Source organism: Legionella feeleii (assembly GCF_001467625.1).
GTDB lineage: Bacteria > Pseudomonadota > Gammaproteobacteria > Legionellales > Legionellaceae > Tatlockia > Tatlockia feeleii.
Genome location: NZ_LNYB01000080.1, coordinates 57,672 through 115,342, shown reverse-complemented (window position 1 = coordinate 115,342; position 57,671 = coordinate 57,672). Strand labels below are relative to the sequence as shown.

Sequence of the window (57,671 nt, the reverse complement as noted above, 5' to 3'; positions counted from 1 at the left end):
GCCCTTTTCCAGAGACATTTCTTATCAGCGTATACCCTGTCACAGATGCTTCTTCCATCATAGAGGTGATAAGGTGTTCATGTTCTCCGGCAACAATAATCTCAATTTTTTTCATTGGATGTAAATTAATCCCGATGTTTTTTCTTTCTTGAACCTTAATGACTGTCATTTTTTTCTCCTGCTAATTTATTTAACAAAAACCCACTGACCGGATTGATTCAATTGATAAGGCGATTGATCAATTGGATCTATCACTACCAGGTGAACCCATTGGTTAAAGAATAAAGTCTTTAAGATAGAGTGCTTTTCAATCACTTCGGAAACGAGCTCTCTGGGTGCGTAAACAACCGTCAATAAGCGCTGTGGTTCATGATAAGCCAGCTCATCAGAACGCATGACCGATTGCAGGGGAAGACCATGCATGAGATCGCTCCCATTTCCCTGCATCACCCCAATGGTCCCAACCACGTTGTGGGTTATCTTGCTGCCACTTCCAAAAGCAACATTATCGAGAGTAGAAAACAAATATTGGGTATTTATCCATTCAGCAACCACCATGGGTGCGGTCAAAATCGTCTCAAGCAAGGCGCCATCTTTGTCTTGTTCAAAGCGATAAGAATGTAAGAAACACCGGCCATCAAGAGAGATATTCTTTGTAAGATGACGAGGGGCGACAATGAAGGCAGCATTGCGTGCCAATCCCCATTCAGGTCGCGTTTCAGACCAGTCCAGGCTTCTTCTTGCAAGGTCTTTATCAGGATTACTACTAAGCAATTTAACCCCTCGCTCCTGATTCGTTAGACGCCGTGCTTCTTTTAAATCCTCTTGAAGTTTGCTGACGAGATCAGGATAAATGGGTTTAGGCCCCTCTTCAGTGTATAGCTCCACTGAGTCTGTGGTCGTATTATGAAGTGCGCCATAAAATACCGTATCAAGGGGGATATGCATTCCACGGTCTTCCAGGCCGCGTCGAACGTCCGCTTTATTCAGGATTGAAGCCAATAATCGGGCATTAATGCCGCCATGATTTCCCCCACAGGCACCACAGTCTAACGCAGAGGCATAGGGATTATTTTCTGTGGTACTGCCATGCCCACAAAGAATAATGAGTTTGGCAAAACCGGAAGTGAGTCCCATGAGGCGCAATACCGTTTCTGCATAATTAATCTGCTCTTGTAAAGACAAACCAAGTTCTCGATCGGTTTCACATAACTCATAAGTCACTTTAGTCGGGATAGCAGGTTTGAACCAGTTCCTGATGGCAGACACTGAATGTTTACTGAGTGTTGGTGATAACGATTTTAAAGTCATGTTCACACCACACCAAAGCCCTAACGATTCAACCAATGCAAAGGGTGTTGAAAAATTATGCTTCAATTGCCTATAGAGGGTTGTAAAACTGTTAATAAGTGCTTTGCCTCGCTGATAGCGCTCAAAATCGTCTTTGTTCGCAGCAACGGGTACCTCTTTAATACCATACTTTGGTTTTAATAAGACGGGACAACACTCTTTCGTTTTATCGATATCAAACTCATTGACTCGAACAGGTAGACCAAAAAATCCGGCAAAACCTAAGGTCTCATAATGCCCTAAGGACTCGATTGCGCGGCGGAAAGGTTCAGAACGGACATCGATGCAAAAGACGAACTGGGCGCTTCGTCGTGAAACATGGATCTCGCCCCTTTTGACCTCTGGCAAAAGCTGGCTCAATAACTTGTGCCGATAGGAATCTTCCCTGCTTTTTAATTGTGCCATCATTTTTTTAACCAAAGAGCCATCTTCGACGCTTTTTTTTTCTTTGACGGCATCAGGCCAGAGCACACAAGTCAGTACCAGACGCACTGCGATGAAATCGGTGAGGGTCACTGGCTTTTCTTCCGGGTGCTTTGAGTTCTGCCAATCAGTCTTCCATTTCACAAAACCTGCCCATCCGGGTAAATAACCAAGTGTCTTGGCAAGAAATGCTTCTTCCTGTCCCTGAGGAACATTCAGTCTTGAAAGGCACAGTTTAATTGCTTCTTCGGCTGACTCAGGCAATTGCCGCAAAAATTCTTTGGACTCTTTTTTATTTTGGTGCAATTGCTTATCAAAAGAAGCGAGTTTTACGAACCCAAAATAAAAACCCTTATCACGATGCGGCATTTCAATACTTCCCTGCCCGGCATCAAAAAAACCACCACACCATTTAATCATTTGCAGATTAACCTCTTCCAATGGAAGATTACGCTCTGCCCTTTGACGTCTAAAACCCCCTTTAGCCAGTGCCTCTTCAAAAGACTGTGCTTCAAATCCTTGCAAAGGATTACAAGCGATAAACGTTTCAAGCGGCCAAACAGGGGCGATGCATTTTGCGGCATTGTGCACCAGGGCTTGTATTTGAAGGTCTTCCTTTTTGGTGTGATGAAAGGCTGCTTCATCTTTTTTAGTAAGAGTACTTGTCATCTCTTTTTCAGATAAAATTTTTGCAGTAGCCATAAAAACTCCTTAACAAATTAGTAGTTATAATCGTTTCGTAAAGCAGTCACTGTTTTTCTTGAGGGCTGGCCAGCATTAAACAAATTGATATAAAGCCAGCATCCAAATTTTGATTCCGCCATGGTTTGATGCACCCCAAGATTAAATATCGCCCACAGGGAACCGAATAGAATCATTACGAACCAGTTGAGCAGTGATAATTGCGGAGCCTGTAGGGTTAATAGGCTCGGTATCAAGAACTCAACAAGGTGAATGCTCCCGCCATACAGGAGGCCAGAGAACGAAGTAAGCACGAGCCCTGATATCAGGCTAAAAGGTGTCTGGTGGCTACGAACCCATGTAAGCATGAGTTGCGCTCCAGCGATGAACGCAAAAAACAAGACAAAAGCACTTGCCTCAAACAAGGAAAGAGGCTTATTCGTGGCAAAGGCAAAAGCAGTCATCGCAACCACCCCACCGGCAAGAGAAGCTACCAGTAGCCCTGGAGATACTTTCGAAGCGTTAAGCTCTGATTTTTTCTGTTTAACCGCAGAGCCTGAACTTAAAAACAGGTAGGCTTTGAATAAACCATGCCAGCAAAGATGTGCTATCGCTGCGGCAAATAACCCTACGCCACATTGCATCATCATAAAACCCATCTGAGCCATCGTGGAGCAGGCAAGCATGCGTTTAATGTCAGTTTGCATTAATTTCCAAATCGTACCCAATAAGGCGGATACGGCACCCAGGATAAATAAAACCGCGAGTGGTTCTTTGTTAATGGCAAACAATGGGGCGAATTTAACAATCAGAATGCCGCCGCCATTAACGAGTCCCGCATGCATAAGTGCAGATACTGGCGTTGGTGAGTTCAAGGAGCTTAGGAGCCAGCGGTGAAATGGCCACAATGCCGATTGGGTCACTGCCGTACACATTATCAGCCCCATGGCAAGAGAGAGAGCGGGTGTAAAAGTTACAGTTGATTGACCGATCAATTGCTGCATAGACAAGGTGTGAGTAGTTACAGCCATCAAAATGAACGCGGCCAATAAGCTTAAACTGCCTGGAAGTAGCGTGTTGAGAGCCAACCAGCCTGAATTTTTAGCAGCAGACCATTGGCTTTTATGCACCATAAGCAGTATTAGAAAGACATTGCTCAGCGACCAGGAGAACCAAAACAAGGCGAGGTTGTCAGCAAGAACCATTAATGTTGCACTGAGGGTAATGCTGGCAAGGGTAAAAAAGTAACGGGAATAAAGCCTGTCGCCATCCATGTATCTTATGGAAAAGCGGTGCACAACAAAGCTCACAAACAAGATTAAGGTGCACAGCAATAAACCCAGGGTATTGAGGCCGAATAACCAATAAACAGAAGGCGCTGTTGATGAGGGAGTGCTGATCAACAGTATCAAGCTTGTTAAAGAGCCAATACCAATCAATAAACTGGCGATATGTGCTGTTACCATGGGTTGCTTTCTTCCTGCAAGGCAGTTCACTACCAGCGCGAAGAAGGGGCAGGCGAGAAGTGCAACAAATAAAGTCGTTTGAATGTTCACATTATTCCTCATTAGAAATGTTTCTGGTACGATTGGAATATATTAGATAAAATGATATAAGTTAAATTAAAAATAATTATGTTAACTATTAGGAATTCTAATGAGTATTGATACAATTACACTCCAATGCTTCCTCTCGGTGGCGGAATCAAGAAGTTTTACCAAAGCAGCTGAACGAGTTGGGCGCACCCAATCTGCAATCAGCCAGCAAATTGCTAAATTGGAATCCCTTGTAGAAAAACCGCTGATTAACAGAGGCAAAGAGTTGTCATTAACCACGGATGGAGAAATTTTTTTAGGTTATGCAAAGCGTATCTATGAACTACACCGTGAATTGCTTGATCGATTCAAAGAGCCGGAACTTGAGGGTGAAATCCGGTTCGGGTTACCTGAAGATTTTGCCACGATGATATTATCCGATGTACTCGTTGAGTTCGCACGATTGCACCCAAGAGTTATCCTCAATGTGGAATGTGATCTTACGCTTAATTTGATCGAGAAATTCAATCAGGGAAAATTTGATCTAATCCTGATAAAAACGACGCAACAAGATGTATTTGATGACGGGCTCAATGTCTGGAGTGAACCTGTTGAGTGGATTGGGAAGAAAGAACTGCTCCCTTCCCTGGATAAAGGTACCGGGATACCTCTCGTATTATCACCGAAGCCTTGTGTCTATCGTGGTAACGTGATTAATGCACTGGCCAAGGCCAATCTTAATTGGCAACTGGTCTATAGCAGCCCAAGTTATGCCAGTAAGATGGCGGCTGTACGGGCAGGATTGGGTATCACTGCTATTCAACGCACAATGATTCCGCCTTACCTCGAGCGGCTTGACTATGATTTTTTACCTGCATTGGACGACATCCATATTTCCCTGTTAAAAAAGAAGGACAATAACAAGGCAGTGGAGTCACTGGAGTTTTTTATATTAAAAAAAATGAAGTATTAATACTTATAATCACAAAGTTCCTATAAAGTGGATTTAACGATGCAAGGAAGTGGCCTGAAATGAATAAAAATCCAGCATTTTCAATTATGGATGTGTTAGACCGCTCGACAATGCTTTCAATTATTATTATCAGTTTCATGATTAGTATTTTGTCATTGGTGGTTCCCATTGCAGCACAAATACTGGTTAATTTAATTGCATTCGGCAAATTATTACAGCCGGTGATTACCTTAAGTTTGACTGTTCTTATTCTGATGATAGGTCTGGGTGCACTCAGCGTGTGGCAAATTGTCATTATTGAAATTATTCAACAAAAATTAATGGTCAAAATTAGCCTGAATCTTGCCAAGCGCTTCACTAACCTTTCGCTTGAAATTTTTTCAACCCACCATGGACCCGAATTAGTTAATCGTTTTTTTGAAATCACCAGCATCAAAAAGTCCTTAGCAAGCTTATTGTTATATGGGATTAACCTGGGTTTACAAATGTTCTTTGGGTTAATTTTGCTTCTTTTTTACCATCCGCTTTTTCTTGCCTTTGATTGCTTTATCCTGCTGGGAGTCTCGCTAATTATATTTATTCCTTACAAAAAAGGGTTGGAAAGTGCTAAAGACGAATGTACAGAAAAGCATGCGATTGGCGCATGGCTGGAGGAAATTCTTATTAATCGGTATTTATTTAAATTCAATGCCTATCAAAATTATGTGGTCAAGCAAATCGATAAAAAGCTCGTCAGCTTTTTGAAAGCCAGAAATAGTCATTTCAAACAATTAGTAAAACATCAGGTTGGATTCTATACGTTGTCTGCGCTGGCTGGCAGCCTGCTACTTGGATTAGGTGGTTATTTGGTTATTAACAATCAGCTGAGTCTCGGTCAATTAGTCGCGTCAGAAATTGTCCTGGGTGCTTTAATTTATGCATTTAAACGATTTGGGGCCCTGTTAGAAAATTTTTACGATCTTAGGGCTTCTGCAGAGAAACTTGAAAAGGTTTTTGCCTTGCCTTTAGAACATACCGCCCCGGAATTTGATGCTCGCTTGCTATACCCGCTCCAGCTGATTGAGTTCCAAATGCCTTCTGTTGAGAAGGCAACTTTATCCTATGGTAACCCCTTGCTGGTTTTTTCTGAAAAAACAGAACAGCTTCAGAAATTTATTGAGGAACTTTTAGGATTAAGAGACTCCCTCGATGTTTCAATTGCTATTAATAACATTCCATACAACCGTAAAAACCTTATCGCACTGAGGGAGCATACTTCCCTTATTGGTGAGCCGCAGTGGTTTGCAGGGAGTATTTACGACAATCTCGTACTCAATCACCGGAACGTGGATAGTCATGCTATTTTTGAACAGCTAAAACAGTTTAATCTCATCGATAAAATTGTAGGTTTGCCGGATGGACTACAGACTAAAATCTATGAGTGGCAAACTGTCTTTACCCCATTGGAACTGACCAAACTAATGATAGTACGGGCTATTATTACTAAATCCCAGCTTATTGTCCTCGATCGCGTGCTGGATCCATTTAATGGGCATGAACTGGACAGTATATTGTCTTTAATACTCTCCCTGAAAGAAACGCTTCTACTGATTATGACCCAACGACCTCATTTCAATGAGCTATCGAATTACCTGGTGCTGCCATCATGAAATTGTATGCCTATTCGATGATTGCTAAATTACCAAAACCACAAAAAATATTGAGGATAATAGTAGGTATTTTCATTATTTGCGTAATCATTTTACTCATGACACCTTGGCAGCAATTTGCTTTAGGGAGTGGAAAAGTTATTGCTTTTTCCCCAACTGAACGACTTCACACGGTCAATTCACCCATTACAGGCCGGATAAAAAAATGGTACGTTGACGAAGGGATGGTGGTAAAACCCGGTGATCCGATTGTCGACATAACTGATAATGATCCTGAGCTTTTATCTCGTCTGATAATGGAAAAAGAGGCAATCCTCTTACGTATCAAAGCAGCTGAGCAAGCTATTATTGCAGGCAAAGCCAATTTAGAAAGACAAAAGAAATTATATGATTCGGGTATTAACTCAAAACGCCAATACGAATTAGCTCAAATTGAATATGCCAAATACCAGAATGATTTAGCGCAAGCTAACATTGACAAGGTGAATATCGATGTTCGTATTGCTCGCCAGCAAACCCAGCTTATCAAAGCCCATACAAGCGGCATTATTTTCAAGCGTCTGACAGGCCAGGAAAGTGTAGTCGTCAATTCGGGCGATGTGTTGGCGCAAATTATTCCAGACACGAAATCCCGCGCCGTTGAGTTATGGATTAGTGGCAATGATATCCCCTTTGTACGCTTAAAACAGAAAGCCCGCCTGCAGTTTGAGGGGTGGCCTGCCATACAATTTCGTGGCTGGCCTGAAATTGCAGTAGGAACCTTCGGTGGTATCGTTTCATTTATTGACCCTACCGATAATGGACAAGGATTATTTCGCGCCGTCATTATTCCTGATGAGCCTTGGCCAAATAACCGATATCTAAGGCAAGGTGTACGTGTTCACGGATGGGTCCAGTTAGGTAAAGTCCCTTTATGGTATGAGCTTTGGCGTCAATATAATGGTTTTCCGCCAGAAAGCGATGATGAGCAATCGACACCATGACCAGGTCTAGACTTGAAAAATATCGTGTGGGCATACAAGTTATAAACTTGTTTCTCGTTTTAATTTCACCCGCCTGTTTTTCCCAAACAGGCAAGGATGCTCTGGCACTGTCTACCGTTTTAAAACGGGTGAATGACTGTTATCCACAAATTCTTATTGCCCGCCTGGAAGTTACTAAAGCGCAAGGCGATTATTTAAGTGCTTTGGGTAAATTTGATCCTAACCTGAATATGAAAACCCGCTCTCAGCCTGCCGGGGGTTATATAAACAATTATACAGACAATCAAATCAATATACCCACTCTTGCAAATGGCCTTAAATTCTTTGGTGGATATCGTATCGGCAGGGGTGATTGGCCGGTTTACTACCAAAACTATCTAACCAATTCAGGTGGGGAATACAGGGCAGGCTTAACATTACCACTATTAAAGGATCGATTAATTGACAAGGAGCGTGCAAAGCTATTAACGCAAGCAGAAAAAATTGAAATGAACAATCAGGAGGTTGGTGCAACAAAAATTAAAATCTATCAAGAGGCCATTAGAGCTTATTGGCAGTGGGTTCAGGCGGGTAAACAACTCACCATTTTCAAACAACTTTTAAATCTGGCACAAGAACGACAAAAAGCGATTATTAAACAGGCAAGCGAGGGTGATCTGGCCCGATTGGCTATTGCAGAAAACAGGCAGTTTATCATTCAGCGTCAACAACTTGTTAATCAAGGCCAAATGATCTTTGAGCAAGCAGCTGTTAATCTTTCAATTTATTACAGGGATGAAAATAATCAACCCAAATACCCTATGGAACGACAATTGCCAGCTGACCTGACGTCTGGATCTCGGAGTCGCCAGGAATATACGACCCTTGAGGACCAAATACGCAAACACCCTATTTTTTGTAAACTCGAAAAGTATTATCGAATAATTAAGCTAAAACAGAATCTGGCAAAAAATGATTTATTACCTAATTTGGAAGCCACGGCTTATACCTTCAAGCAAAATGGCAGTGGCGGCGATCCATTACTAATTCCACAAGCAGCCATGGTTGGTTTAAGATTTACATTTCCGCTGCTTCAGCGCGAAGCCAAGGGCAAGCTAATTACCGCTACCACCGAACTGCAACAAATCGCTACAGAGAAAAAATTTATCTTCGACAAATTGAAAAATGAGTTAACCAACCTGCTCATTTCTAAAAAAATGTATCAAAAGCAAGTGAACTTGCTTACCGAGGAGTTAGCGCTGGCGAAGCAGGTTCAAGCCGGCGAAACCGAAAAATTCTATCAGGGGGACAGTACGTTATTTTTAGTTAATCAACGGGAGCAAGCCTCAACCCAGGTTCAACTCAATTTGATTAATTCACAAGTCAATTTACAACAGACACGTGATTTAATTCGTTTCTTTTCCTCTACCAATTTATAATCACACACTCTTATAGCCTCCCTGCTATTTAAGATCCTGGATTTACCCCTTGAAATTTATTCCATAGCCCTTATTTAATGATTACGCTAAATAACATGGGGGATTTTTATGAATATTATTAAACGTGATTATTTTCCTGTTTATAAGGAGCTCGGATCGCTGATAGAGAACATGCTCGGCAGACAACTCGAGGATGCTTCTTTTGTTGATACGTCCACTTGGGCTCCCGCTGTGGATATTAAAGAAGAAAAAGATCGATTTCTTGTTCTGGCGGATATTCCAGGGGTAAGCAAGGAGAACATCAACATCTCTCTCGAAAACAACGTGTTAACCCTTCGCGGCGAGCGGTATTTTGAAAATACTGAACAAAATAAGGATTACACTCGAAAAGAACGAGTTCAAGGACAGTTTTATCGTCGTTTTAGTTTACCTAAAATTGCTGATGATGCCAAAATCAGTGCCAAATATAAGCATGGTGTCCTTGAGATATCTATTCCTAAAAAGGAACAATCTGTTGAGAAAAAAATCGATATTAAGGTAGAAGAATAAGGGTAAAAAGCCCCCTGTATTGGGGGGCTCGCCAACCTGTAAATCAACTTAATGTTTGGCTTGATAAAATCTCGGGTCAGGTTTCAACGGATTAATTTCTAAATTTTAATCGTGGACGAAGATGAAAGATAACAAAAGAATAGTTAATAAGTATGAGTATCCTGATTTTCTTGCTTCTGCTCTCGCCATTCATGGTTCAGTAACACCTAAGGTGCTAAAGCAAGTCTTTGTTGTGACTCTTTACGCCTGTTTCATATCGCTGTTAAGTTTATGTATCCCATGGCTTGCTATTCCAATCAGTCCGTTTGAATATGCAGGGCTTGTGATGGGTTTAATTTTAGTGTTTCGCATTAATGCAGGTTATGATCGATGGTGGGAGGCAAGGAAACTTTGGGGCACTGTCGTTAATAACAGTCGAAATCTAGCCATAATAATTAATAATTATGTGCCATCAACGGAAAAGCACACTATACAGCAACTGATGGGATATATCGCCGCCATACCTTACTTAATGAAAAACAACTTGCGAATGGATGAGTCGGTTAAGGAAGTACAGCATTTAGTCAGTCCAACAACTTTGGTAGAGCTATCCAAAATCAGTCATAAACCCAATTTTATATCCAGTAAAGTGGCGGGGTTGCTTTCACTCTTGTTAAAAGAAAATAAAATGAATGAATTTTCTTTTCTTAAAGCGGAAGAATGTCGTGAAACGTTAATAGATTGTCAGGGAGCCTGTGAACGTATATTAAAAACCCCAATGCCTTTTGTCATGGCAATTAAATCACGGCGTTTTATTCTATTATTTTTATTAATTCTTCCTATTGCCCTTGTTGATTATTCGATTGTTATAAACCCATTAGTTACCGCACTGGTCGCTTATGCATTGTTCTCCCTGGATCAAATTGGGATAGAGCTGCAAAATCCATTCTCCCCGGAAAGGCTTAGCCATTTGCCCTTAGGGGATATTTGCCGAGGCATAGAAATGAATGTGATGGAAATTTATAAAAGTAATGGGGAGCTAGGCCTACCTTCGAACGCACAAAAAATTAATAAGCCTGAAAACCTTTACCAAAGCAAAAAAGCGAGAGACTTTCAAACCAATGATTGAAGGCTAAATAAGACTCTGCAAGCACGGATCCAATTTTTACTTCATGAAGCCTGGATAACGATGCCAGCAGGGGATATTTAAAGTGTGCCTTTGGCAACTGGTCGAGGTCAAATGTCATTTTCCCAATTTACAGGAAAAATGATCATTGTCTGGCTGATTAACGCCGCATCCGAATAACCAAGTCTCAAGCAATATCAAATAGTTACAAATCTCTTCAAGCAAGAAGCTATTAATTTAAATTGCAAAGGAAAATTCATGTATTAAAATATTAGTATATTAAAATATTCTAATATTGGAATGCATCATGCCCGCCAGAAAATTAATTTCCGAGAAAATGGCAGAATTTTTAGGTGCGATAGCCCACCAACACCGCATTCGAATCATTGAGGAATTGCATACAGGCGAACAAAACGTAAACAGTCTACAAGTCATTTTGGGAACGAGTCATTCGGTCGTATCACAACATCTGTCTATTTTAAGAGCTAACAAGGTAGTCAAACAACGTAAAGAAGGAAATCAGGTTTATTATCAATTGGCTCAACCCGAATTAGCAGATTGGCTGCTGCAAGGACTAGCTTACCTTGAAGGGGGATTGCAATCGGATGAAGTTATCCGCTCAGCGGTTAATGAAGTAAAGACGATATGGAGCCATGCGCCAGACGTTAAGGACGCTGGTTGAAATGCATAAGACATCATGCTCTGGACGTTTAATACTTAGGCCCGCCAATGAGTAGGGGCAATATGCGCATCCATGGAGTTATTTAACATGTTCAAAGAATTCAAAAGTGACTTTATGGCAGGCATCATTGTCTTTTTTGTAGCCCTCCCATTATGCCTGGGTATTGCCCTGGCATCCGGTGCACCTTTATTTTCAGGCATTATAGCCGGGATAGTCGGCGGCATAGTAGTCGGTATAGCGAGTGGCTCCCAATTGGGCGTTAGCGGGCCTGCTGCGGGGTTGGCTGTTATTGTACTTACGGCCATCAATACATTAGGGTCCTGGCCTGCATTTTTACTGGCCGTTATTTTAGCTGGCATGATCCAACTGATCATGGGCTATGCAAAAGCCGGATTTATTGCTTATTTTTTCCCCTCTTCAGTCATAAAGGGGATGTTAACGGGTATAGGGCTTTTGATTATTTTAAAACAAATCCCCTATGCCCTGGGGTATGATAATGAGGTAATTGGCGACCTTTCAGACTTTCAAGTGGATGGTGAAACCACCTTTGCGTCAATTAGTAGTGCATTCCATGCGTTTGCACCAGGTGCAATTTTAATTTCAATCTTATCATTAGCAGTGCTGATTCTCTGGGAAACAGTTTTAACAAAAAAGCATAAGGTTTTTCAATTAATACAAGGCCCTATAGTCGTTGTTTTAATGGGGATTGCGATGAACCTGCTGTTCCAATCAAAAACCTTGAATTTTAGCCTGGCCCCAGACCACTTGGTGAATCTCCCTGATACGGATAATTTAATGGAATTTTTCAAACAATTTACTTTACCGGATTTTTCTGCAATCACTCATCTCCAGGTGTGGAAAACTGCTGTTGTTTTAGCCATTGTTGCAAGCCTTGAAACATTGCTTTGTGTGGAAGCGACTGACAAGTTAGATCCCTTAAAAAGAGTGACGCCAGCAAACAGGGAACTAAAAGCGCAGGGATTGGGTAATCTGGTGTCGGGACTTTGTGGTGGATTACCGATTACCCAGGTAATTGTGCGTAGCACTGCAAACATCAGCTTTGGTGGAAAAACCAAGCTTTCTACAATAGTTCATGGTTTTTTCCTGTTAATCAGTGTTACCACTATTTCTGAATTTCTAAATTTGATTCCCCTTGCAAGCCTGGCGGCTATATTAATTTTAATCGGTTATAAGCTGGCTAAACCTGTATTGTTTAAACAGTTGTATCGCCTGGGTTCAGAGCAATTTGTCCCTTTTATTGCAACGGTTGTAGGCATTTTGGCAACGGACTTGCTCAAAGGCATTTGTATTGGTCTGGCTTTTGGTATTTTTTATACCTTACGGCACAGCTATTACAATGCCTATTCTATGAAAGACACGATCACCAGGGAAAATGAACATGCGGTTCATCACCTCGTATTGGCAGAAGAGGTTTCTTTCTTTAATAAGGCCAGCATCATTCAAGCCCTCGATGCTATCCCGCCTTATTCAAAAGTAATTATTGATTGCTCAAACTCAAAGTCTATTGCCTACGATGTGATTGAATATCTCCGTGATTATAAGATAAACGCAAAACTGAAAAACATTACTGTTGAAACGATAGATTTTATTGAGTCTGTCTAATACTTAGACCCGATGTAGGAGCATAAAGATGAAAACATTAACCAAAGAAATGCAAGCGGCTATTACACCTGCAATTGCATTGCATTTATTGCAAGAAGGTAATAAACGATTTGTAAATAACTTAAAAGTTAACCGTAACCTTTTGCAACAGGTTAATGAAACCTCTGATGGACAACATCCTTTTGCAATCATCTTAAGTTGTATTGACTCACGCACTTCAGTGGAGTTGATATTTGACCAGGGTTTAGGCGATGTATTTAGTGTTCGAGTGGCAGGAAATATAATTAATGAAGATATTTTAGGCAGTATGGAGTTTGCTTGCAAAGTAGCAGGGGCGAAGATAATAGTGGTTTTGGGACATTCAAAATGTGGTGCAATAAAAGGCGCCTGTGATGATGTAGAAATGGGTAATTTGACCGCCTTGTTAAGTAAAATACAACCCGCTGTTAGTGCTGAAAAGGATACAGTTGCAAACCGAAATTCAAGCAACGAAGAGTTTGTGGAAAAGGTCACTGCTATTAATATCCATAGAACCGTACAGGCCGTTATGGAGTCCAGCCCCATTTTAAAAGAACTTATTGACTCAGGCGAATGCGGAATTGTTGGTGGCCATCATGATATCTCAACAGGCGAAGTGAGTTTTTATCACGATACCAAGTTCGGTTTTTTTGAGACGGAGCCTGTTTTGAAATCTGTCATAACAAACTCTTGAGGGTAACTCTGTGCACCTAAATGGGATCAAGACCCGCCCCAAGTGCACCAATGGGGTCAGGGATGACATCTACTTTTCCTTTCTTACTTCGTTTCGCTTAAAAAGTACCAATGAAGTCAGTTAATCATTCCAGCCAAACTGACAATTTACCTTGTCGACCGTAGGGAAAACGGTGCGCCAGGAATTTCTGACGCACATTAAAGGATTAAGCATGTACGCTAAGGCTGACGTAAGGACCATGGAAATTGAAACTGGTGGTTTCCACGCCGGCAACTTTTTGGGCGCCTGCAACAGCATAATTACCGCGGATCATGTCCATGGCATCATTATACTGATTCACCTGATAACCTACTTCAACGGCCGCATAGCCACTATTCTTGAAACTATAGTTATAGTCGATACCCAATTTGGCTGTGAAGCTATTCACTATCCGATCACGCTTGGGAGAGGAATAAGTGACGTAGATGGGAAAATTTAGAAAGGAATGAGAGTTAATGTTTCCAACAATGGGAGCATATTCAAAATTGCCCACCAGGCCAAAATTGCTTCGAAACAGGGAGTAACGACCATCCATCCCCAGCAAAGGACCTGCACCTCTGAATTCGCTCATCACATTTCCCGGAGCTAAAAAGGTAAACTCATGATCCAGTTTTGCATAGCGCACACCGACTTTGGGATGAAGCATAAATTGTCCCTGATAATCGATATAGGTTCTGCCTACTGTCAGGTCAACCTGATCCAGTCGGTAACGTAGTTGCGCGTCACTGACAAAGTTTTGCCCGGGAGCAAAGGGAAAGGTTACATCAGGAAAAAATATGGCACCAAAGGTTATCGGACCATCGCCATTGGTATTTACAGCATGATTCCTGTTATTTAAATATAAATAGGAAAGTTCGATGTTATTGGCTGTATCAGGAATATCGTAACCTACCAGAAAACTGGCGGACCATTTTCCATCAGGATCTGCAGGCTTGCTAATGGCGCTAATACCACCGGCGGTGGAGCCATATTGCCAGCTGTCAGTAGCCATGCCAATACCTGTTTCACTTGGACGGAAATAATAGCCTGTTACATTGGCGTATAAACCGCCGGGAGTTATCATGGCGCATAGTGCGGATGAACCTTCACACAAACTGGGTTCCTTGGAAAGAGCAAGCACATCACCGCTCGCTACCAGACTCAATACCAGTGCAGAACTCAAAGCATATTTCACTTCACATCTCCCTATGAAAAAATATAATACACAAATAGTCGCATAGGAAAGCTACCACAGTTCCCTAAGTTTTTCTATTTTTTTATTGGAGGAAAATCAGCAAGCCTTGATTTCGCTATGCTGTATCAAGGCTTGCGAATAATTAAACTCAGGAAAAGACATTTCGTCACGCTAGTGCTTTATTTTGATTTTCCTGCCGGCTAATGTCATTTATTTCACGGTTTAAGGTATAACTTAATAAGGTTCGTATTAAAACAATACTAGCTACGATACCAACCGAATAATAATCCGGAGTAGTCGTTGTTCCGATTAAGTCGGCAGCGACAATAAACTCCAAACCTAATGTTAATACTCGACCTAATCGCAATCGAATTTGATTGATATCCATTTTGCTGGTGGTATCAGAATTATAAAATGGGTGGGCAATATAGCGGAATAATGCGGTTAAAACACCAATAAGAATAACAAGCACCCCACAAAATGAAATGCCATGTTGTATATATAATAATAGGGAATGCAAGCTTACTGGTTCCATTTTTAGTATCCCTTCAGGTTTGCGGCATGTCTTCCAATATTAGTTTCATTATTGAAATAAATTGTATGAATATCAAGAAAGCATAGCGGGATCGTTGAGGAGCAGGACCTGGCCCCCACGATCTTTGCAAGGCAGCCGAGAAGGTAATTAAAGCAACTACTAGGGTTTCCCCTAAATGAGTTATAGTGAGATTCTGTTAACATAGAGTTCAGGAGATCATGTGTTAATATCAGCTGTTATTCTCTTTGTTTTTGTTGTCTCTTTAGGTTTAGGCCTTTTACCTCCGATCTTACAAGACAGAAGCCCCAATAAAACGGTTCGGGCGTGGCACGGTTTTTTGGCGGCAAGTGGGTTAGTCCTTGTATACATTGACGTCGTTGCCTTGATGACCAGTTTTTCCCCCTTGCTCATTGTCAGTTTAGTACTCTTAACGCTTGGGGCATTGGGTGGTTTAACCTTGGTCATTCTTGCTGAAAAGAAGATCGATGTTCCCAAGGTCATAGTCGCTCTTCATCCCTTGGTTGCCGTAGCAGGGCTATTTGCTCTTGTGATCTATATTTTACCGTAACCCTGCCATGATAATCATAACCATGCGCGCAAATGGGATCAGGGCTTGAAACGTGTATTCACAATCCAAATTCAAGTCTGCTCAAGGCTAATAGCGATATTGGAAAAAACCAATTAACAGTGGCCTGTTAATTGGTTAGGGAGAATGTTAAATCAAAGATACATGGATGACCGGATCCCTTCGAACCGAGCCTCATCACGCGCTTGCATTTCTTCAGCGTCTTGCAATTCTTTCTGTTCTTTTTCTTGTTCCGCCTGAAGCTTTGCAAGTTCAATCACATTGCGAGTTTTTAATTCTTTCAAAATGGCAAATAATAAAATATCAGTAGTCGTTTCTAAGCGGAGTTCTTCAACGGGTTCTACTTCCTGTGCTTCTTGTACTGGTTGAATTTCCTGTATTTGCTGGGCTTCCTGGTGGTGGCCAGCGTCCAAGGCTGGGGGTGTAAGTCTTTGATTAAAAAAAAGCTGAGTTCCCTGATTGGTGTAAGGTTGTTCAGGTCGAGTAATTCCATTAACAGCACGAGAGGTTACTTTCTTGTTACCCATGGTGAGCTCCTTTCCTTATTGAGTCCTTTTCAGATTAATCTGAAATTTGAGTCAAATGCAAATGTTTTTTTCAATGCTCACAAATTTTGGTTCTTGTTATCAATAGTAGGCATATAAGACCCATTTATTAGCAATATGGGTAATTTCACCCATTCAAAAATTCACTCGTTTGCTTTATAATTGAACAATTGAGTTGAACTATTAATGGGTAGTAAGAACTATGGCAGATTATTGGACGCGTCTTAAGGACTTAACGAAGCTTGGAATGCTTTGCTATTCCAGTACAAAATTAGCGATAGCAGGAAGGGTACATCATTCACGAATGAATTCTTCCCCTGCTATTTTTGCAGCCAGTAATACAGAGAGTGATAGACATGAGCTGGCGGGCATTGTAACTCAAGCCGCGCAAGCGAATAGGTCCTGTCGATTTCGGGTCGTTTTTTGTGAGGAGGATGGCCAAAATCCTACGTCACATGGGTTTTGCCTGGATATTAAAATAGCTAATGGCAGCGTTAGTATCTTTAGTGCAGACTCCCTATCTGTTGATAGCCACAACGAAGAGGCGTTATCTGTCCTGGAAGAGGCCTTAAATTTGCAGGGCATTAAAAATAGTATTTATTATATGCCTGTCCAACGCCAAAGAGATGGTTATAGTTGCGGTGTCTTTGCGCTTGAGGATGCCTTTATGCTGTCCCATATAGAAGATTATTATTATCGTGATTTAGAAACAGGGACTGATTTTCATGATTTCCTTCGCAAGGCCGAGCCCGAGGAAGGGGGGTGGGAAACAAAGCACAACTGGAAAAAAGTTACTCCGGCACCCCTAATGCGAAGCTCTCAACAGGAGAAATTACCTGACGATATTGATAATCGTACATTGGCTTCGATAAAGAAAAATAAGAACGTATCCGATTATTTTGATATGCAATGGATTACCAAAAAAATAAGTAAATATGTTCAACATAAAATGGAAAAATATTTTTTCTATGCGAGTACCTTTCTCAGGGATTACCTACTCACCGAAGAAGAAAAGATTGCTCAAATTGAAGCGTGCAGCCTGGGAGGGCTAAAACACTATTTAAATCAGGAAAATCGGGAAAAGGATATTGCGGCTAAATTAGCGCCCATTGATACAGCTTTAAATAATTTGACACAAAAAATACTGACAACTGAGTTTCAACATCAGGATGCTAAAGAGAAGGCTGGCGATTTATATGTGGAGCTACTTAATTATCGAATTAAGTACAAAGAGTATCTTCTGGACGATAGCATTGAAGAGGTAACCGCCGATAAATGGTTTAAAGCCTCTTGCAAAGGGGCAATAGAAGGCGCAAAACTCGTATTGAGTAAAGAGCTGGGCTGGAAGGTTTATCTTCAGAATTTACTGAAAGATCTCACCAATAAGGGCATTAAAAAAATCAGCTTTGGAAGATACCAGGATACTTTCTTTAGCCTTAAATCGCTGGATGGCATAAAAGAAGCAGAGGAGTCACTTCTTAAAAGCGCATCGGAGCAGCCTCAAATTAAAGAGTACCTTTTTACTTAAAAAAAGGTCGGGGGGCAGGGCTTGAATCTTGTATTCAACAACAAAACTCAAGCACTGAGCCCCATTGTTTTCTACCCTGCATTTTCATCCCTGAAAGAAGAACAAGAGACAGATGATTGGCTTCTGCCAAAACGGTTTATGTGTCGAACTTTACATCCCGCCAGGAAAGGCAGTGTAGCCTCGATGAGCCTAGGGTAATCAAGGTTATCGATGTCAATCAATAGGTCATGAAGCCAATTCATTTCATTCCCAAGTGGATCTTATCCCTGAGGGGTTTTAAGTTCCTTGTTCTATGTGCGATGCAGGACTTGAAATTACCTAATTTGCCTCGACATAGGAAATACTCTTTTGAAGGTAATAAAGCGAAAGAGAACTCAAAATAGCGTTATGGCTATTAGTACATAACGGTATATTCAAAGACGTGGAGATTTGATATTCACTTAGAAAGGAGATTTATATGAAAAATAAACTGCTTCCTATTTTAATTTCTGTTCCTCTTATCACGATGATATCTGAAGGAGCCATGGCACTTGATGCAAAGCAAAATACTCATGTGCAAAAGAGTAATCCGCAAATAACCCGGGATCCCTTTGATAATGATGCCTTCTTTCAATCCCCTCATGCTATTTGGCAGCAAATGGATCAAATGCAAAGGGCAATGGATCAATTTATGAAGAGTCAATTTTCACAAATGCAACATAACTTGATGAGTCAGCCTGGCAGTACAAATACGGTTGAAATTAAAGAAGGCAAAAATGACATTACCTATAAAATTAAACTACCCGAAGGTGCTGATAGCAAAGTCAATGTTTCTGTGAAAGAGAGTCAATTAATCGTTAGCGCAAAGGTCACGCAAAAAATTACGCAAGAACAAGGCAATAGCAAAAGTGTGAGCTACTCTCAGAGCAATTATAGTCAAGTATTTCAACTACCAAAAGGCTATGATCCGAACACTATGGCGACAAAAACAAAGGATTCAAATGTGATTGTTACTTTTAAAAAATCGCTATCGAAACCTTTAATACTGTAAGAATAAGGCGTTTAACTTTTCAGGGTAACGCTCACTTTTGGTGACGTTACTCTCTATCGTTTGTTACAATTGTATTCATTAAAAAATGAGAATGCACGATGTATAAAGTGACCCAGATTTCCAAGGGATTCTGGAGCGATGCGGAGTCTGACTCTGCACAACAGATAAGGAATTTGCCAAAAGTATTGTCTTATTGCCAGACGTTTGAAAAAGAAGTAATAACTGTTACGAATTGTTCAAACAGCCTGGAGACCACTCTACACGCTATTTTAGCCGAGTACTTGGAAAAAAAAACTGGGAAACCTGTTAATTCAATCAGTTCATTTAAATTCATTAAAATCTGTGAAATGAGAGTGGAGCCAAAAAGCGGTATAAGGGCTGCTCCTCTTGAGTTGAATTTATATCATGTCTTTTCAGATAACGTACAAGGTACGGCTCATTTTGTATTAGTCGATCCGAATGGGCAGGATGTAGCCTACGCCCGCTTTGCTTACCATACAAAATCGCCCCATTTAGAACCCGCTTATGTGAATTTGCCCTTTCTTGTCATCGATGCTATCGCATCCAGAAAGCGGGGCGCTTATGCCTTGGGGACTGTCCTTGTCCAAGCCGTATTTGAATATAGCCTAAGCACGGACTGCGAAGGGCGAGTTAGTTTATATTCAGCAAATAAATCGGGTGAATTTTATTTCAAATTGGGTTTCACGCCATTGAAAGAGCCTATTTTTGATAAATTGTATTTTGATGGTGAAAAAAATATCGATGGTGAAATTATGTTTTTGACTGATGCAGCGAACGAGGCCTGGAGGGAAAGGGCTCAGATGTATCCATTAATTCAACCTGCCTTCCCAAATTCCATTATAAAACCTTTTTAATCAAGCAATTACAACCAATGGCAGCTCTTTAATCTGGTATAACCATGCATGCAAACCCTGCCCTTTCATCGTTCTTTTGTTAAATAAAATGAGAGACTCCTTTCGTCTGCCTTGGCTTGCTAGAAAACAATTGAATAGGCTAAAGCAAGAATAATGGTATAGGCCAAGAAAAACAGAATGCGTTGCGTGGTTTGGCAAGATACTGTGACGAAAACAACAAGCCAATGAATCAAGAATAATCCAAAAAGAACATATTCATTGATTTTTTGTGCCGCAGGAAAGGAATAATTTCTAAGGAACCCATCGGGGAATGCATTTAAGCGCGTAATGACGGTTGCCATAAGAAGGATCAAATAAAACAGATACAAAACAATAAGATAAGTCATAATAAAAAGAGGAATCCTATACGTTTCAACCTCCATTTTCTTATCCAGATTTTTAATAACAATCAAAGCAATTACAGAAATGAGAAGGCCTATCGCATTCAGTCGAACAAAGGAAGAACCGGCCAGGGGGAAAAAATTTGCTTGTGTTAATACAGACCACTGATACTCTGCAATGAACGCAATAAGTACAAGAGGAAAAAAGAGCACGGCCTTCAATAATAAAGGGGCTCTATTGTTTGCCTTAAATGAATGGAATAGAGAATTCGTGAATTTAACGTTGAGAAAAATGGTCCAGACAAACGAGGTAACAAAAATCAAAAAGAAGGCATTAACAAGAAACAAAAGGGTAATTGGACTCAACAATGTGGATATAATATTGTCGTGCATTGCGTTCCAAAAAAATGATTAGGCTTTCATAATTATAGGACGGTTATACCTGTTTTTTGAAAAAAACTGTATCTTCCCTCCTGTTCTATTGATTGCAATAATTAACCTTGTCATTACTAAGGAATAGTATGAATATCCTGGCATTAATCGTATTGATTGGTTTCAATCTGACTACTGTAGCCTTTGCAGACGATGGCCCCTACATGGGCCCCAGTAATCCAGTTATTCCTGCCGATAATGATAAAATCAGACTGAGCCTTGCTGAATGTATCGAAGATACCAATGAGATGACGAGCGATAATGAAACGCATGATTTGGCGAAAGAAGTCTGTGAATTACGCACACAACATCAAGCTGCGCGCCAACAAGTATTGAAAGGATTAACGGAATTAGTCGCCCAATATAAAGGAATGACGAACCATGATCACGATCAGAGATTGGCTCAGACAATTTCATTGATCCAGAGCAATGTAAAAACATGCCTTGATGCGTTAGCTTCCCAGGAATATTGTCACAATATCGCTTGTGTTACGTTACCTGAACTTGATGCCATCTTTTGTGATAATCAGGCTACCGCGATCATCAACAGAATTTTAGGGCGCTAATCGTCTTATAACAAACCGAATGGGCTCAGGGCTTGAGTCTTGTTAACAACCAAAACGCAAGCCCTGCCTCTCTGGCATCTTTTAGCAAGCAGTGCTACATCAAGGCTACAAAGCCGTCTATTCGACGGTGTCGCTGATCCTGCATGCCTGGCATTCAGGAGCTGAGAGACATCGCCGAAGAATTCCCGGCACCCTCTTTTAATCGGTTAATCTCATCCAAAAAGGGTAATTGAAGGATAGGGGCAACTTTGGGGCTGGTAAAAAATGCAATTTGGTACTTGGATTTTAATGCATCACGTACTTGCCCGGCTTCAGGTGCAATAACTAATTCCTTGCCATTTGCAAATTTCACTAAAGATGGTTTCTTTGGGTCTTTTGTTAATGCGACTACCAGGTCCCATAAGTTTGCTATTGGTTCACCATTAACCTCAGTAACGCGATCACTTTCACACATTCCCCCACGGTTAAGGGCGAAATTTTCATAACCGTCCGTGTCTTCTGACACAAGAATATCTTGCAGGACAACAATTTCGTAACCATCCCTTTTAGGTGAAAGCCTGGAAAATTCACTAAACATAGGTGGAACATTGGATTTATCTACAATGACTTTTTGCCCGGTTGAATAGGTTGTTGTAAATGTGTCCATCAATGGTTGGGTGCAACGAACAAAAACATAGCCGCCATTTTTTCCTGAAGGCTGAATGTGGTATTTGAGTGGTTTGTCGGTTTTGGGTCCGACAATGCTGCGGCCTAACTGTTCCGTTAACCTAATGGTAATTTGTAGTGTTTCAGATTCTCCCTCATCATTTTTTCTTTGAATCACAAACTCTATCTCATCAAGGTATCTCTTGCGCTGTAAAAGATAAAGATAAGAGATAGGATTCTCGAGCTCCTTGACCTGAACATTGCCATCAGCATGAATTTGATGGCCATCAATTTCAAGAATCACATCCCCTTCTCGCAAGTGATTATAAGCGCATGACTTGGGTGGTACTTGCGATACACGAATGCCCAATGGCTCACTCTCAAGAGAATCTTGCATATCCAATTCCGATCTTAGGGATGGATTCTTTAATGTTTGCCACTCAAAGCTGACTTGAGGGACGGTCACATAATCAATAAATTTTCTTGCCCTGAGTGCACCGAAGCGTTTGTAGTTTTCTATCGTTTGTACAATGGTGCAGGCGGGAATAAAATAACCCACATTGCTGAGTGAAGTGGCTCCCTGGCTGACGATGCCGATACACTCTTCCTGTTTTTCCCGCACTATCGTAATCGGTCCGCCACTATTACCCGGGTTAATGGGGGCACTGGTTTGTACTGTAATCCCTGGTAAGCGAGAATGGGCAATGGTGGATACTTCTGTTCTTGAGATATGGCCTTTGGTAAAGGAAAGACTTTTTCCTCCTGTGGGATAACCATAGGCATTTACTTCCGTTGAAGAAGGTTGAAATTCCGTATTTATTTCTAATGGGTTAACTTTAGTTCCCAAAAAGGCTTCAGCCTCAGTCGACGTCGTCTCAACGATAGCTACATCCATAATAGGGTCAACCCACACCGGCGTTACAGGTAATTCGGTAGATCCTTGATTAAATTTCACTTTTAAATAAGTTGAATTGGCTACCGCATGCGCGTTGGTCACTAAATATATGATGCCTTCGTGTTGTACAACCGTAATGGTAGCGCTTGATTTTGCCGATTGACCAACAGACCAGGCAGAAACGTAATTAACCGTTTGCTTGTCGACTTCGAGTTTGAGTGTGGAATTTACTAACATTTATAAACCTTAAGTGAATAGTGATAATCAGGATCTTTAACGGCTGCGTATCTTAGCTTTTATAGTGAATATAACAATGGGGGATCGCATAATTTCCTGCGAATCCCAACTCTATATGAGGGTTGCTATATCCGTCCTGGCCACTTTAACGTGCCGATTAATAGACAACTATTTTTTTAACATGATATTATTTTGCTCAAATCGAGGAGCTTTAGCATGCGTTTGTACTACAGAGCAGATACCCGTAGCCCCAAAACTATTTTTCAACACGGGTTTCAATCAAAAAACAATTTTCTAAATCTCTATGGGGACAGTTGGTGGCAGCAGGGTGTCCGGAGTGCAAATGATCGGTATTCAACTTCGCCAAAAAAAGCCGCGACTGACGCAGACATGAATAATGTGGTTTGTTTAGCCAAAAAACTTGAGTCAGCCCCTCTTTTTCCGGTATGTGACCAATACCATGTGGATTATGATTCAGAAATTTATATTTATGTCATGGCGTTACCGGATGCCGAATTACCTCAGGATTTTAATACCCCGCAACCGATTGATGTATTTGACATGGAAGCGTTGCAGGTTCAGCAACTCGAAAAGATTATGAGTGATTCCTCTGTTAATCCTGCAATGGCAGGCTACGTCCTAAGCGGTCACGAAGCATTTGCCAAAAATGTGCCGGTACAAAATATTATTTGTGCCGTTAAATGTAAACGCTCGGATTTTGCGCTTACTGCAGGCTTACCGGTGTTTACAAAGGCGGCCGACGATGCTGCAAGTTATGTTGTCTGCCAGGAGCGGTATTTTGAAATAGGTCATGAAGTTTTTGTAAACAGGAACTACACACAAGATGAGCAACATAAAGAGGCTGCCCTTGATGAATTACGTCAGGTTAAAGCAAAAGGGCTACAGCCAACGACGAGGGTTCCAGATGCGTTAGATCATTGTGGAATTGGATATGATAAAAGGCAAATTCACACGTCAACTTATTTTTGGCAAGAACTGACATCGCTTAATTTTGGTATAGCATTTTTCAGCATTCTTGAAAGTATTTACTATGCGGCAATACAGCTTACCAAAGCCATGATGCGTCAATCAGAGCAAAAACCTCTGGAAATCGTCGAGGATTTACCAGATTCAATGCAAGCCACACAAAGGAAAAAAACCTTGAGCTTTTATGGACGCTATTTTACCACCGTTGGGGTGGCTACAGGGCAGGTTGATCCGATGACCGCTTTTGCGATTGCCCATTTGTAACCTATGCCATCAAGGGACAGGTGAATCCCCTGATTGCGCTATGCTCCACCAAGGCTGCCTGCTACTAACTAATCTTAATTAAAACACCGCATGGGTTTTGCACAATCATTTTGACAGATGGGAACCCCCACCTGGCTCGTTATCGGGATCAGCGGGTAAAAAATGACTCACAGGCCTGTCGCCCATCAGATAGTTAAAACCCTGAATAATTGAAAAGATAGTAATGGTGCTTAACATCCTTACCGGGAGTTCATTTCTTGTTATCAGCCAAAAATTTTGGGCTATTTCACCCAAACTAATCGTTTTCGCATAGTTCATCTTTTCCTTAAAGAAGGACAAACTGGAGACGCGGATTAATTTTGCCTCAGAATCCATTCTGGTTCCCAGTATAATCCTGTCGTAGGAAGCATTTAAAGGGTGCGTCAGTAAGGAAGAAACGGCTCCCGCCAAGCCCCCGCCGACAAAATTGGCGACAGCAGAATTTTCAATAGGTAATTGATTGGTTATTGAGTCCGAAAGCGTTAGCAAGGCAGTAAAACTCATAAAATTAGATAGAGACTTAACCGGATATCCCATCAAAAAGAGTTGTCTAATATTATAGCCGGTCAATTTAACCGGTTTGACAATACCACCACTCAGGATTTTTGCGCGGTTATTAAAAACAGAGCCAAGTGCTGTATCAGCTTGGGAAAAAGTCAACGAAGTGAAGAAGGAATTATAATTCTGGATGGGCTCTGCTTCTTCCTTGTGTTGAGTCGGGACGCCCTCCGGACCATTTTCCTTGTTGATGTGCTTGCTGGTTACACTGACCGCCCCACGTTTTTGATTAGCTATCGCTTGAGATTGAAAGATTTGCCAAGAGGATTTTGCGAAAGCCAGGGGGGTTGGTTTTATTGTTGTACTTAATTGTTTATTACTTAATAGCAAGGTAATCGGTGCTGTTATAAGGGACGTCGTAAGACTGGTTATGCTTGTTTTAAAGATTAAATCTGCTCCTTTCAAGAAATAACTATCTTTACTCCAGTAAAAGCTGGCTGGCACGTTGGTAGGGTTATTGTTCTTTTGAGGCATTATAAATTTATCTGTAAAAAGCGGCGCATGATAGCGAGATATAAATAATAAAGAAATATGTTGTACTAACAGGGAGTTAAATTAATTGCGGTATCATGGGGGCGTATTGATTGACTAGATTCGTCACTTGCGGTAGCGAAAAGTTGAGGGGCAGAGCTTGAATTTGCATTTTATTATCAAAATCGAGCTCTATCCCCCCATAGTTCCGGCAGTTTATTTCTTAATCACGACTCGTAGGCGTAAGAGCGATTTCTTTCTCACACTCAAGGCTTGTGGAGCCGCTTTCAGGCCGACCTGAGAACATACCGCTTCCTAGACTGAGCGCCTGGGTACTTGTCGACAAGCGCTGCATCTCAACACAGTGTTCGATCGTTTCAAGGATAGTGGATTCTGAAATATCGACAATGCCGTCGACTGGTTCTAAAAGGATACTGCTTTCATCAACGGGTCTGGCATCAAAGGGCTCAAACCCTTTAACCAGAGCCGCTATAATTTCATCACGCAGGAGGCTTATATCAAAATCGCTATAGGCATCAAGAAATGCCCCTACTGTAACAGGCTTTGGCAAAGGTGAAAAATGGTGACTATCATCGAGTAGTCTAAACAATTCCGGCTGAGTTCTATCTGTTATTCCGTAGAGTCTTGCCTGCGTTTTTATGTCTTGCAGGGAAGGGGTAGTTAATAGCCTGCCAGTTTGTTCTTCGTACTGACAAATTTTAAAATCTTCTGGATAATCGAAAGCCTGAACCAGGTACTTTTGAATGAGAGAGATTTCCAATAACGATTGATAATAATGCTTTAAACCTTCTGGACTTGCCTTTTCAAGGTCGATTCTACGAACAAATAAACCTACGCAAGATTTTTTCCAGGCATCGAGCATGATTTCATTCATTTGGCCATCGCGACCACCCTTAACTTCAGCGGCTAATTCATCCAGTGTTTTTGCTCCAACGGTATTTGATGTCAGCATATCTACACCTTTCCGTTCGGTACGTTTAGCCAGTTTTGAAATTCTGTTTGAATTCGAATCGGTAGAGCTCACATCGTAAATGTTGCACTCTTCGGCATTAAACAGGAAGCCATAGCAACGGCCATCAATTCCATAGGTAGGGACATGCTTCCCTTTAACCAGAAGGGTCGTTGAAGACAAACAAGAGCCCCCGGGACTGGCTAATAATTTTGCTTCAGTGCGCCAATCTTGCAGGTCTACGTGATCTGTCTCAACCGTAATACGATTAATCGTTTTTGCAATTAAGCGAGACTCGGTAAATAAAGTACCAATTGATTTCGGCATAATTTTTTCCTCTTTAACAACTCAAAAAATGTCAGTAAAACAAACAAAAAATTTAATATTCTTATCATTTTTTGTGATATTATAAGGGCTAAAAATTAATGAAATATTACGAATTTATTAATGAAAAATTATGTATTTATTAAGTAATTATTAACTAAATAAACAGAAGGGGTTATTACCATGTTTGATAGTTTACCCACAGAATTAATAGTTAAAATATGTACTTGTTTAGGCGTTAAAGACGATTATGAGTTTTCTTTTACTTCCAAATTGGCTAAAGAGCTGCATCAGCAGCGTATGCAAAGTCGTTTGGCAACTATCTTGGCCAAGCCCTCTACGAATCAGTTTATGCAATTTTTAAATTGTATTCAGGATAATGCACAAGATGGGCTGGCTATTTTATTAGATGAAACTTGCAAGAAAACGCTCTTGGAAAAAAGGCCAAAAACATTGCCCCATTGGATGCTTGGTTTAGCGGAGTGCCAGCGCGATTTGGTGGCTATTTTGTTGAAACATGACGATTATAAAAATTCCTTAAGTCCCAGTGAATTTAGATATTTGGTGCGTAACTATTCGGATTTAGCCACTTTAGTTAAAAATAATAATATCGATGAACCACCTGAAGCCCTACCCCCCCCGGAAAAAGTGCCCGACTCAGAGGATGTTGATGGTGTGATAATGTGCCTTTGAGGCACATTAATTACGCTGTGGAACGCTTCCCTTTATTAAAACGCAAGTCCTAACCCCGTTGTCATGGGTTAATTTTAACCTTTTTGTTTGTATGTTATACTTTAAAAAATACTAGTGCTCTCATCTGGCAAGTAATCATGTATTCATATGGAAAGGAATGCTAATGAATATATTAATGGTGCTAACGTCACACAATCAGCTCGGAAATACGGGTCGCAAAACAGGGTTCTGGTTGGAGGAGTTTGCAGCGCCCTATTTTGTGTTCAGGGATGCTGGTGCAAAATTAACATTGGCCTCTCCCAAAGGCGGTCAACCGCCAATCGATCCAAAGAGTGATTTACCTGAAAATCAGACCTCAGCGATGACGCGATTTAAGCAAGATGAGCTAGCGAAAAAAGCATTATCACAAACAATCAGGCTTGCAGACATAAAGGCAGAGAATTTTGACACGGTGTTCTATCCTGGTGGTCATGGTCCCCTGTGGGATCTTGCTGAAAGTGCAGATTCAATCCACCTGCTTGAGTCTTTCTATAATTCGGAAAAACCGATTGCGCTGGTATGCCATGCACCCGGTGTGCTTCGTCATGTCACTTATAAAGGGGCTCCCCTGGTAAAAGGCAAACGTGTAACAGGATTTACCAACAGCGAAGAAGAGGTAGTCCATCTTACGAAAGTAGTGCCATTTCTTGTTGAAGAGGAGTTAAAGCGCTTAGGCGGGCATTTTGAAAAAGCACCAGACTGGCAGAGTTTTGTGGTGGTAGATGGCCGTCTCATCACAGGTCAAAATCCTGCCTCTTCCACTGCCGGGGCGCAAGAATTACTAAAATTAGTCCAAAAGCAACAAGGCAAAACGGAGTAGAATTTTGGGGGCAGGGCTTGAATTTTGTATTCAACGATCGAAATTCAACCATGATTTTGCAACGTAGCGCCTGCTGAAACCCGCACAGCACAAGCCCTGCCCCTGTTTTTCTCACCTATTTTCTATATTTTAGTATTTCCATGCAGAGAGATGCTGCAAATCCCGATATAATAATGTATAATACGCAACCAATTTTTAATCAATTTCAAGTTAATAAGAGCGCTATGAACGATTTAAACCTTTACAGAAATATTGGTATCTTCGCCCACGTAGATGCCGGAAAAACTACCACTACCGAACGTATTCTTAAGCTTACCGGTAGAATCCATAAAATGGGTGAAGTTCACGAAGGTGAATCAACAACCGATTTCATGGCACAGGAAGCTGAGCGCGGGATTACCATCCAGTCCGCAGCAGTAAGTTGCTTCTGGAAAGGCCATCGTTTCAATATCATCGACACCCCAGGACACGTCGACTTCACTGTAGAGGTCTATCGTTCCCTCAAGGTACTCGATGGCGGTATCGGCGTATTCTGTGGTTCTGGCGGCGTTGAGCCTCAGTCAGAAACCAACTGGCGCTATGCGAACAATTCAAAAGTATCTCGTTTGATTTTCGTCAACAAGCTTGACCGTGTCGGCGCGAATTTCTTGAAAGTCACTGAGCAAATCAAAAAAGTATTGGGTGCACATCCTTTAATTATGACGTTGCCTATTGGCTTTGAAGACAGCTTCGTAGGCGTTGTCGATTTATTAACCCGTAAAGCGTATGTTTGGGACGAAACCGGGCAGCCAGAAAATTACAAGGTTACTGACGTGCCAGCCGATATGCATGACGACGTTGAAACCTATCGCGCGCAATTAATCGAGACGGCACTTGAAATGGATGATGAGTTGCTGATGGCTTATCTGGAAGGAGAAGAGCCTTCAATAGAAGACATTAAGCGCTGTATCCGTAAAGGTACCCTTGAATTAGCCTTCTTCCCAACGTATTGCGGTTCTGCCTTTAAAAACAAAGGGATGCAGTTATTACTGGATGCAGTGGTTGACTATTTGCCTGCTCCCCATGAAGTAAATCCACAACCTTTGACTAATGCTGAAGGTGAGCCAAACGGACAATTTGCTATCGTTTCTCCTGATGAGCCATTCCGTGCCTTGGCCTTTAAAATCATGGATGACCGTTTTGGTGCTCTAACGTTCGTACGTATATACTCAGGAAAACTGAATAAGGGCGATACCATCCTTAACTCATTTACCGGTAAAACAGAACGTGTCGGCCGTATGGTTGAGATGCAGGCGAATGAGCGTAATGAATTGCAAAGTGCTGAAGCAGGCGACATTATCGCTATTGTAGGTATGAAAAACGTTCGCACCGGCCATACGCTGTGTGATCCAAATCACGAGTGTACGCTTGAAGCAATGGTTTTCCCCGAGCCAGTAATCTCTATTGCTGTTGCGCCAAAAGATAAGGGTGCAACCGAAAAAATGGCTATTGCGATTGGTAAAATGGTTGCAGAAGATCCAACGTTTAGAGTAGAAACAGATGAAGATTCAGGTGAGACCATCCTCCGTGGTATGGGTGAATTACATCTTGATATTAAAGTGGATATTCTTAAACGTACCTACGATGTTGAGTTGATAGTAGGTCAGCCTCAGGTTGCTTACCGTGAAACCATAACCAAGTCGATTCAAGACAGCTATACCCACAAGAAACAATCTGGTGGTGCTGGCCAATACGGTAAGATTGACTACACGATTGAACCAGGTGAGCCAAACTCTGGATTCACTTTCATGACATCCGTTGTGGGTGGGAACGTTCCTAAGGAATTCTTCCCGGCAATTGAGAAAGGTTTCCGCTCGATGATGAACACAGGTACATTAGCAGGGTTCCCTGTATTGGATGTGGTTGTGAACCTCACGGATGGTGGTTTCCATGCTGTTGACTCCTCGGCAATTGCGTTTGAAATTGCGGCCAAAGGCGCTTTTCGTCAATCTATACCAAAAGCCGGTCCACAATTGCTCGAACCTATCATGAAAGTTGACGTTTACAGTACAGAAGAAGACGTAGGTAACGTGATTGGGGATTTGAACCGTCGTCGCGGTATGATCTCTGGCCAGGAGCCCAGCGCAGCTGGCGTACGTGTTAAGGCTGATGTTCCCCTTTCAGAAATGTTTGGTTACATCAGTACATTACGTACACTTACCTCTGGTCGCGGCCAATTCTCAATGGAATTCTCTCACTATGCTCCTTGTCCAAACAATGTAGCTGAAGCAGTGATTGCCAAAGAGAAGGAAAAGAAAGCTGCAGCCAAGTAAGCTGGTAGCAACGCTAAAAAAAGCTCCGTCAGTTTGTTCTGATGGAGCTTTTAAAGTTCGAATCAATGAGGGATGGAATGAGGCTTTAAAGAAAACACTGTTATTAAAAGACTCGCCTCCTTCATTCTTTCTCGTTTATTTCTAATTTATGACCATCCAGATACCGTTCACTACGTTCTTTCTCTTGTCTCTCTAATTGCTTTTCTTTTTTTGTCCTTCCGAATTTAATGCGATTTTCAGACGCTTTTTTTTCTTTTTCCAAACGAATTTTAGCCTTTCTTTTTTTATTAAGATTAATGATCTCTACCATAATGCTCTCTTTATCTTTAATAGATGTGATTTAGAAAATATAGCTCATTGAACCATGAAACAAATCGGGGTTGGGCTTCAATTGGTACTCATGAACGAAATTAAAGCCTTGCTGCTGACCTCTCTGTTTAGGTTTAGAGAATAAAAACATTGACTACCTGATGCATCATTAAGCGCGACTCCCTATTACCTGACTCTATATAAGAGCATTTTTTAAGTAGGCATGTAAATCAGGTATTCGTGGGATCAATTTTCTTCTGTTGTTCATCCGTTTCATCAATTAACGTTTGAAATTTTTTTCGCCAAAAATTATTTCGATTCTCTGTGCCCATTTCTTTTTCAGTGGTTTTTTTTCTCTCTTCCCAGCCTTTTTGCCATTGCTCATCTTTCCAGAATGGCTCGACTGTTGCTAATTGATAACCGTTATCCGAGCTAACCAGACGAACAAATTTAAATGTTTTCTCAGCAACCTTAGTCATGTCCTCCCCGAACTCATGCGCAAGTTTATAGCAGCGTCGAAGTTCAGTAAGCGTGACTCCCTTTTCAGTAGGATCCTGTGCTCTTTCAAATATTCTGGTTTTATCGTATTGGTTACTATCCAAACCAACAACAAAGATTAAAGGAACTAAAGGTTCCCCATTTTGCTCTCTCTTATAATTTTCCAGTAATAAATCGTTAATTACAAACTTAAAATGAGAATACAGAGAGCTGAAAGGATGGCCACTATTTACCATTAAATCATTTTTGTATTCATAATCATCTGAGTTGTATGCTTTAATGCTTCCGTCACTATTGATTGCCTCATAAAGCTCTTGGTAGTTGTAAAAGTTGAAGCCATAAATAACGGCCTCCTTACTATTACCACAAAGATCCTTGACTGCCTTTATGTCTACTTTCATTGCTGTCTGATCTGAATTTAAACTAATACAAGTATAGACCAGCAGGGCATAACCTGGTTGTTTTGAATAATTGGAGTACCTTGAGGGAGTGTAATGACAAGCTATCCCAACCTCATGGCGTAAACATCAGATGTAATGGAGTAGTGCTTCCTTGAACAAGCAAACGCTGCATGCTACGTTTTGATAAAGAGTGTCTCCCGGCTTTTGGAGCATGCACCTTTCTTATTTATCAGGCGACTTTAGTTTTAAAACAAGGAGTCGTGTGAGGAAGAAACCAACAAGAATGCCTGCAAAATTTATCCAGTAAAACGGCCATGAAAAAATTCCAAGCCCCACCATGTTAGGACCAGGACAAATTCCAGTCATTCCCCAGCCCACGCCAAAAGCTGCGGCGCCAAGAATCAGTTGCCAGTCAATTTTTTCCCTGGTCGGCAATTCATAGCACTTGTTTAGCAAAGGTTTGGTTAGCCATTTACGTAGCTGGAATAAAAGAAAGGTAACCAGCAAAGCGGTAAGAAAGGTGACATATAAATTTATTTTGAATGTTTCGGCGCCAATCCTTAAACCGGAAATAATAATGTCGGGACTATACATGCCTGTTAAAATTAAACCCAAACCAAATATCAGGCCGGCGACTAATGAAATAATCGATTTCATCGTTTAATCTCCTTAGTGGGTTAACCAGGCCGTGATGATCGCAACAGGAAAGAAAATACTTACAGCAACCATAGAGCGTTTGCGTAAGAGCGACATGCCGCATAGCCCATGTCCACTTGTACAGCCATTGCCAAGATAAGTACCTCCACCAACCAAGATACCTCCAAGAATCAATATCCAGGGAGTCGTTTTAAAAATAGTTGTGGGGTTGGGAACAACCTGAATAAAGTTAAAGAGGACGCCACTTAAAAATAATCCCAGAATAAATAAGATATTGTCGATATTAGGGCGATAAGTTGCAAAATCCAATGAGCGAAAGAGTATGCCGCTACAACCAAGAATTTTGCCTTGAATCAATAACATCATCCCCGCAGCAAGTCCAAGAAGAATTCCTCCTAAAACAACGTGCATTTCAACTATCATTATGACTATTCCTTTCTACCGGGATGACTTTTATGAGCGCCCCCCACTGGGCTGCATTGGTCAATCTAACAGACTCACTCTGCCACTATTAATCAATGGTAATTGCAATAAAATAGTATACAATTATTGCGGAATTATAGTAGCCCTGCAAAGGGCAATGAATTTCACACCATTTCTGTTCGAAATGAACGAGGTAAAATCTGGAAGTTATTTCACCTGAGAATTTTATTCTGGAAAGCAAATAATGTTTGAAATATCGTTAAAAAATCCATTACGTACAATTCTGGTATTTGGCTTGTGGATTTGTATGCCAAAGGTATTCGGACAAGTATTCACCCTCGGGGAGATCTCTGAAAGCCTTACGCAGAGTTTTGAAGGCTTGGAAAGAGTGATTGGCTCGGGAGCTTACATTGCAGGATTGGCCTTTGCAGTGTGTGCGATTATGAAATTTAAACAACATAAAGATAATCCAACGCGGATTCCCATTAGCACACCCATTTCATTAGTGTTTATCGGTTCAATACTGTTATTTTTACCCAGCCTATTGGAAGTCATTGAAGCAACCATGTTTGAAGCGGCTCAATACTGACCTGTGATTACAATGACTTAAAGAAGGTGGGCATTAAACTGCTGGGGTCAGGTTTTCCCAGGCTCTCACGATAACTCTTTCTTTACCCTGAAAGATGGAAAAACCCGACCCCTTATGCTGCATGATAGGCAACAATGACACCTCTGCGTTCGGAGTAGGTAATAGTGCGAGCCAGGCTAATCTTTAAAATGGGTATTGTTATAATTATTTTCTTCTATTCTTCTTTGAGCCTCTCTCCAGTCATCCCCTTCGCCGAACCCGCCTGTAACTTTGTTAAGTTCCTTTTTAAGAATCTTTTTGTCAGCTTTAGGGGTTTTTTTAGAGCTATTGCGTAATTTCTTCATCAGTCAAACCTCACTTCTTTACATCCTATTTAAGCTTAGTCCGAAGTTCTTTTTTTTACCAATTGCATTTCATTTTGCAACAATCAAAGTCAAGAAGGCTATGGCCGGTATCCTGATTGTTGAATACAAAATTCAAGTTCGAGCCTGCATCCGTTCCTTGTCAGATTAACTTCGGTAATATCGTATCAAGCCAGGATTCGCCTCTAAAATTATTAATATAACCGACATGGCCGCCGTGGCGAGTGATATGAAGTTCTAATAGTGGATTGATATTTTTAAGTTCATTAAAACCACGAATTGGAATTACTGGATCGTCCTCTGCCGTTAATATAGTCATGGGAACCCTCACCGCTTTTAGCTTTTCGGGTGAAAAATGATATTCAGTGAAGTAAGCATCAATGTCTTTAAATTCAGAATAGTTTACTAATAATTTTTCTGTCATTTGCCAGGAATTTTTTTGTAATAAAATGCTACTAAAATCATAGAGATCGGGGAAACAGCGTTGTTTTTCTAGCAAGTTTTTTTTCCATCGGGCAATAAAATAACGTCGATACAGGTTGGAATTATCAATGGCTCTCGTCACTTGTTCTGGATTAACGGAGGGACAAACAGCGATGATCCGGTTTAAATTGGATATTTTCTGTGATTCAAAACTGTCTCTCCAACCAATCCTCAAAGCAAAACTTCCACCCATAGAAAAGCCAATTAAGGTAGTGGGTAATCCCGAATAATTGGTGGTAATTTGTTTTACAGCCTGAAATACTTCTTCAAGCCGAGCGCCATGAAATAGACCTTTATTTAGTCCAAGGGTAGGGCCGTGATCACGCAGGTTGAGACGAAATAGTTCATAGCCTTGTTGATAGAGCTGTTCGCCTCTGCCTAACATATAGGTGGATTGAGCACAGCCGAGCCAACCATGAAGAAGAATAATCAGGCCTTTTGCCGTCTGGTTAGGTTGCGGTGAAAATAGCCCTGTCAAATTGACCGTTTCATCTGTTTTAACGGTTAATGTTACAGCTATTTCATTCCGAACCATCGATCCGGTAACCGGGTTTTTTTTGGAGCTCAATATCGTTTGAAGGTGTTTATTTTTGATATAAAACTGAGGTTCGAAGTTTAAAAGTGACATGACCGTTCGCAATTGTTTACATCGTCAGGCATTAATTATAACAAATCTTGATGGATCCGATCATTCCGCTTCTTATTTAGTCCGCGTTGCTCTATTTACCAACTATAAAGGGGGCGCCTATTTTGACTCAGCAGTCGGCAGAATTAAGAGGAAAAAGTCCATCTTACCCCTAACTTAATCTGCTCCAAGGTTGGATTAAATGCGTTACGAAAGGTGGTATAGGGATTATGATTTGTATCTCTTACAAAGGACTGGTTCGAAAAATCCTGCAGCGAATTCCAGTCCCATTCAAGACGGGCGATGAGCCTGCTAATAAGAGGTATTTCCACTCCAAGCCCCAATTGCAGGCCCTGGCAGTTTTTATCAGATGAAAAATTGCCTGCGAAAGCCCCCATATTACCTGTCTGCTGGATACCACCACTGAGTTGAATATTGCTGACTATCCAGCCGACTCGACCATAGAAGAGAGCCTGCTTATAGAGGTAGATACCTGGTCGAACGGCAAAACCATACTGCCAACGCTGGCGGAATTTTCCATGGAGCTGGCGTGTATAAAGGGTATTCGAATCAGTAAACGCAATATTCCCTGAATTGGAACTAACATTATAGAAGCCTTCTCCGGCCAAAAAAAAGCGGCTGGCCAAACTACTTCCATAGCCTATATAGAGTTCGCCACCAAATCCTGAGCCATTCCAATCGAAGCGATCTTGATCAATAAACAATAAACCGGGGCTGGTTTCAACGCGCTTGAAGTCATAACTGGAGGTATCTTTTATAGCAGAAATACCCAGATAAAAACCTTGGCTATCCTGGGCATGGATTGCGGCAGAAAAGCTGATGGAAAATCCCAGAAAGCAGCCTAAGAGTAGTTTTAATTTAATAAAATGAGACATTCTTTCCCTAACAATCGATTCATCCTTGTTGATCAAAACCATGTAAGCCCAAGCGATATGGCAATGACACGCGCCCAGTGTATCGTGACGTTTATGTGCTTGCAAGACTATCATCATGCCAGTATGAAGCGGCCGATAAAACCTTGAATTGTCGCTTAATAAGATAGATAGTTACAATTGTTCATCGGGTCTTAAGGTAAGTATCTCGTATCCATGATCGGTTACAAGAATAGTATGTTCCCACTGTGCAGATAATTTGTGATCTTTGGTGACAACAGTCCAACCATCGCCTAAAGTTTTGATTTCTTTACGACCCAAATTGAGCATGGGTTCTATAGTAAAAGTCATGCCAGCCTGTAATTGTAATCCGGTATTTGGTTTGCCAACATGCATCACATGGGGGTCTTCCCACATTGATCGGCCAATTCCATGCCCTCCAAACTCCCGTACTACCGAATAGCCCTGCTGTTCTGCATGGGTTTGGATTATGCTGCCTATATCGCCAAGATACGTTCCAGGACGGACTATCGAAATCGCTTTATATAAGCATTCCTGGGTAACTTCTACTAATTTTTTCGCAAAAGGTTTTACATTGCCCACGAGAAACATTTTGCTGGTATCCCCAATATAACCGTTTTTTTGTACAGTCACATCGATATTAATGATATCGCCATTTTTAAGTTTTTTATCGGAAGGGATACCATGGCAAACCACATGATTGATGGACGTACAAATGCATGCGGGAAACCCATAATGGTTTAGTGTTGAGGGAGTGGCCCTTAAGTCCTCGAGAATGTATTGGCGACAAATTCGCTCCAGCTCATTGGTGCTTGTACCTTCAGTCACATAAGGTCCTATCATTTGAAGTACAGAGGCAGCCAAATTACCGACAACTCGCATTTTTTCTATTTCTTCAGAAGTCTTCACTAACATCGCGTATTTCACCAGATGAGGCTTGATTAATTAAAATTTTGAGAATTTCAGAATAAGTAATTGATGGGTTTTCTTCTGCCATTTTTCCTATCCTAATCCAGTATTCAGCCTGAGAATTGATGGAGCGACTCATTGCTCTTGCCATCACTTTCGTTGCTTCGTGCAACTCATCAGAAATTTTTACTATGCCCATATTTTCTCCAAAAAACCAATAATATAATACTTTAATATATAATGCTACATTTTGAAATAAAGTAGATGGCTGCGAGGAATAATGGAATGAAACAGCAAAGGGAGTTTTTATGCGATAAAAATGAGAACGGAAGGCTTTTTTTCCTTTTTTATCAAACAATAAGCGTGTGAATATGTACTATAATTAATCATAAATTAATTGTATAAACATTAACATAATGAAAATTCAATCATTTCAATACATTCAAAACCAAGGATGGAGTATTGAGAAATTCCCTGAGCTGGACTCTACAAATACCCTGATTTTAGTGTTTGCCAGCCCAGCATTTAGAACGAACACAAAACCCATTCAAGAACTGGCACAAGCCTATAAAAAATCAAAAATCATTGGGTGTTCAACAGCAGGGGAAATTTTTGGACCTGATATTTTTGATAATAGTATTGCCGTAGCTGTAGCTCAATTTGAGTCTACAACGCTTCAGTTGGCAAAAGCAGAGGTTAAAAACGCTGAAGAATCGTTGAGGGCAGGTGCCCAATTGGCTAAATCCTTACACCAAAATCAGAATCCCAAAGGGATATTTGTTTTATCTGATGGGTTAAATGTTAACGGATCTGAATTGATCAAAGGATTAAATAGGAATTCTGCAAATGAAGTCACTATTACTGGTGGTCTGGCCGGGGATGGTGCAGATTTTAAAAACACCTGGATTATTTACGATGGACAAATTATCGATCATTGCATCGGAGCAGTAGGGTTGTATGGCGACCAAATTCATGTAGGGCATGGATCGCGAGGGGGCTGGGATATTTTTGGCCCAGAAAGAAGGATTACCCGCTCGAAAGGAAATATTCTCTATGAACTGGACAATCAGCCTGCGTTAAAACTCTATAAAACCTATCTTGGTGATAGAGCGTCTGAATTACCAGCTGCTGGCTTGCTTTATCCACTCGCTATCCGTAACCCGTCTAATCCTGATTCGCAACATATTGTACGCACGATCCTGGGTATCGACGAAACATCTCAATCGCTAACTTTTGCTGGTGATTTGCCTCAGGGGTACTATGCCCAACTAATGCGGGCTAATTTTGACAGGCTTATTGAAAGTGCTGACGAAGCCGGCGAAGCTGCAAATAATATTCTGTTTAAAAATAATAGGTTAAATCAACAGCCTGTTTTAGCAATTGATATTAGCTGTGTAGGGAGAAGGCTGCTGTTAGGTGGGCGCGCAGAAGAAGAAACAGAAACCACTTTCCAATCAATACCCAGTGGATCACTTCAAATTGGCTTTTATTCTTATGGTGAGCTTTCCCCACTGACAGTTGGAAACTGTGAATTACATAACCAAACCATGACCATTACAACATTACTTGAAAGTTTATAAAAACAAGGGATCCTTAAAATAATATGGAAATACATCGGTTGTTACAGCGTCAGCTGAACAAATTTAATATTAAACCTGATGAATTACCACAGGACGTGGAAAAATGGATGGAATTTATTTTACATATTAATAAAACTTACTTCGAAAACGACCAGGACCGATATTTACTGGAACGCTCTATTGATATTTCTTCGAAAGAAATGCGGGACATTAATGCCAAATTGGAATATGCCCAGGACATTGCCAAAATGGGTTACTGGTATTATGACAAGGATAGCAATATAACCACCTGGTCAAAAGGACTTTATAAAATTCTGGAGATACCTCCAAGTAATACAGCGCTTAGCTATATTGAATTTTTAGAGCTTGTGCATCCAAATGATAAAGCGCGGTTAAAAAATATGATCGAAAAGGCCCTGGAACAAAAAGTTGGTTATGATTATGAGTTGAGGGTAAAAAGCAAAGACAATAACTACAAATGGTACAGAGCCATAGGAAAAGCAACTCCTGAAAAAAACCAAATATCGGGCGTTTTAATGGATATAACCAAAAGGAAACTAATCGAAGAGCAACTTCATGAGCTTAATAATAAACTGTTATCAACTGCTCGTCTTGCTGGAATGTCCGAGGTAGCCACATCAATTCTTCATAACGTGGGCAATCTATTAAATAGCGTCAATGTTTCTACTCTCATTCTAAGGAAAAACGTCGCCAGGGATCATTACAAAAAAATATCGGCTATCAAAACGATGCTGGATGAAAATATCAGTCGTTTAAGTGACTATTTATTGAATGACCCTAAAGGGAAATTGATTCTTCCTTATCTGGATGCCTTGTCAAAAGCGCTCTATGAAGAATATGAAGAGAATATAAAAGAAGCCAACACCCTTGAAAACAATATTAATCATATCAATGAAATTATCGCAATGCAGCAATCACTCAGTGGCGTATCCAATTTAACAGAAAAAATTTCAATACCTGATTTGATTCGTAACGCTGTGAAATCAGTCATACTGGAAAAACATCAAATTGATGTTCAAATTGAGATTGCCCCGGAAATCAGTGATTTTGTAACCGATAAATCCAAGCTATTTCAAATCTTAACCAATTTACTTACTAATGCAAAAGATTCTGTTTTATTACCTGAGGTCAATGGTCCCAAGGAAATCGTTGTTTCAGTCAGCAGAACCAATGATAACCATCTTAATATTAAAGTATCAGATAATGGGATTGGCATTGATAAAAGCAATTTAGATAGAATTTTCTCTTTTGGATTTACAACCAAGAAAACGGGTCATGGTTTCGGGCTTCATTGTTCTGCAATTTATGCACGAGATCTGGGGGGTACACTGAATGCTGAAAGTAATGGTGCCGGAAAAGGAGCGCAATTTATCCTGGAACTACCCATCAGCGAGGAAAATGTGGCGCGAGGTAGCCTATGAAGACTTCCTCCTTTCGCATTCTGGTTATCGATGACAATCCGGCAATTCATCGTGATTTTATGAAAATATTAAATGTTAGCAAAAGCTCCATATTGTTAAATAAATTTGATGAGGAATTATTTGATAACACCCAACATCCGGGATTATCCCTACCCGAGTTTGAAATCGATGTGGCCAGTCAAGGTATTGAAGGGATAGAGAAAGTAAAGCGTTCACTCGAAGAAGGCAGGCCCTATGCCCTTGCTTTTATTGATATAAGAATGCCTCCTGGCATCGACGGTATTGAAACCATTACACGTATTTGGGCTATTGATCCAGAAATGCAAATTGTTATTTGTAGCGCCTACTCCGATTATTCCTGGGAAGAAACAGTCAATGCTTTAGGCTTAAGTGATAATTTATTGGTACTGAAAAAACCCTTTGATGTGATTGCGGTAAGACAATTAGCCAGTGCGTTAACTCAAAAATGGGTATTGGCGAAGGAAACGCAAAAACACACTGAATTTTTAAATCAACTAGTGGATGAACGAACAGAGTCTTTACAACAGTCACTCTCATTATTACGAGCAACCATTGAATCCTCTTCGGATGGTATTTTGGTGGTCGATTTACAGGGAAAAATCGTTGATTACAACATGCAATTCGTCAAGTTATGGAACATAACTGAATCGAGCATGAAAAAGGCAAATGAGCCTAAATTAATTAAAGACATGTCAACGCAGCTTTTAAATTCAGACCAGCATGCGCTGCAAGTGAAAGAATTTTCTATCCATATCGATGATTCCAGTATTCAGACTTATTATTTTAAAAACGGCAATGTTGTTGAGTGCTGTTCCAAACCTCATCGCGTTGGTTCTCAAACAGTAGGACGGGTATGGAGCTTTAGAGATATCACTGAACAAGCGAAATTAAAGGAAAAATTGGAGTATCAAGCTACTCATGATGCATTAACCAAACTACCCAATCGATTATTATTAATTGACCGTATTGAACATATCATCAGTAGTCATGCGCGTTATAAAAAAAAATTCGCTGTATTATTTTTTGATTTGGATCGGTTTAAAATGATCAATGACAGCTTAAGTCATGATGCAGGTGATCAGTTACTTTGTGCAGTTGCTGAACGATTACGATCGTTGGCTCGTAAAGAAGATACTCTGTCCAGATTAGGCGGCGATGAATTTGTAATGATTTTCCCATCCCTTGGTTCTGAAGCGCAAATTGTTACTGTCGCTCAAAAGATTCTTAAATCTTTTTTAAAGCCTTTCCATGTCACCGGTAAAAACATCAATGTTTATGCCAGTATCGGTATTAGTGTCTATCCAACTGATGGTAAAACGGTTAACACCTTATTAAGTAATGCGGATATGGCGATGTACCATGCAAAATTCCTTGGCGGCAACCAATTCTCATTTTATACAAACAAGCTTAATAAACAGACAAGCCTGCAATTTCAACAAGAGTTGGACTTGCAGAAAGCAATTATCAATCATGAGTTTTTTCTTCTTTACCAACCTCAATTTGAGATCAATACCCGGCAGATTCGTTCTATGGAAGCGTTGATTAGATGGAATCATCCTAAAAAGGGAATTATCTTACCTTTGGATTTTATCCCAACTGCCGAGAGTTCAGGGCTTATTGTGCCGATTGGGGAGTGGGTATTGCGAGAAACTTGCCGACAAATTAGAGAGTGGCGCAAAAAAGGGCTGCCTGAAATTCCCGTCGCATGTAACGTGGCAAGCAAACAGCTAAGGCAACGCAATTTCCTTGCAACAGTACAAAGTATTTTACAAGAATATTCCATAGAGCCTCAGTGGTTAGAAATAGAAATAACTGAAAATGTCATTATTGATAGAGAAATACAAAAAATCATTAAAAAACTGAAATCTATGGGAGTACAAATCATCCTGGATGATTTTGGGACGGGAAATTCCAGTTTGAATCTCTTAAAACAAGTGGCTGTTGATAGCCTAAAAATAGATCAGTCCTTCATTCAGAATATTTCAAAATCACCAGGAGACGAAGCCATCATTGATGCGATTATAGCAATTGCTCAAAGTATGAATTTTAATATTATTGCGGAAGGGGTAGAAACACAAAACCAATTCCAGTTTCTCAAGAAAAGGCAATGCCATGACATTCAGGGCTTTCTAATGAGCAAACCACTCTCCCCCGAAGAGGCCGCAAGGCTTCTTAGAGAAAAAAACGTCTAGCGCCTAAGCGCGGCACGATTCTTCCGTGTGAGATATCCCACTCAAATTTATAGCATTTTGATATTGCAACCCTATCTATATCAATCGCAATACTCTAAAATTTTACCCGCGAAGTAGCGCTCAATAGTCAGAAAGTATTCTGCATAGCCAGTTAGGGAGAAACGAGTGAAAAAAATTGCTTTATCCATTTTAGCGTTAAGCAGTAGTCTGAGTTTTGCGGGAACGATGGGGCCTGTTTGCAATCCGGATAATGTAACCGTTCCTTGCACATCCACTGCTTGGGACTTGGGAGTTCAGGCTCTCTACCTCAAGCCAACTTATAGTGGAAATCAATATCAATACAATTTTTTAGGGTATTCTACTTCCGGAGATAGTATTCATTTCAATAAAAGAAATGATGATTGGAACTGGGCTTTTAGATTGGAAGGGTCCTACCATTTTGGAACTGGCGCCGATATTAATGTTAATTGGGTTCATTTTGATCATGAATTCACAACACCCGGCATTAGCTATGTGAGTTTGATTTCTGGCAATACGTTAAATTTTGCCTATGATAAAATCGCTCTTCACTGGAACGCTGTCAATGCGGAATTTGGACAACATGCCAATTTTGGTCTATTTAAAGATATTCGCTTTCATGCGGGCGTGCAATATACCTATTTAAAACGCGGCAATTTTGCTCCGCTATCCATTTTTAATCCTAATACGGGGATAACTACACCTACTTATAATCGGTTTAATCAAAAATTCAGTGGTGCTGGTCCTCGTTTAGGCATGGACTTAATCTATAATTTTACAAACGCTTTCGCAGTGTATGGAAAATTTGCCGGTGCGCTCATCATCGGTGACAGTGAAACAAATGACACATCCGGCGTTCCACCCGTTTCCTACGCGTCTACTTTAGAAGTGATACCGGAACTTGAAGCAAAGTTAGGTTTAACCTATACCCATAATTTATCTCGAGGTACTCTGATTGCCGATGCAGGCTATATGGTGGTTAATTATTTTAGTGTGTTTGATTTGCCTCAACTGACTTCTTCTGCAACCAATTTGGCATTTCAAGGTCCTTATGCCGGTCTTAAATGGATTGGAAATCTGGCATAATCAATCCTTTCGCCATTAAGCAAAGCAATGAGCCTGCCTGATTTCCATCACCAGGCCAGGCTCGTTCCCCATCGGCCTGGATATCAAAATAAACCTTAGCCATCCTTTCGCTCCACTAAGGCGATTCCGTTTCACTCCTGGTCTTCAATAGATCTACCAATAAGTCTGGGTATTGCTTGGATAGAACCTGGCACAAATAGAAGGGCTTAACGACGCACAGATGATATTTAATCGTTTGTGCTATTGTTTTGATTTTATACGGGGCAACTTATTGGAGGCTGGACTAAAATTTCCAATTCTTTTTTCAATGTTTCCACGCGACTATTATAATTCCAGAAGGTAAGTTGACCATAGCGAGTGTAATTGTGAACTACTCCAGCCGCATATCCAACAAATAGCAGGGATACTGCAGTGAAAGCTTCCTGAACAAGAAGACGCAGGAGACTGCTTCTTTGATAAAGATTTTCCCTTGGTTTTGCAAGCGTTCCACAGCAATCATGTTGAAAATTTTTAAGCTTATAATCCATATTGGTTAAATAATTATTTATATTTCCCCTTAATGTTTTAACCAAATCATCACCTTCTTGCCGTGCATCGCCCTTAAGGGTTTTTACTTCGCCTTCTATTCGTCCAAATAGTTCCACTACTGTTGCAATTTGCTGGACACGCTGTAATAAATTATCTTCTATTTGATTGGCGCGCTCTAACTTGGATTGTAATTCCTTGTTTTTGTCTCTCAACTCTTCTATTAGCTTTAAATCTTCGGCCTTATCTTTTGAAACTAAAGCTCTCAGAGCCTCCCACTCACTTCTTAAATAAAGTTGAGGAATTTTGGCGAGCAAATTAGTCGCCTCCAGCAGGCACAATCTAAACTGCATTATTCTCTCTGCTGTGATGGCGGGTAATACCTGCCAACTTTTGCTCATATCCTCAGGCGACGGCTCGGTCATTGATCTTAATGAGTTCCCACAATGTTGTAAGCTCTCGATAAAATTCGATAAATCCTGTTCATTTTCTTTTTTGAAGAGCTCAGCATAAGTAATAAAAAAATTTTCAACCAGACTCAATTTCTGCAAAGTACAGACTTGTTCTTCCTGCAGTTCTTCAAATTCTTTGTCCAGAAAAAATTGCTGGCAATTTTTCTCTAATCCTTTATTTTCATCAAGCTGTTTTGCTAACAATTCCTTAAAATCTGAAATTGCCTTTTTGTATGGCTCAGGAAGTGGAAGCTCGAGCAATGTTTGGATGCAACTTTCTAACTCTTGATAATTGGCAATGCCTTCTTGAAACTCCCTGATTAGTTTTAACAATTTATTTTGTAGGTCTTTTACCAAATTTTTCTGCATTGAATCGAGAAAAAGGTCAGAAAAAGATTGGAAATAACGGCGAAAATCAACTGTAAGATAATTGGTGTATTTTCTGGGAACTTTCGTTGCTGAAACAGGTGATTCCATCAAAATATTGAATAAACAATCCTGATCGGCGTTGTTCATTTCTTCCAACATTTTTTTAATCTCTAACCAATTCTCATCGGTTAATTTCACATGCATGGCGCCATATTTGTCCGGTGGAAAACAGTTGTCTTCTACCAGGCACTTAACTTGCAGAACCGGATCGCTAAAATACAAAGAACCGGCCGCAGTATAGGTATCCGATGCACCGGTTAGGGAATGCCCCTGTCCATACTGGTCCGTTCCCCATTGCTCGTCTTCAGCGTCCTGCTTTTTTTTATGAAATAACTCCCAAAAAGACGCGACAGGGGCTGTTTGTTCAAGTCCCATCATTAGTAACTGTTGTGCATCATTGCGATGGATATAAAAATGGCCGCTGTAACCATTACTCCTGATGGTCTTGCCTACTTCGTTGGTTTGGCCATTCCCTCCCATGGCGATATTGATTCCAAAATCACAATAGCTTTTTAATACGGAGGGAAGTTGCCCTTTCATCCCTAGAAGGAATCCTTTACCTTCTATGATCAGGCCATCGCCATTCCTGGATGCATCATGAGTCGCAGAGCGTGCAACACAATCAGGATTTAGGGTATCGGGAATAAGGGCTAACAGTTCATCGCGCTGCCCTGGGCTTAATTCATGGTAATCAATGACAATCCGACTACCATGGGAAAGATAATCTGCAATCGAAAAAGAGGCATGGGGTTTTTGTAACACCGTGGTGGAAAAGTCTCTTACCAGAAGTTCACCTTGGGCAACACAGCTCATTAAAAGGCGCGCTGCAGCGGCAGCGGCATCATTATTAAAGAAGAACGTATTAGCCCACTTCCGTGCGACCCGTTCTTTATCTTTTTGCCGACTTGATGAAAGAATTTCTTTTTTTATTTTTTCTGTCTTGGGCATAACATGGACTTTAAATAATTTTTTAATACTTTAACTGATAAAACGTAAAAATATTAGGCGAACTTAATAATTTATTGCAGCCTGGTATTACTTTCTTTGCTTCTCAATCAAATGGGTTGCCCGTTCCAAATTTTGAGCCTGGCTATTAAAATTTTTAAATGCGTCTGACTCAATTAACGCAATTTCAAAATTTTTAATGCAGCAAACGCTAATCATTGCTTTCTTAAATGAAAAATCAAAAACATGACCGCCTCTCCTGTTAGTCCGATCTAAAAAATGCATATGGTGTCCTGGAATATTCATTGTTGCCATATAGGAAGGAAAGAAAAAACCGCAGATCAACCCCTTTACATTTCTATAAGAAAAATTGACTTGTACCCCGGGCATCGTTTCTGTAAGAGGCCTGAAAGGCTTTGGTTGACAAGACTCTGTCCGACACTCCATTTTGTCCATTAGGCATTCAAAACGATAAGCATAAATGTAATTGAGTGAGGGGGCCTGTTTGTCAAATTCTGCTGAAAAATGCTCGAAGCTTGTAATATCTTCTAAGGAAAATTGGTGTGTTTCTTCAAAGTCCACCACCCAGGCAAAGGGTGATTTTTCTTGTGGATCGATAGGCCGAGCGATGCCATCTTCAATGATCCGATAAAATTGACCGTCCGATCCAATTAATTCCCCATGGACAGCGTCAAAGGTCCCTATACCCATAGTTCCTTTTTCCATGATTTGGGCAAGGCTGTGATCCCCTTCATAGACTTTATCAAGAAAGCCACAAAGCACTCCTACCTGAAACAAGGTTTTATTCGAACAGCTCATAGAGCACCTCCATTTGCGACAGCCCTGAATTGTCGACGTTTCTTATAAAAAACAATAGAGTTAATAGGGTTAATAGTATCCTACATCAGGACTAGTTATAATGGGTAGTCCAACTCGGCAGACTTTTCGTTAGGGGCATTTATTAGACGTCAGGGTACACGTCCTCCTAACTGCTTGTCTTGAGAAGCCTCTAAATCTTTTTGCTTGTAATCGGTTACAATCGCATGATAACCATGCGCGACTGACTCTTTAGACGCTAGTTTGGAGTTTTCTGTTATTTTTTCTAAATCACGTTGGGTTAGAAAAATGCAATTTTTATCTTTACCCTGAGGGGTTTTCATTTGACCAGGGAAGGTGTGGCTATGAATGCCTTGCTCTGATAATTTCTTCGCAAACGCCTGTGCCTCTTCCGTACTATTGAATCTTATTTTAATGGCTTGGGGGTCGTGTTTTACTGTGGAGGTCGATTTTCCAATATTATCAACGATGGTCATTTGGCTTTCTGTATTTAAATTTCCCATGACACTTTTTATGGCATAGCTTGTCAATAAATGGGTGGCCTCAACTTTCGTTTTGTCACTCGTAGAGGAGGCAAGATGATGATCAAAAATCGTTTTTCCACTTGATACCATAGGAATTTTTTGTTGATGTAACGTATCCTTAAGCCCATTCCAGCCGGCATTCTCAATCGAAACCGGAATTGGGGAAAAAGTCATGGCTGATGCATGTAATGGTACTCCCGGGTCAATCGTTGGATGAGCAGAATGCATTTTTCGATTTAGCTGTGTCAATCGGGCATCATCGTTTGTTGGTGTTTGGCTGGCATGTCCATTTATTGTTGCGGGAACGACCAAACCTCCGCCCAACTGTGATGTGTCAACGGTAAGATTGTCCGGGCTTAGGCCACGCTGGGCGGCTGCTTGTTTGCGAGTCTGTATCAGTGTTTGTTGAAAACCAGATTTGAATTGGTGCGTTGCATTGTCATAACTGGTTTTTGCAGAAGGATTACTTTTTATCGATTGTAATGAAGGTGTCCTGTCGGCAACATTCACCTGGCCACTTGCAACCATGTTTGCAAAGGCGGTCTGCGTATTTCCTAAAATATTTGTCCCACTCCCATCAGGACCTGTCCCCCAGTTTTTTTCAACTCGTCTAGCCGTACTTGTATCTTCAATGATAACAGCAGCCCCTTGCCCATCGTTAAATCCTTTGCCTATTTCAATGGCTTTATGGATAGAGCTCCTAAATGCCGAAGATTGTGCATATTTTGTTGCATTGATTTGCATTTGGATAGCCACTTTATCTCTATCCCATTCAGGGGAAGCTTGTCCGGAAGGAAATTGATAGCGCAATTTTTCAGCTGGAATCTTTTTATTCAAATCTAAAATATCGCCGGGACTATCCGTATTCTCCCAGGTTTGACGGTACTCTTGCTTGGCGGCAGGGGTCAGTTTTTGGAAATGCAGGTAATGTTCAGACGTACGGAAATGGACTCGCCCAATATCAGGATCATGAAAGTCATACCCGTTACGATCATTATCCTCGAAATTACTCAAGGCATAATTTTCATTCCCCTTTGTGTAACCTGAAACACAAGTGTTTTCCCTGTTTTGGGGATGGCCATTATTTAAATGCAACTGACCGCCCATCGCACTCCACTCTCTACAAAGCAATAGTTAAAGTATAGACAAACACAATTCAATAAATTCAAGTATTACCAATACGTGTTCGCTCCCTTTTATTCAGGACACCGCTTTTTCGGCGAATTCTTAATTTATTTCAAAATTATAGCGTTTTGTGCAATTATCTAATTCGCCAGTACGCCCTTTATTAAAAGTTAATTTAAAGTGTAGCCCACTCAGTGCAAAACATAGGATAGCAATGAAATTGATAAACAAATTAGTATTTATAACATTAAGTACTCTATCTGTAACAGCCATGGCATCAACAAGCAGTTCCAGTTTATATGAAAAGCTATACAGACTGGCCGAAAAAATGTACTACATTGAATATTCATTAAGCCCTGAACAACGAAAAATGACCGATGACTTGGCGAATCAAATTGAAGCAGTGATCAGTCTACCTAATGATACAACCTGTGGTATTAAATCGGAGGTATTTCAAGACGTTTATAAATGGTCTTATAGTTCTGATGGTTTAAATGAGCTCTCCTCTGAAGCAGAAAAATTTGCCGGTCTGATAACAAGTAAAACCTGTCCTGCAGCCTACTTTAAAGTCTTTAAACTGGCCTATAAATTTGCCTATGCCTATAACGGGATGAATAAAACCAAATCGGAAGCAAAGAAGACTGCAACTATGCTTAGTGATTATGAAGCTTCGAAATTTTACGCAAAAAATTCATTACAATGTTATATCGATAATTATACCTTTGCTTACTCAAGTAGCGGCATGAATAAAACCCGCTCTGGAGCCGAGAGTTTTGCTAACACGCAGTGTTTGGATTAATTATTCGAGGCGAATACGGTTAGTGGATAAGTTAAACAATAGACAGTTTCATTAGAGAGGAGGTCATACAATGAGAAGAATGATTCAATTTAAAGGGAATAAACTTGATGTATTGTTGGAATCTGTTGGCGGCGCTTTACTGACTTTTGAGCCTCTTTTCTCAGTAACAGTCACAGGAGAAAAAGTTAGTTTACAGTTATCGCCTCTGGCGAAAGGTTATTATGAACTTCCTAATTTATCAGTAAAAGAGCAAGTCTCTTATCTTTTAACCTGCTTAACGCGCGCTGAGATTGATGAACAAACGGATATGCACAAGGTTGTCAATGCGTTTATGGAGCACTCACTAGAGAAAGCAACTGACCTTATTATTTTTACCAGGACAGGGTATCGCGCAGATGCAGAACCTGTCGATGAATATCAGACCGCACTCACTACTACTTGATTCCTCATCCGCTAAGTCATAGAGGAGTAACAGTGGTGTTGCTTTTCTGACAATAGCTCAGGCTTCAAAAAAATTTCCGCATTACCCCTGTAATGCGGAATGCCGAAGGTCTTCTTTAGAGTACTGTACAGCAGGCACTCTTGACTTTTTGAGTTGGTTTGTCTTGCTCTTTGGCATGATGCCAAAAAGACAGAATGCTTGCAGATACTTTAGGCGAGGCAGATTTTTGTGGGATAACCACATTGTCTGGCAGTTCAAAAGCACTCAGCAGAGGCTGGGTTGTCTCCTGGCGTGTATTAATCTCCCCAGGCAAATCAAACTCATTGGCCAAAGCGATCGCTTCTTCCTCCTCCTGTTCTTCGCTGTCAAAATCCATGGCACAACTGAGACTGCAATAAGCATCGAAAAGATCGTTTTCAGTAAAGGCTTCTGTATAACGGGATAACGCATTCACAACGAAATTACGTGCTAGCGCATCATTCTGAAATTGCGTGTCCTCGATATCAAAAACTCCGCCAAAATCAATCGGCATTAAACCATATTGAGTATGCATAAAATTATCTGGTTTCGGATCGCCCATGACAAAACCTTTTGCATACATTTCTTTTAAACTAGTTTGTATTTCTTCCCAGTTTGGCTTTTTGCCGGTAAAAAATGGAAGAATTAATTGGTCATTATCAATAAAGGCATCGTGGACAGGAATACCCATTTTTTGAATGAAATGATTGAAATTCCGCATTTCAGATTCGGCAGTAGAGTAAAACTCATTTTCCCTGTATCGGCGAGACATGAATCTTTTTACCGCATATTGTTGGCCATCTTGTTCATTCAGATACAGGGATACTTCTCCGAAATTCCCCGCACCTAAGATTCTCTGAAATGTTAATTGGGCTAATCGTGGCATTTTCTTCTCCTAATCAAGTTAAACACCACGAATAATTGCAAAAAAATAGATCATCCAGGTTTAATGGCGACCATTTTTAGGGTTTTTTGGGGCTTTTTACTAAATTTTTAGAGACCGGTGACTGACAAAAATAGATTAACCTGAAAAAGGGGGGGAGACTATTCCGGGATTGCACGATGATGTGCAAGGCGGCTGGTCAACAAGCCTTATTTTTGTGCCATAAAATGATCGTATATAGCGCGACTGGCCAGTGCTATAGCTCGACTACGGGTGTAATTACTGACTGCCCGTGATTTAACATAAACGGCGATAGCGATATGTCCTTTATTGTTAGGCAAGGTAATAATTCCAACATCACTGACAAAACGGAAAAGTTTGTTGGAGCCAGGATACCTGATATATTGCGGTTCATCGATTGCCCATGTTCCCGTTTTGTGAGCCACTTTGACATAAGGAGGTAAGAGGCCTCTTATTCTACTTCTACCTGTTCGGCATTTCTCCATGATATCCATAAGTACTTTAGTACTGGACTCTGAAAGTGCTTCATTTTTATATATTTTTACCAGCAACTTTGCCATTTCTGCAGGTGTTGTTGTATCCCGGGGATCCTTTTCAAAACGCTGCCAGGCCAACATTTTTTCTTTAAGGGGTGTCCTGTTAAATATTTTTTTCCAGGAATAGACAGTACGGGGTTGCTTCAACGAAGGATGAACATGATTAGTATCCATCATCATTTCAATAATGGAACGGTTTATTACAATATTTTTGAACCCCAGTGCATGCATACGCTTGGTGACATAGGCTGGTCCATTCACGGTTTGAAGCAGGGTGTCGCTTGCGCTGTTATCACTATTGGCCATCATATATTTGAGTATTTGCTGGAGTGACATACGGATTTTTTTTCTTTCACAGAGATAATGCAACGTTCCGGAACCAGGGACAACATTGTTCAAGCCCAAGTTAACAACACGATTCAAGGAATCCTTTTTTTGATCAACAAGATGCAAAAAAGCCAAGGCAATAGGTAATTTGATGGTACTTGCCATAAAAAAACGCTTGTTTCCATTATGGCCAATGACCTTATTTTTCTCGATATGAATGGCTGTAATCCCGATTACGGCGTTCGATCTTTTCTCGATATCATAAATTTTTTTAACAAGTTGTGCTTCACTATTGGCAGCAAAACAATTCATTGAAAATACTAAATAAAGGAATAAATTTAGTAATCTATTGATATATTTCAAGAATAATTTTCCTTTCATAAAGTGTTTCATTCCTTTTTCATTATTTAGTTATTCTTGCTGATTAGAAGTAAATTTTGGCTCATAGATAATATTACTTTGTTATCGCAATTAACTAAATATCTTTCAGTATTAATCCAGCATTATCTTTATTGCAATACCGTTGAATGTCTTGTTATTTACGCTGTAAGTTGTAAATAATGTACAAATTGTGTAATTTTAATCTGCTTTCGAGTGGGTAAGAGGGCAAGGATAGGCCGACTAACCCTGTTCAAAGGTTTCCTCACCAACGCTCTCCGGTTAGGTGGTATGACCCTGACAAATTATGTCGCACAGGAAGCAAACTTCATGCATTTACCAGAAATAAAAATTATTAAAATTCATATAGATAGCTTTCGATAATCTGAAGTCACGTAGATAGGAGTAGAAAATAACCCTCTTTTTGGTTAAAATTTATTCTCTTCGATCAAAAAGACGAACTATGCCTTGTATTCGGATTATAGGTATGGGGAAATATTTACCTCAGAATAAAGTTTTATCATCGGCACTTGATGTAACACTCGGTTTATCCCCTGGTAGTGTAGAAAAAAAATCTGGCCTTGTATCCCGCCATTTTGCTTCACCTCACGAAACAACCTCCTATATGGGGGCAAAAGCTGCTCTTGAGGCGGTAAAAAATGCCAATCTCAAATTAACGGATATTGATGTGATTGTTAGTGCCTGTGGTGTGGGTGAACAGGCCATTCCATCTACTTCGGTCTTAATTCAGAAACAGTTAGGGCTAGAGACATCAGGGATTGCCTGTTTTGATATCAACAGTACTTGTCTTAGTTTTTTAACCGCCTTAGAGACAATGGCTTACTTCATTGAGAGTGGGCGTTTCAAGCGGGCCCTTATTATATCGAGCGATATTCCATCATTTGGCCTTAATTGGCAGGATATGGAAACCTGTACCATTTTTGGCGATGGGGCCGCTGCTTGTATTATAGAAAAAAGTGATGGGACAAGCAGAATTGTTGGTACACACATGGAGACTCATAGTATCGGTTCGACCTACTGCCGCCTGGAAGCAGGCGGCACCCGGATTCTTCCATCCCATCCTGATCATCAACGCTACGCATTATTTGATATGGATGGTAAAAAAGTATTTAAATTAGCAAGCAGACTAGTGGTCAGAACCAAGGAAATCGTATTTAAAAAAGCAGGATTAACGATCGATGCTATTGATTGGGTTGTTCCTCATCAGGCAAGCCTGCTGGCAATGCACCATGTACGTAAAAAGCTCCGTATTCCTCGCGAAAAATTTGTTGATATTTATGCAACTCATGGTAACCAAATGGCTGCTTCGATCCCTACCGTTCTTTACTCCCTTATTGAGAGTAAAAAATTGCAACGCGGTCAACTAATCTATTTTCTGGGAACTGGGGCCGGTATTTCTTCAGCCGGCATGATTATGGAATATTAAAATGGTTTCTATTGTTACTGGGGCAACCGGTTGTCTGGGACTCAATTTAACTAAACGCTTAGTTCACGACGGGCACGATGTGATTGCTTTAGGCCGCAATGAACATCTTGGCAACGTTGTTTCTCAACTAGGTGCCAGGTTTATTGCCGTGGATTTAGCCGAAAAAGAAAAGCTTAAAAAAATATCGGCCAAGGCGGATCTTATTTTTCATTGCGCAGCCCGGTCCAGCATTTGGGGTTCCTACGACGAATTTTATCAAACCAACGTCATTGGTACTCGCAATATCATTGCAGCAACCCCCAGCCATGCTCGTTTGATCCATGTCTCTTCGCCAAGCATCTATTTTGATTTTACGGAAAAGCACCGCATTAAAGAGGATGTGTTATTACCTCGAAAGCCGGCTAATCACTACATACATACCAAGCTCTTAGCGGAGCAACTCATTGATGACGCTTATCAAAAGAAAAATTTGCGGGTTGTCACTATTCGACCCCGCGCAATTTTTGGCCCCTATGATCGGGCTATCGTGCCACGCATTTTACAATCTGAAAGAAAGGGTGTGTTGCCCGTAATTGGCGACGGCCAAAACATCATCGATATTACCTATGTGGATAATGTTGTAGAAAGTTTAGTGTTAGCAGCCACGGCGAGTAACAAGGTGGAAGGCAAAAAATACAACATCACGAATGACGAACCAAAAGCCCTGATAACCATTTTATCAATGGTTTTTGCGGCACTTCACAAACCACTGCAAGTGAACTATCTTCCTTACCAACGGGCCAGGGCAATCGCCTATTGTTTGGAAAATCTCTATCGCTTATTACGTTTAAAGCAAGAGCCGCCGCTTACCTGTTATAGTGCCGGTGTATTAGCCTTAGGGCAAACCCTCAACATTGATGCCGCGAAACGGGACTTGGACTATAAACCACTTGTCAATATTGAACAGGGTATTGAGATGTTTGCTAAATGGTATCAAGACTTATGATTAGCTATAACTTATTTGAAGTGGGTTCTTGTCGTCATTGTGAAAGAATGACCATGACAAAGGGACAGTTTAAACAGCGGGAATACCCCTCGACCTGTGCGTTAATAAAGCACAAAAGGCAGGGTTATATTCTATTTGATACAGGCTATAGTGCGCGTTTTTTTTATCTTACCAAGTATTTTCCTTATTCTTTGTATCGCCATTTAACACCCGTTACCCTGAGCCAATCACTCAAACAGCAACTCCTTGCAATTAACATTCAGCCAACGGATATTAATTATATTGTCATCTCACATTTCCATGCTGATCATATTGGCGGCTTACGTGATTTTCCTAATGCAAAATTCATTTGCCATCAGGACGCTATTCATGATGTTAAATCTAAAAAAGGGTTTAGAGCCTTGTTACAAGGGTTTTTACCCGGCTTGTTGCCCAAGAATTTTTATGAACGCCTGATTGTACTTGGTAAAGAGGAAGTAACACTGGAAGAAGAACTTTCTCCTTTTACCAGCGGATTTGATTTATTTGGCGATAAGCAGGTTTTTGCTATTCCATTACCAGGACATGCCAAAGGCCAGATTGGACTGTATTTTAAAGCTGAAAAAGATACTTTTTTAATTGCTGACAGTTGCTGGCATCAAGAAGCCTACGAGAAACTGATTTATCCCAGTAACCTGACCTATTTGGTTCACGATAATAAGGAACAATATATCCAAACCATAGCCAATCTTCATTTGCTTTATAAACAAAATCCAGGCCTCGACATTATCCCTACACATTGCCTCCATACCCGCGAGCGGATTAGAGAAAAACGGTCATGATAATCCGTATCCTTTATTACTATTACAAAACTATTTTTTTGAAAAACTATTTAAACTCCCGTGAAAAATTAATTAAGTATCAAAAAAAGCAATTTAATAAACTCGCTAAAAGCACATTAAAAAATTCTCCGTTTTATCGTAACTATCTGGATAAGCCGTTCCACGAATGGCCAATTATTAATAAACATCTCATGATGGAACACTTTGATGACATCAATACCAGGCAAATTAAAAAAGATGACGCATTCGCTATTGCGCTAAAAGCAGAAACAACTCGTGATTTTTCACCACTCATGAATGATATCGCAGTGGGTCTGTCTTCAGGAACCTCCGGTTCAAGAGGGTTATTTTTAACTAGCCCAAGAGAACGTGATGCCTGGGTAGGGACTATTCTTGCCAAAGCACTGCCTGAGGGGTTAAAGGCTGAAGAACGAATAGCCTTCTTTTTGCGGGCAAATAATCAATTGTATACAAATCTTAGTAAAAGCAAAAAAATCAAATTTTATTTCTTTGATTTACTTGACGATTTCGATGAACATATCAAAAGGCTGAATGTTATTCAGCCCACTATTTTATCGGCACCTGCCAGTGTCTTATTGATGCTCGCCAAGCAAAGGCATCGACTTACCATCCAGCCACCGAAAAAAATAATTTCCGTTGCTGAGGTATTGGAAAAAAGCGATGAACTCCTTATCAGCAAAGCCTTTAATCAGCCGGTGACCCAAATTTATCAATGCACAGAGGGATTTCTTGCTATTAGCGACAAGACAACCAATGCCTTAGTGATGAATGAAGAGTTTTTGATTATTGAAAAAGAATGGCTCGATGAAACCCGTTTTGTTCCTATCGTGACGGATTTACTAAGAACCACGCAACCCGTGATTCGTTATCGTCTGGATGATGTTCTTGTAACAAAAAAAACAGACGCTGTCTTTACAGAGTTAACTGCTATTGAAGGTCGTCTGGGTGATGTCCTGTATGGTAAGAGAGGGGCTGAAATCATCCCCATTTTTGCAGATACCTGCCGTCAGCACATGGCTGGCAGTCCGGTGGAGTTTGAGGATTACCGTATTGTTCAACTGACACTGGATGAATTTAATATTCAGGTATTTCCTGAGCCAGAAAATAGAACGTTAATAATCGATCATTTAAATCAGTTATTCAAACAAAAAAGCTGTTTGATACCAACGTGGCAATGGCAGGATTATGAAAAGCACAAGGCTGGCAGTAAAAAGCGACGTATACAATCCAGGCTTGGAGTTATGGCAGACACTGTTGCAAGTGTAGATTTAACAGGAAAAAACAAATGAGGGTACTAGTAACTGGCAGTCGTGCTCCTGCGAGCATGGATATTATACGTAGCCTGATTAGTCAAGGGAATGAAGTGTATAGCGCGGATAGCATGAATTTTCCCCTTGGGCGCTTTGTTAAAGGGGTCAAGAAGCATTTCACTTTGCCCAAGCCCAATCGCAATCCAGGCAATTTCCTAAAGGCCCTCAATGGTATCCTTCGTGCTGATAAAATTGATTTGCTTATCCCGACTTGTGAAGAAATTTTCTTTATTAGCCAAGGTCACGAGGAGTTATCCAAACACACCAGATTGTTATGTGAACCTTTTGAACGCTTAAATCCACTCCATAACAAATATGAGTTTAATCAACTTGTGCATGAATATGGATTAGATGCTCCTGAAAGCTGGCTGTTAACTACAGCAGACGATAAGAAAAAAATTCCCCCGGATCAGCCTATTGTCCTGAAACCAGTATTTTCCCGTTTTGGTTCCCACGTGATTATCAAACCAACCGGGAAGACAATCGATGAATTGCCGCTTAATGTCCCCTACCTTGCACAGCGGTTTCTAACTGGTAAGGAATATTGTGCTTATGCCATTGTCCAAGAAGGAGAGGTATTAATACAGTCTTGCTATCATCCCAAGTACACGGCTGGCCCGGCCGCAGGCATCTATTTTGAACCGGTTGAAATAGAGTCCATTACCCGATTCATTAAGACCTTTTGTGCAAATTATAAATTTAACGGACAAATTGCTTTTGATTTTATTTTAGAGGATAACAAGGCCTTTGTTTTAGAATGTAATCCAAGAACCACGAGCGGTTTTCATCTTATTGCCAAACAAATTAACTGGGCTGAAATGTTGGCCGGACAACGACAAACTTACCAGTTACCTGCACAACCGTTTATGCTGGGGCTTGGGATGAAGCTTCACGGCTCGAAATATCTGCGTAAAGATCCAAAACGATTTATAGCTGATTATCAACATGCCCATGATGTCTTAAACGATAGAGCCTATCCTTGGCTTGGCTTAAAAAGCATGATTACCCTTGGCAATATTTTATTGCGGATGATTAAAGAGAAGAAAAATTTCCATAGTGCATCGACTGATGACATTGAATTTAATGGTGGAAACTAGCAACCATGGACTTTAATGACAAAAGCTTAAAATACAGTGAGCCCTTCATCCATTCAGCCAGTAACGAATGGATCTTGAATGTTGAAACTAAAATGATGACAGCAGAAATGGGGGGCTTTGTATTTCCAGTGACTGTTAATGAAGAAGAATATCGTTCCTCCTACGTTTGCTCTCCTTATAACGCCCTTGTGACCTATGGTCAGGATGAGCTTTTCAAAATTAAAAATTACCCGTTACGCTTGTTTTTAAGTCTCCTCATGAAAACACTGGGTAACTTGCTTAGATTGGGGGAGGTTAATAAGAATCTCTGCATTAATAATTTTTTATTATCGACCAATCCTTACCCTGATTGGAGCGGTGATGGCGCGGAAGAAGAAAGAAAGAAAATTCAGTCTTTGTATCCACAACATGCAATCATGTATCGGTCATTAAATAAACATACCAATGAAGCGCTAATCCAACAATTAACTCAATTGGATTTCATGCTGATTGCATCGCGGCAGGTGTATATTTTTGACTCCAAATTGTGCGATTTTAAAAAAAGAAATAATACCCAGAATGATCGTCGTGCTTTGATGAAAGGTAACTACAGGCTGGTTACCCATGAACAAAT

56 protein-coding genes (2 of these 56 cut by a window edge) are annotated in these 57,671 nt (G+C 40.6%); 31 read left to right on the top strand and 25 right to left on the bottom strand.

Features of this window, described 5'->3' with window-relative positions; all coding sequences use genetic code 11:
• The 3 genes in view from Lfee_RS08210 to Lfee_RS08200 are tightly spaced (at most 17 nt apart) and all read right to left on the bottom strand, a layout consistent with a single transcriptional unit that may run on beyond the window.
• Positions 1–169: the 5' end (the start) of a P-II family nitrogen regulator gene (locus tag Lfee_RS08210; protein WP_058445687.1), read on the bottom strand. It extends 197 nt beyond the left edge of the window; the window shows 169 of its 366 coding nt (coding positions 1–169); its start codon is at positions 167–169; its stop codon lies off the left edge, out of view.
• 17 nt (positions 170–186) lie between these two features.
• Positions 187–2,475, bottom strand: coding sequence for a DUF2309 domain-containing protein (locus tag Lfee_RS08205; protein WP_058445684.1), 2,289 nt, complete (start codon positions 2,473–2,475; stop codon positions 187–189).
• A 17-nt stretch (positions 2,476–2,492) separates the two neighbouring features.
• Positions 2,493–4,010 carry a proton-conducting transporter transmembrane domain-containing protein gene (locus Lfee_RS08200; RefSeq protein ID WP_058445682.1) on the bottom strand — a complete coding sequence of 506 codons (1,518 nt, stop codon included), beginning with the start codon at positions 4,008–4,010 and terminating at the stop codon, positions 2,493–2,495.
• A 100-nt stretch (positions 4,011–4,110) separates the two neighbouring features.
• Between Lfee_RS08200 and Lfee_RS08195 the strand changes: the two genes are divergently transcribed.
• The 9 genes from Lfee_RS08195 to Lfee_RS08155 all read left to right on the top strand — a co-directional run bounded on the left by Lfee_RS08195 (position 4,111) and on the right by Lfee_RS08155 (position 13,683).
• Entirely contained in the window at positions 4,111–4,962 is an 852-nt protein-coding gene (locus tag Lfee_RS08195) for a LysR substrate-binding domain-containing protein (protein ID WP_058445681.1), read from the top strand.
• Between the two features lie 59 nt (positions 4,963–5,021).
• Positions 5,022–6,611, top strand: a complete 1,590-nt coding sequence (locus Lfee_RS08190; protein WP_058445679.1) for an ABC transporter transmembrane domain-containing protein — start codon at positions 5,022–5,024, stop codon at positions 6,609–6,611.
• Positions 6,608–7,594: an HlyD family secretion protein gene (locus Lfee_RS08185; RefSeq protein ID WP_058445677.1), complete on the top strand. Its 987-nt coding sequence runs from the start codon at positions 6,608–6,610 to the stop codon at positions 7,592–7,594. Before Lfee_RS08190 ends, Lfee_RS08185 begins: the two co-directional genes overlap by 4 nt.
• Positions 7,591–9,012, top strand: coding sequence for a TolC family protein (locus tag Lfee_RS08180; protein ID WP_058445675.1), 1,422 nt, complete (start codon positions 7,591–7,593; stop codon positions 9,010–9,012). Before Lfee_RS08185 ends, Lfee_RS08180 begins: the two co-directional genes overlap by 4 nt.
• 108 nt (positions 9,013–9,120) lie before the next feature.
• Positions 9,121–9,561 (top strand): Hsp20/alpha crystallin family protein, encoded by a 441-nt coding sequence (locus tag Lfee_RS08175; RefSeq protein WP_058445673.1) that lies wholly within the window; start codon positions 9,121–9,123, stop codon positions 9,559–9,561.
• A 121-nt stretch (positions 9,562–9,682) separates the two neighbouring features.
• Positions 9,683–10,669 carry a bestrophin family protein gene (locus Lfee_RS08170; protein WP_082646610.1) on the top strand — a complete coding sequence of 329 codons (987 nt, stop codon included), beginning with the start codon at positions 9,683–9,685 and terminating at the stop codon, positions 10,667–10,669.
• A gap of 304 nt (positions 10,670–10,973) precedes the next feature.
• Entirely contained in the window at positions 10,974–11,348 is a 375-nt protein-coding gene (locus Lfee_RS08165) for an ArsR/SmtB family transcription factor (protein WP_058445671.1), read from the top strand.
• Between the two features lie 87 nt (positions 11,349–11,435).
• Entirely contained in the window at positions 11,436–12,971 is a 1,536-nt protein-coding gene (locus Lfee_RS08160; RefSeq protein WP_202972492.1) for a SulP family inorganic anion transporter, read from the top strand.
• A gap of 28 nt (positions 12,972–12,999) precedes the next feature.
• Positions 13,000–13,683 (top strand): carbonic anhydrase family protein, encoded by a 684-nt coding sequence (locus Lfee_RS08155; protein ID WP_058445667.1) that lies wholly within the window; start codon positions 13,000–13,002, stop codon positions 13,681–13,683.
• A gap of 205 nt (positions 13,684–13,888) precedes the next feature.
• Here the strand turns inward: Lfee_RS08155 and Lfee_RS08150 are convergent, their stop codons facing one another.
• On the bottom strand, positions 13,889–14,896 hold the full coding sequence (locus Lfee_RS08150; RefSeq protein WP_058445666.1) for an Lpg1974 family pore-forming outer membrane protein: 1,008 nt from the start codon (positions 14,894–14,896) through the stop codon (positions 13,889–13,891).
• Positions 14,897–15,062: 166 nt separating this feature from the next.
• Positions 15,063–15,431 carry a DUF1622 domain-containing protein gene (locus tag Lfee_RS08145; RefSeq protein ID WP_058445664.1) on the bottom strand — a complete coding sequence of 123 codons (369 nt, stop codon included), beginning with the start codon at positions 15,429–15,431 and terminating at the stop codon, positions 15,063–15,065.
• Positions 15,432–15,651: 220 nt separating this feature from the next.
• Here Lfee_RS08145 and Lfee_RS08140 point away from each other — a divergent pair, with 220 nt between their 5' ends.
• Complete coding sequence (locus tag Lfee_RS08140) at positions 15,652–15,999, top strand: hypothetical protein (protein WP_058445662.1); 348 nt, start codon at positions 15,652–15,654, stop codon at positions 15,997–15,999.
• Positions 16,000–16,151: 152 nt separating this feature from the next.
• On the opposite strand, the gene Lfee_RS17190 is transcribed toward Lfee_RS08140, so the two are convergent.
• Positions 16,152–16,544, bottom strand: a complete 393-nt coding sequence (locus Lfee_RS17190; RefSeq protein WP_058445660.1) for a hypothetical protein — start codon at positions 16,542–16,544, stop codon at positions 16,152–16,154.
• A 220-nt stretch (positions 16,545–16,764) separates the two neighbouring features.
• On the opposite strand from Lfee_RS17190, the gene Lfee_RS08130 reads away from it, so the two are divergent.
• The 3 genes from Lfee_RS08130 (at position 16,765) to Lfee_RS08120 (ending at position 19,995) form a co-directional block, all read left to right on the top strand.
• A complete protein-coding gene (locus tag Lfee_RS08130; RefSeq protein ID WP_131753137.1) occupies positions 16,765–18,090 on the top strand; it encodes a YopJ family acetyltransferase in 1,326 nt (441 codons plus the stop codon).
• A gap of 457 nt (positions 18,091–18,547) precedes the next feature.
• Positions 18,548–19,120, top strand: a complete 573-nt coding sequence (locus tag Lfee_RS08125; RefSeq protein WP_058445656.1) for an Hsp20/alpha crystallin family protein — start codon at positions 18,548–18,550, stop codon at positions 19,118–19,120.
• Positions 19,121–19,218: 98 nt separating this feature from the next.
• On the top strand, positions 19,219–19,995 hold the full coding sequence (locus tag Lfee_RS08120; protein ID WP_058445654.1) for a GNAT family N-acetyltransferase: 777 nt from the start codon (positions 19,219–19,221) through the stop codon (positions 19,993–19,995).
• Positions 19,996–20,114: 119 nt separating this feature from the next.
• Here Lfee_RS08120 and Lfee_RS08115 read toward each other — a convergent pair whose 3' ends face one another.
• Positions 20,115–20,768: a hypothetical protein gene (locus tag Lfee_RS08115; protein WP_058445652.1), complete on the bottom strand. Its 654-nt coding sequence runs from the start codon at positions 20,766–20,768 to the stop codon at positions 20,115–20,117.
• 128 nt (positions 20,769–20,896) lie between these two features.
• Between Lfee_RS08115 and Lfee_RS08110 the strand changes: the two genes are divergently transcribed.
• Positions 20,897–21,373 (top strand): hypothetical protein, encoded by a 477-nt coding sequence (locus Lfee_RS08110; RefSeq protein WP_058445650.1) that lies wholly within the window; start codon positions 20,897–20,899, stop codon positions 21,371–21,373.
• Positions 21,374–21,527: 154 nt separating this feature from the next.
• Here the strand turns inward: Lfee_RS08110 and Lfee_RS08105 are convergent, their stop codons facing one another.
• Positions 21,528–23,150, bottom strand: coding sequence for a S1C family serine protease (locus Lfee_RS08105; RefSeq protein ID WP_058445647.1), 1,623 nt, complete (start codon positions 23,148–23,150; stop codon positions 21,528–21,530).
• Between the two features lie 216 nt (positions 23,151–23,366).
• Between Lfee_RS08105 and Lfee_RS08100 the strand changes: the two genes are divergently transcribed.
• Complete coding sequence (locus Lfee_RS08100; RefSeq protein WP_058445645.1) at positions 23,367–24,401, top strand: hypothetical protein; 1,035 nt, start codon at positions 23,367–23,369, stop codon at positions 24,399–24,401.
• A 105-nt stretch (positions 24,402–24,506) separates the two neighbouring features.
• Here the strand turns inward: Lfee_RS08100 and Lfee_RS08095 are convergent, their stop codons facing one another.
• Together Lfee_RS08095 and Lfee_RS17005 are read right to left on the bottom strand one after the other, a co-directional pair.
• On the bottom strand, positions 24,507–25,472 hold the full coding sequence (locus Lfee_RS08095; protein WP_058445643.1) for a hypothetical protein: 966 nt from the start codon (positions 25,470–25,472) through the stop codon (positions 24,507–24,509).
• Positions 25,473–25,692: 220 nt separating this feature from the next.
• The gene (locus Lfee_RS17005; protein WP_064088248.1) at positions 25,693–26,766 is read right to left on the bottom strand and encodes a hypothetical protein; all 1,074 of its coding nucleotides are present in this window, start codon (positions 26,764–26,766) and stop codon (positions 25,693–25,695) included.
• Positions 26,767–26,946: 180 nt separating this feature from the next.
• Between Lfee_RS17005 and Lfee_RS08085 the strand changes: the two genes are divergently transcribed.
• The 3 genes from Lfee_RS08085 (at position 26,947) to fusA (ending at position 30,627) form a co-directional block, all read left to right on the top strand.
• The gene (locus tag Lfee_RS08085) at positions 26,947–27,456 is read left to right on the top strand and encodes a hypothetical protein (RefSeq protein WP_058445641.1); all 510 of its coding nucleotides are present in this window, start codon (positions 26,947–26,949) and stop codon (positions 27,454–27,456) included.
• Between the two features lie 163 nt (positions 27,457–27,619).
• Complete coding sequence (locus Lfee_RS08080) at positions 27,620–28,315, top strand: type 1 glutamine amidotransferase domain-containing protein (RefSeq protein ID WP_058445640.1); 696 nt, start codon at positions 27,620–27,622, stop codon at positions 28,313–28,315.
• A 224-nt stretch (positions 28,316–28,539) separates the two neighbouring features.
• Positions 28,540–30,627 carry an elongation factor G gene (fusA, locus tag Lfee_RS08075; RefSeq protein ID WP_058446276.1) on the top strand — a complete coding sequence of 696 codons (2,088 nt, stop codon included), beginning with the start codon at positions 28,540–28,542 and terminating at the stop codon, positions 30,625–30,627.
• Positions 30,628–30,748: 121 nt separating this feature from the next.
• Here the strand turns inward: fusA and Lfee_RS08070 are convergent, their stop codons facing one another.
• From Lfee_RS08070 to Lfee_RS08055, 4 genes are all read right to left on the bottom strand, one after another.
• Positions 30,749–30,937: a DUF4169 family protein gene (locus Lfee_RS08070; RefSeq protein ID WP_058445637.1), complete on the bottom strand. Its 189-nt coding sequence runs from the start codon at positions 30,935–30,937 to the stop codon at positions 30,749–30,751.
• Between the two features lie 229 nt (positions 30,938–31,166).
• Positions 31,167–31,835 (bottom strand): hypothetical protein, encoded by a 669-nt coding sequence (locus tag Lfee_RS08065; protein WP_058445635.1) that lies wholly within the window; start codon positions 31,833–31,835, stop codon positions 31,167–31,169.
• Positions 31,836–32,057: 222 nt separating this feature from the next.
• Positions 32,058–32,492 (bottom strand): DUF6691 family protein, encoded by a 435-nt coding sequence (locus Lfee_RS08060; RefSeq protein ID WP_058445633.1) that lies wholly within the window; start codon positions 32,490–32,492, stop codon positions 32,058–32,060.
• 12 nt (positions 32,493–32,504) lie between these two features.
• Positions 32,505–32,915 (bottom strand): YeeE/YedE family protein, encoded by a 411-nt coding sequence (locus Lfee_RS08055; RefSeq protein WP_058445630.1) that lies wholly within the window; start codon positions 32,913–32,915, stop codon positions 32,505–32,507.
• Positions 32,916–33,222: 307 nt separating this feature from the next.
• Here Lfee_RS08055 and Lfee_RS08050 point away from each other — a divergent pair, with 307 nt between their 5' ends.
• Positions 33,223–33,504 (top strand): hypothetical protein, encoded by a 282-nt coding sequence (locus Lfee_RS08050; protein WP_156413379.1) that lies wholly within the window; start codon positions 33,223–33,225, stop codon positions 33,502–33,504.
• Between the two features lie 176 nt (positions 33,505–33,680).
• Here the strand turns inward: Lfee_RS08050 and Lfee_RS17000 are convergent, their stop codons facing one another.
• The 5 genes from Lfee_RS17000 to Lfee_RS17855 form a co-directional block, all read right to left on the bottom strand.
• The gene (locus tag Lfee_RS17000; protein WP_156413378.1) at positions 33,681–33,848 is read right to left on the bottom strand and encodes a hypothetical protein; all 168 of its coding nucleotides are present in this window, start codon (positions 33,846–33,848) and stop codon (positions 33,681–33,683) included.
• Positions 33,849–34,008: 160 nt separating this feature from the next.
• Complete coding sequence (locus Lfee_RS08045) at positions 34,009–34,977, bottom strand: YheT family hydrolase (RefSeq protein ID WP_058445626.1); 969 nt, start codon at positions 34,975–34,977, stop codon at positions 34,009–34,011.
• Positions 34,978–35,120: 143 nt separating this feature from the next.
• Entirely contained in the window at positions 35,121–35,975 is an 855-nt protein-coding gene (locus Lfee_RS08040; protein WP_165482127.1) for an outer membrane protein, read from the bottom strand.
• A 66-nt stretch (positions 35,976–36,041) separates the two neighbouring features.
• Positions 36,042–36,803 carry a type I methionyl aminopeptidase gene (gene map / locus Lfee_RS08035; RefSeq protein WP_058445620.1) on the bottom strand — a complete coding sequence of 254 codons (762 nt, stop codon included), beginning with the start codon at positions 36,801–36,803 and terminating at the stop codon, positions 36,042–36,044.
• Positions 36,784–36,996, bottom strand: coding sequence for a ParD-like family protein (locus tag Lfee_RS17855; protein ID WP_058446274.1), 213 nt, complete (start codon positions 36,994–36,996; stop codon positions 36,784–36,786). Before Lfee_RS17855 ends, map begins: the two co-directional genes overlap by 20 nt.
• A gap of 217 nt (positions 36,997–37,213) precedes the next feature.
• Here Lfee_RS17855 and Lfee_RS08025 point away from each other — a divergent pair, with 217 nt between their 5' ends.
• The 4 genes from Lfee_RS08025 (at position 37,214) to Lfee_RS08010 (ending at position 43,136) form a co-directional block, all read left to right on the top strand.
• The gene (locus Lfee_RS08025) at positions 37,214–38,377 is read left to right on the top strand and encodes an FIST signal transduction protein (RefSeq protein ID WP_058445618.1); all 1,164 of its coding nucleotides are present in this window, start codon (positions 37,214–37,216) and stop codon (positions 38,375–38,377) included.
• Between the two features lie 23 nt (positions 38,378–38,400).
• Positions 38,401–39,819 carry a sensor histidine kinase gene (locus Lfee_RS08020; RefSeq protein ID WP_058445616.1) on the top strand — a complete coding sequence of 473 codons (1,419 nt, stop codon included), beginning with the start codon at positions 38,401–38,403 and terminating at the stop codon, positions 39,817–39,819.
• Positions 39,816–42,032 (top strand): GGDEF/EAL domain-containing response regulator, encoded by a 2,217-nt coding sequence (locus Lfee_RS08015; RefSeq protein ID WP_058445614.1) that lies wholly within the window; start codon positions 39,816–39,818, stop codon positions 42,030–42,032. The genes Lfee_RS08020 and Lfee_RS08015 overlap by 4 nt, the downstream gene beginning before the upstream one ends.
• Before the next feature lie 225 nt (positions 42,033–42,257).
• Entirely contained in the window at positions 42,258–43,136 is an 879-nt protein-coding gene (locus tag Lfee_RS08010; RefSeq protein ID WP_414092961.1) for an Lpg1974 family pore-forming outer membrane protein, read from the top strand.
• Here the strand turns inward: Lfee_RS08010 and Lfee_RS17805 are convergent.
• The 4 genes from Lfee_RS17805 to Lfee_RS07995 form a co-directional block, all read right to left on the bottom strand.
• Positions 43,111–43,239 carry a hypothetical protein gene (locus tag Lfee_RS17805; protein ID WP_256593773.1) on the bottom strand — a complete coding sequence of 43 codons (129 nt, stop codon included), beginning with the start codon at positions 43,237–43,239 and terminating at the stop codon, positions 43,111–43,113. The genes Lfee_RS08010 and Lfee_RS17805 overlap by 26 nt on opposite strands.
• A 151-nt stretch (positions 43,240–43,390) precedes the next feature.
• On the bottom strand, positions 43,391–45,490 hold the full coding sequence (locus tag Lfee_RS08005; RefSeq protein WP_058445611.1) for a hypothetical protein: 2,100 nt from the start codon (positions 45,488–45,490) through the stop codon (positions 43,391–43,393).
• Between the two features lie 87 nt (positions 45,491–45,577).
• Positions 45,578–46,306, bottom strand: coding sequence for an acetolactate decarboxylase (locus Lfee_RS08000; protein ID WP_058445609.1), 729 nt, complete (start codon positions 46,304–46,306; stop codon positions 45,578–45,580).
• A 149-nt stretch (positions 46,307–46,455) separates the two neighbouring features.
• The gene (locus Lfee_RS07995; RefSeq protein WP_058445607.1) at positions 46,456–47,955 is read right to left on the bottom strand and encodes an NADAR family protein; all 1,500 of its coding nucleotides are present in this window, start codon (positions 47,953–47,955) and stop codon (positions 46,456–46,458) included.
• A gap of 232 nt (positions 47,956–48,187) precedes the next feature.
• On the opposite strand from Lfee_RS07995, the gene Lfee_RS07990 reads away from it, so the two are divergent.
• Complete coding sequence (locus Lfee_RS07990) at positions 48,188–48,772, top strand: hypothetical protein (protein WP_058445605.1); 585 nt, start codon at positions 48,188–48,190, stop codon at positions 48,770–48,772.
• A 70-nt stretch (positions 48,773–48,842) separates the two neighbouring features.
• Positions 48,843–49,214, top strand: coding sequence for a hypothetical protein (locus Lfee_RS07985; RefSeq protein ID WP_131753139.1), 372 nt, complete (start codon positions 48,843–48,845; stop codon positions 49,212–49,214).
• Positions 49,215–49,329: 115 nt separating this feature from the next.
• Here the strand turns inward: Lfee_RS07985 and Lfee_RS07980 are convergent, their stop codons facing one another.
• The gene (locus tag Lfee_RS07980) at positions 49,330–50,118 is read right to left on the bottom strand and encodes a protein kinase family protein (protein WP_058445602.1); all 789 of its coding nucleotides are present in this window, start codon (positions 50,116–50,118) and stop codon (positions 49,330–49,332) included.
• A 206-nt stretch (positions 50,119–50,324) separates the two neighbouring features.
• A complete protein-coding gene (gene bla / locus Lfee_RS07975) occupies positions 50,325–51,380 on the bottom strand; it encodes a class A beta-lactamase (protein ID WP_058445601.1) in 1,056 nt (351 codons plus the stop codon).
• Between the two features lie 460 nt (positions 51,381–51,840).
• Here bla and Lfee_RS07970 point away from each other — a divergent pair, with 460 nt between their 5' ends.
• The 6 genes in view from Lfee_RS07970 to Lfee_RS07945 are tightly spaced (at most 5 nt apart) and all read left to right on the top strand, a layout consistent with a single transcriptional unit that may run on beyond the window.
• Positions 51,841–52,824, top strand: coding sequence for a beta-ketoacyl-ACP synthase III (locus tag Lfee_RS07970; protein WP_058445600.1), 984 nt, complete (start codon positions 51,841–51,843; stop codon positions 52,822–52,824).
• Position 52,825: 1 nt separating this feature from the next.
• Positions 52,826–53,809: an NAD-dependent epimerase/dehydratase family protein gene (locus Lfee_RS07965; RefSeq protein ID WP_058445599.1), complete on the top strand. Its 984-nt coding sequence runs from the start codon at positions 52,826–52,828 to the stop codon at positions 53,807–53,809.
• Positions 53,806–54,630, top strand: coding sequence for an MBL fold metallo-hydrolase (locus Lfee_RS07960; RefSeq protein ID WP_112854683.1), 825 nt, complete (start codon positions 53,806–53,808; stop codon positions 54,628–54,630). The genes Lfee_RS07965 and Lfee_RS07960 overlap by 4 nt, the downstream gene beginning before the upstream one ends.
• Positions 54,627–55,940, top strand: a complete 1,314-nt coding sequence (locus Lfee_RS07955; protein ID WP_058445595.1) for a F390 synthetase-related protein — start codon at positions 54,627–54,629, stop codon at positions 55,938–55,940. Before Lfee_RS07960 ends, Lfee_RS07955 begins: the two co-directional genes overlap by 4 nt.
• Positions 55,937–57,058 (top strand): ATP-grasp domain-containing protein, encoded by a 1,122-nt coding sequence (locus Lfee_RS07950; RefSeq protein WP_058445594.1) that lies wholly within the window; start codon positions 55,937–55,939, stop codon positions 57,056–57,058. The genes Lfee_RS07955 and Lfee_RS07950 overlap by 4 nt, the downstream gene beginning before the upstream one ends.
• Before the next feature lie 5 nt (positions 57,059–57,063).
• On the top strand, positions 57,064–57,671 hold the 5' portion of the coding sequence (locus tag Lfee_RS07945; protein ID WP_058445592.1) for a hypothetical protein. It continues 481 nt past the right edge of the window; 608 of the gene's 1,089 nt are visible here — the first part of the coding sequence; the start codon lies at positions 57,064–57,066; its stop codon lies beyond the right edge, outside the window.

Coding starts and splice junctions, on each gene's coding strand:
- Lfee_RS07950 (WP_058445594.1), top strand. CDS start 55,937: ATGAGGGTACTAGTAACTGGCAGTCGTGCTCCTGCGAGCATGGATATT.
- Lfee_RS08185 (WP_058445677.1), top strand. CDS start 6,608: ATGAAATTGTATGCCTATTCGATGATTGCTAAATTACCAAAACCACAA.
- Lfee_RS08110 (WP_058445650.1), top strand. CDS start 20,897: ATGAATATCCTGGCATTAATCGTATTGATTGGTTTCAATCTGACTACT.
- bla (WP_058445601.1), bottom strand. CDS start 51,380: ATGAAAGGAAAATTATTCTTGAAATATATCAATAGATTACTAAATTTA.
- Lfee_RS17855 (WP_058446274.1), bottom strand. CDS start 36,996: ATGGGCATAGTAAAAATTTCTGATGAGTTGCACGAAGCAACGAAAGTG.
- Lfee_RS08155 (WP_058445667.1), top strand. CDS start 13,000: ATGAAAACATTAACCAAAGAAATGCAAGCGGCTATTACACCTGCAATT.
- Lfee_RS08060 (WP_058445633.1), bottom strand. CDS start 32,492: ATGAAATCGATTATTTCATTAGTCGCCGGCCTGATATTTGGTTTGGGT.
- Lfee_RS07960 (WP_112854683.1), top strand. CDS start 53,806: ATGATTAGCTATAACTTATTTGAAGTGGGTTCTTGTCGTCATTGTGAA.
- Lfee_RS17000 (WP_156413378.1), bottom strand. CDS start 33,848: ATGAAGAAATTACGCAATAGCTCTAAAAAAACCCCTAAAGCTGACAAA.
- Lfee_RS08190 (WP_058445679.1), top strand. CDS start 5,022: ATGAATAAAAATCCAGCATTTTCAATTATGGATGTGTTAGACCGCTCG.
- Lfee_RS08045 (WP_058445626.1), bottom strand. CDS start 34,977: ATGTCACTTTTAAACTTCGAACCTCAGTTTTATATCAAAAATAAACAC.
- Lfee_RS08000 (WP_058445609.1), bottom strand. CDS start 46,306: ATGAGCTGTTCGAATAAAACCTTGTTTCAGGTAGGAGTGCTTTGTGGC.
- Lfee_RS08105 (WP_058445647.1), bottom strand. CDS start 23,150: ATGTTAGTAAATTCCACACTCAAACTCGAAGTCGACAAGCAAACGGTT.
- Lfee_RS08160 (WP_202972492.1), top strand. CDS start 11,436: ATGTTCAAAGAATTCAAAAGTGACTTTATGGCAGGCATCATTGTCTTT.
- Lfee_RS08115 (WP_058445652.1), bottom strand. CDS start 20,768: ATGCACGACAATATTATATCCACATTGTTGAGTCCAATTACCCTTTTG.
- Lfee_RS08175 (WP_058445673.1), top strand. CDS start 9,121: ATGAATATTATTAAACGTGATTATTTTCCTGTTTATAAGGAGCTCGGA.
- map (WP_058445620.1), bottom strand. CDS start 36,803: ATGTTAGTGAAGACTTCTGAAGAAATAGAAAAAATGCGAGTTGTCGGT.
- Lfee_RS07965 (WP_058445599.1), top strand. CDS start 52,826: ATGGTTTCTATTGTTACTGGGGCAACCGGTTGTCTGGGACTCAATTTA.
- Lfee_RS08125 (WP_058445656.1), top strand. CDS start 18,548: ATGAAAAATAAACTGCTTCCTATTTTAATTTCTGTTCCTCTTATCACG.
- Lfee_RS07995 (WP_058445607.1), bottom strand. CDS start 47,955: ATGGGCGGTCAGTTGCATTTAAATAATGGCCATCCCCAAAACAGGGAA.
- Lfee_RS08130 (WP_131753137.1), top strand. CDS start 16,765: ATGGCAGATTATTGGACGCGTCTTAAGGACTTAACGAAGCTTGGAATG.
- Lfee_RS08085 (WP_058445641.1), top strand. CDS start 26,947: ATGTTTGATAGTTTACCCACAGAATTAATAGTTAAAATATGTACTTGT.
- Lfee_RS07990 (WP_058445605.1), top strand. CDS start 48,188: ATGAAATTGATAAACAAATTAGTATTTATAACATTAAGTACTCTATCT.
- Lfee_RS08025 (WP_058445618.1), top strand. CDS start 37,214: ATGAAAATTCAATCATTTCAATACATTCAAAACCAAGGATGGAGTATT.
- Lfee_RS07970 (WP_058445600.1), top strand. CDS start 51,841: ATGCCTTGTATTCGGATTATAGGTATGGGGAAATATTTACCTCAGAAT.
- Lfee_RS08070 (WP_058445637.1), bottom strand. CDS start 30,937: ATGGTAGAGATCATTAATCTTAATAAAAAAAGAAAGGCTAAAATTCGT.
- Lfee_RS08010 (WP_414092961.1), top strand. CDS start 42,258: ATGGGGCCTGTTTGCAATCCGGATAATGTAACCGTTCCTTGCACATCC.
- Lfee_RS17805 (WP_256593773.1), bottom strand. CDS start 43,239: ATGGCTAAGGTTTATTTTGATATCCAGGCCGATGGGGAACGAGCCTGG.
- Lfee_RS08020 (WP_058445616.1), top strand. CDS start 38,401: ATGGAAATACATCGGTTGTTACAGCGTCAGCTGAACAAATTTAATATT.
- Lfee_RS08170 (WP_082646610.1), top strand. CDS start 9,683: ATGAAAGATAACAAAAGAATAGTTAATAAGTATGAGTATCCTGATTTT.
- Lfee_RS17190 (WP_058445660.1), bottom strand. CDS start 16,544: ATGGGTAACAAGAAAGTAACCTCTCGTGCTGTTAATGGAATTACTCGA.
- Lfee_RS08205 (WP_058445684.1), bottom strand. CDS start 2,475: ATGGCTACTGCAAAAATTTTATCTGAAAAAGAGATGACAAGTACTCTT.
- Lfee_RS07955 (WP_058445595.1), top strand. CDS start 54,627: ATGATAATCCGTATCCTTTATTACTATTACAAAACTATTTTTTTGAAA.
- Lfee_RS08050 (WP_156413379.1), top strand. CDS start 33,223: ATGCCAAAGGTATTCGGACAAGTATTCACCCTCGGGGAGATCTCTGAA.
- Lfee_RS07985 (WP_131753139.1), top strand. CDS start 48,843: ATGAGAAGAATGATTCAATTTAAAGGGAATAAACTTGATGTATTGTTG.
- Lfee_RS08005 (WP_058445611.1), bottom strand. CDS start 45,490: ATGCCCAAGACAGAAAAAATAAAAAAAGAAATTCTTTCATCAAGTCGG.
- Lfee_RS08080 (WP_058445640.1), top strand. CDS start 27,620: ATGAATATATTAATGGTGCTAACGTCACACAATCAGCTCGGAAATACG.
- Lfee_RS08165 (WP_058445671.1), top strand. CDS start 10,974: ATGCCCGCCAGAAAATTAATTTCCGAGAAAATGGCAGAATTTTTAGGT.
- Lfee_RS08120 (WP_058445654.1), top strand. CDS start 19,219: ATGTATAAAGTGACCCAGATTTCCAAGGGATTCTGGAGCGATGCGGAG.
- Lfee_RS08015 (WP_058445614.1), top strand. CDS start 39,816: ATGAAGACTTCCTCCTTTCGCATTCTGGTTATCGATGACAATCCGGCA.
- Lfee_RS08095 (WP_058445643.1), bottom strand. CDS start 25,472: ATGCCTCAAAAGAACAATAACCCTACCAACGTGCCAGCCAGCTTTTAC.
- Lfee_RS08180 (WP_058445675.1), top strand. CDS start 7,591: ATGACCAGGTCTAGACTTGAAAAATATCGTGTGGGCATACAAGTTATA.
- fusA (WP_058446276.1), top strand. CDS start 28,540: ATGAACGATTTAAACCTTTACAGAAATATTGGTATCTTCGCCCACGTA.
- Lfee_RS08065 (WP_058445635.1), bottom strand. CDS start 31,835: ATGAAAGTAGACATAAAGGCAGTCAAGGATCTTTGTGGTAATAGTAAG.
- Lfee_RS17005 (WP_064088248.1), bottom strand. CDS start 26,766: ATGCCGAAATCAATTGGTACTTTATTTACCGAGTCTCGCTTAATTGCA.
- Lfee_RS08055 (WP_058445630.1), bottom strand. CDS start 32,915: ATGATAGTTGAAATGCACGTTGTTTTAGGAGGAATTCTTCTTGGACTT.
- Lfee_RS07980 (WP_058445602.1), bottom strand. CDS start 50,118: ATGCCACGATTAGCCCAATTAACATTTCAGAGAATCTTAGGTGCGGGG.
- Lfee_RS08100 (WP_058445645.1), top strand. CDS start 23,367: ATGCGTTTGTACTACAGAGCAGATACCCGTAGCCCCAAAACTATTTTT.
- Lfee_RS08195 (WP_058445681.1), top strand. CDS start 4,111: ATGAGTATTGATACAATTACACTCCAATGCTTCCTCTCGGTGGCGGAA.
- Lfee_RS08145 (WP_058445664.1), bottom strand. CDS start 15,431: ATGGAACCAGTAAGCTTGCATTCCCTATTATTATATATACAACATGGC.